We start from the raw sequence: 57,671 nt of genomic DNA, 5'->3' as shown, positions 1-57,671 counted from the left end.
ATGACTCTGACCAGTAATATGAACTGCCTGATAAGGCATCCCTGACTGTTTTAACTGAGCCGTATTTAAACCAGTTGCGGCAGCTGCCATCTCAAACGATCGAACAATGGCCGTTCCAATGCCGCCAAGGTTACGCCGATGCCGGCCCATTATCACATCGGCCACTTCACGTCCCTGACGATTGGCCGGTGACGCCAACGGAATCGACGCTAATTTCCGAGTTAATAACTGTTTAACAAGAATCGCATCGCCAACCGCGTAAATATCATCAACCGAAGTTTGATAATGATCATCCACGATAATGCCACCGCGATCGCCGGTTTTAATACCGGCCGCTTGTGCCAATTCAGTATCGGGTGTAACACCAGCGGCCGCAATGATCACGTCTGCTTGAACCGTCGATCCATCGCTTAATTTAAGCTGATGATCGGCTAGTTGTGTCACCCGGTGATTGAGTTTCAACTTCACGCCGTGCTTTGTTGTTTCACGTGAAACGATTGCGGCCATCTCGTAATCCATAAACGGTAGAATGTGATCTCCCGCCTCAATCAGTGTTGTTTTAAGTCCCCGCTTGGTTAAATTTTCTGCCGCCTCAACGCCAACTGAACCGGCCCCGATAACTGCCGCCGTTTTGGCATCCTGTTTTAAAGCCGCCATAATGCGATCAACATCTGGAATGCTCCGGAGTGTAAAAATTTCACTTGCATCAGCCGTTTTATCAATTGTTGGCATCACTGCTTTGGCCCCTGGAGATAAAATCAACCGATCATAGTGAAGTGGAGCGGATTGACCATCGTGGTTAATGATAACCTGATGCTTTTCCGGCTCAATTTTAACGACCTCGGTATTTGGTCGAACATCCAAATTAAATCGCTTTCTCAAATGTTCGGGTGAAGCCACCACCAACGCATCTCGCTGACTGATCTCTCCCGATAGATAATAAGGCAAGCCACAGTTGGCAAATGACACATATGGCCCCTTATCAAGCACGATAATTTCAGTTTCTTCCGACAGTCTTCTAAGTCGGGTCGCCGCGGACATACCACCGGCAACGCCACCCACAATCACAACGCGCATGTGCTTCCTCCTGACAGTTTCAAATCTACTCATTGCTATTCTTTATTGACCAGTCGCACCTGAATCATTTAACCGGTCCGTCCCATGCATTCATGCCACCCCTGACATTAATCACCTTGTAGCCGGCTTTACTGAGAAACATGGCTGCCCGTTTACTTCGAGCGCCGGAACGGCAAATTAAATACCATGGCTGATCCTTGGAAAAGTGCTGCACTTCATCTGCTAATCCCGATAGTGGCAAATTAATTGCAGCTGGGATATGGCCTGCCTGATACTCAAATTTTTCTCGAACATCGACAATCGTTGGATGATGATCAAGTTCTTCTTTTAATTGATCGGTAGTGATTGACTTGAATTTAGCAAATAACAATTTATGATCTCCTTTTATATACCCGTGGGGGTATTTTCTCTAATCATAACGGTTTTTTGCAGTTTTGTAAATACTAAAAAGGCTGAAGACGTAATATGTTGTCTTCAACCCGTTTATAGCGCTTGTTAAATTATCAACCACTGATCAATCAGCGGCTATTTCAACCCCTGACGCTTGGCATCTTTAATAATTTTTAATGCCCGTTTACGTGTCTTAATGCTGGGGCTTTTTAGCCGACGGTAAGCGCTGGCTAAATCTTGCTTTTCCAAAGTAATCCACTTCTTTTAATAATTGAAATTACCAACTGGCCTTATGCACACCCGGAATTTGACCAAGGTGAGCATATTTTCTGAAGTTCAAACGTGACATGTCGAATTTTCGCATGTAGCCACGAGGACGCCCATCAATATGATCACGACGGCGCATCCGAATTGGATTGGAATCCTTTGGTAACTTAGCTAAAGCTTCATAATCACCTTTTGCCTTCAATTCGCGCCTCAAGTCTGCATACTTGGCTACCAATTTTTGTTGTTTTTCGTACTTTGCAATTTTTGACTTCTTTGCCATGAAAAAATCTCCTTTATTTAGTTTCTTTAAAGACTGCCCGTCTTTTTAATTTTGGTGAATATTTTTTTAACTCGAGCCTGTCAGGATGGTTTCGAACATTCTTACTGGTTAAGTATAAGCGCTCACCAGTTTCGACACATTCCAGAATAATGGTTTTCCTCAAAATTTCAACTCCTATGCTCAATCCCAAAAGCTTCGCCAACGATTAACCGTCGCAATTGATGTGACACTGACCAAAATCTTGAAGATACATCCCCGCTCGTCGATACATTGCCGTTACCTGAGGGTTAATTTCAATGCCGATGCGGTGCAGGATCGTTTCAGCCAACGGGGCAAATCGCTGTCGATATTTGTAAATGTAACATAGATTCACCGATCCGTGCTGCACTTGCGGCCCCAACATGAAAACATTGGCGGCAACCGTTGATTCATCATGGAGGTCTAATACCGGCCGATTGCCTTGAATCACAAACAGTTTCTTGACTAACGGACTTTGGGCACTGGCAAACCCAGTCGCAAAAATCGGCTGGTTATGTGTCTTAGTAATCGTGCCGTCCCGAAACAAAATAACGTAATCGTCACCATCCCGATCATGCTTAATCGCCAAAACTGTCTTCCCAACAGCCAAATTAATTAAATCTGCGTGGGCCATGTATCGTTCATAAGTATAGGTGGACAACCGCCGACTCGGATCCGGATCATTAGACCTAAAGGCACTGTTTGTCGCAAATAAATCACTAACGATATTTTTCTTAGCCAAGTTCACTGCCAGATCAAACGCCGATTCGTTACCCCCGATAATCACTTGTTCCTGACCAGCTTTAAATCGTTGATAATTTTTAATTGCGGCATAGTGAACGCCATAAGCCGCACCCGGAACGTCGGGAATAAAGGGATAAGCGTAATCACCAATTGCGATTAACACAAAATCGGCAATTAATGCCGCATGATTAGCGAATTGTAATTCATAGTGCTGATCCGCCAGCACCCGAATCGACTTAACGGCAGTTTTGGAGAGAACCGGCAACGCTTTTAGCCGAGCAACCTTTTGCAAATAATACGCGTAATCATACCCGGAAAGATGTTCAGCGCCCAGTGTATAAGCGGGAGACGTTTCCGGTGTCACGGCATTCAAATCGGGAAACCCAAAGCCGTTTGTTGTAAATGAAGGCGAAATAAACCGGGTTGCCGGATTCCAGTGTCGAAAACTATCCGCCACCTGTCCCTTTTCCAAAATGACAAAGTCGCGGAAACCATATGATTTAAGGGCCGCGCCAAACCCAATGCCAGCAGGACCGGCGCCGATGATGGCAATTGCAACATGCTGTGTCATAAAGAAATCGATCCCTTCCAAATGCCCGTTAACAGTTAGCATGTAAAGGTAAATAGTAACCGTTACGTTTTAGTATTATGACAATTAACCGGTAATTTGTCAAGCCCACAAAACAAAAATAAGTTCAATGCCTGAGTTGATAATGATCACTGACGTATTAAAAAAGCCGAAGCAATTGCTCCGACTTTTCTTGATCACGTTTCGTTAATTAAATGTCTAGTTGATCGTCTCAACCCAGTTTCTTAACAGGTAAACATTAACAACTGATTCCAGCGCGGCAACAATCAACAGTGAAAAACCAGCCAGATAGATTTGATAGAAGGAATCCCCATTTCCCATACCAGTGAATAGATCGCCAATCGGATTAATAATCTTCGACAAAATGTAGACGGAGGCAGCGATCACCACCACGTACAAAATAAACCGGTATAATCGCGATCGACTGTCTGGCAGGAAGGCCATCAAGGCGCTCGTAATCAAATGAACCATGCTGACCGAAGCCCACATCAGAATTGCTGCAGCCAACATTAAGAAAATCAGCCCAATCAGGCCACCCAACACCTCACTCGTGTTAGCTGAACTGGGCGCCGAATCTCTTAACCCTTTTTTAAATGCATCCAGTAATTGATTAAAGTTCATTGCAGCTGCAACTGTGCTGAAAATGAACTGCGTCACCATCAAATAGATAAAACTAATAAACGCCGACAAGAGGTTAGCCGAGTAAAGACCCGTGTCGCTAATTGGAACCAGCCGATAAGCGTCGCTGACAAAGATATGCTCGTTGCTTCGGGCAATCAGAATGAAAGCAACCATGTAAACAATCATCGAATAAGACGATGTAACAATCAGCGGGCCATTTTCACTTAACTGTCCTCGATAAACCGCGTATAAGATTGTCAGCAAAATGGCAATAATATCCAATACCAACAACCGATTAATTATTTGAACCTTTTGACGTGTCATCGTATTTGTTAGTGTGCCAAAGCTAGTCATGTAACTCAGTCCCTTCATATACTTTCTCGTAGTACTCTTCAATTCCTTCACCGAACTTTTCCCGAATTTCTTCGGTACTACGCTGTGTAAAAATCGTTTTATCTTTAATAATGACGATCTCATCTAAGACACTGGCAATTTCGGAAACGTAATGGTCACTAACTAAAATCGTCGCGTCATCCGGTTTCCAACGAATAATACTGTTGATAATTTTTTTACGGGACATGCTATCAATCCCACCAAAGGGTTCATCCAACAAATAAACTTTAGCACGTCGGGAAAGTGCCAACCCGATCACTAACTTTTCCCGCATCCCGCGAGATAATTCAGATAGCTTTTGGTCTTCGTTAATTTGAAGAAAGCCTGCCATCTCGTTATACTTTTCATCTGAAAAATCCGGGTAAACGTCTTCGTAAAAGCGAACGATCCGTTCAATTTTCATATTTTGATTAAAGCCACCCAGTTGCTCGCTAAAGCTGACAATGGCCTTTTTTGACGCAATATGAGTTTCGTTTGCAACATTAATTTGGCCTTGATAACCTTTAGCAACTCCGGCAATCAAGCGCATTAAAGTCGTTTTACCAGCACCATTTTCACCCAGTAAGCCGACGATCTTACCAGTATCAATCGTTAAATTAACATTGGATAAAATCGGCTTCATATTTTTCCGATAATTAAGATTTGTGATTTCAATTGCGGCTGTCATTTTGATCGTCCTCCTGTTCTTTGACGTATCGATTAACGTATTCCAAAATTTCCTGATCACTGACGCCTAATTTTTGCAGACTCTCATACATTTGCTTTAACTGTTCCATTATTAACTGATCCTTTAAAGCTTGAATTTTACTTTCATCTTCAGTGACAAAATTTCCTTTTCCCCGTTTTGATTCAACCATTTTCTCAGAAACCAATTCACTTAGCGCTCGTTGAATTGTATTCACATTGACTGTTAAATCAACGGCCAGCTTTCTAACTGCCGGCATCTTCTCGCCGGGTTCCAGTTTGCCGGTAACCATTTGTCGATAAATGTATTCCTTGATTTGATAATAAATCGGAATCTTGTCATCAAATTCCATTGCGGCTCCCCTCCTCAGTGTCATATCTTACTATTACACTATAACATATCTTCACTAAAAGTCTAGTAACTGTCTCAAACAGTTTTTATATTTTCCTAATTTCCCTATTTCTCCATTTCCCGATTTCCCTTTTAAGTATTCGTGAAGTAGCCACTTTATAAAATCACAGGCGTTCTAATTGCTTTTCACAAGTCTTCTGATTATATTTAAGTTGTTAGGAAAAGAAAACGTTTACATTATTGCAAGGAGGAATTTTTCATGGTAATCAAAAAGGTAACCGTTGCCGGTAGTGGCGTTTTAGGGAGCCAGATTGCTTTTCAAAGTGCGTTTAAGGGTTTCGACGTCACCGTTTATGATATCAATCAAGAAGCGATCGACAAAGCCAAAGCACGGATCAAAAACTTGCGCCCTGCTTATCATCGGGATATTGCGGCTAGTGATGAGGCATTCGATGCCGGCCTTAATCATCTGACATACACGGATGACCTTGCTCAGGCGACAAAAGACGCTGATCTGATTATCGAAGCCGTTCCTGAACGACCAGATATTAAACACGATTTCTACCAAAAAATCAGCACCTTGGCGCCAAGTAAAACCATTTTTGCAAGTAATTCATCAACTTTGGTGCCAAGTATGTTTGCGGCTGACACCGGTCGACCAAAGCAGTTTTTGAATATGCACTTTTCAAACCAAGTTTGGCTAAACAACACCGCCGAAATTATGGGGTCACCTGAAACCGACCCGGCAGTTTATAACGAGATTGTTCAATATGCTCGAGATATCGGGATGGTACCAATTCAACTAAAGAAGGAACAACCGGGCTATATTCTTAATTCCCTACTGGTTCCCTTCTTGGACGCTGCTGAAAAGCTTTGGATTAACGGAGTTGCCGATCCGCACACCATTGATCGAACCTGGATCATTGCGACCGGTGCTCCCTTTGGTCCATTTGGGATTTTGGACGCTGTCGGAATTCGAACTGCCTATAATATCACAGCTGCTGAATTACCGAACAAACCGGAATTGCAGCCAATTCTCGATAAATTAAAGGAATTATTGGATCAAGGAAAACTCGGCCAAGAATCTGGCGAGGGCTTCTATCAGTATCCCAACCCAGAATTTAAACAGCCTGACTTTTTAAAGGGCTAATCCCCCCGAATCCATCAATTAAACCCCGTAGAAGCAATGTGCGAAAGCGTTACTTCTACGGGGTTTTAGTTAACTAGCCAGCTCTTTAATCCACTGGACAAGTTACTCATTTTTTGAAACTTTAATTTTAAATAATTTTGTGAAGAACCAAAAATTAACTGTCCCAATTAATAGAATTAATCCAAAGGCAATTTGACTACCCAGGGCAACATTTTGCGCATTCGTCAAGTGAGGTACCGTTATTGAACTCATTAAAACGGCCATCACCGTTGTTCCGATTGATCCGGCAACTTGCTGTCCTGTACTATAAACGGCATTGGCATCGTTTCGAACGTCTGTACTCAAAATTTTGAGGCCATAAGTCATACTATTTCCAAAGGCCATCGATCGGCCCATCGCAAAAAACAAGTACAATAAAATAATTGCCCAAATGGTTAAGTGTCGGCCAAACGCGGTAAACCCAAGTGCGGTTACGAAAAATAAAGCATTTCCCAGGTATAGTGGTAGTTTGCCACCGTATCGATCCAACATCCACCCGTAAATCGGCTGTCCCAAGCCATTCAATACACTACCGGGAAGCAGTACCAGCCCACCAACAAAGGCGCTGGCGCCATCAACCACCTGAACGTAGTTTGGCAACAAAAAGTTGATCCCGATATTTGAAGCCTGAAGCAGAATATAAGGAAGAAAACTATAGATGAACGAGGGATGTTTAAACACTGACAACTTAAATAAGGCCTTATGACTATACTTAGAACGCCAGCCAAACAAGCTGAAAGTGATGACCGTAACTACAAAGTATCCCAGGCAATCAAGCAACCCATTTGGTTCACCCATAATGTTCAGTCCCATGATTAAGCTGGTCAAACCAATTGCCAACAACGCAAACCGCAACCAGTCGAATTCATACTTTCGTGTCGGCACGTACTGTTTGATTTTAAAAACGCCGAGAACCAGTAGCAACGCCGTAATTGGCAACGTTATCCAAAAAATCATTCTCCAACTCGCAAAATAGGCAACTGTCCCGCCGAAAGTCGGACCTAAAGCCGGTGCAATCAAAATAATCAAGTTCGCCATTCCCATATAAGTTCCAAACTTTGTCGCCGGTACCGTATCCATAATGATATTCACCATTAGTGGACCGGTTAAGCCAACACAACCAGCCTGAATCAGCCGTCCCAGTAATAAGACCCAGTAGCTGCCAGCAATGCCACCTAGAAAATCACCAGTCATAAATAACAGCGCGGCGCAAACAAACAACTGCTTATTGGTAAAGCGGCGTTTTAAAAAGGCGGATGTCAACATCAAAAGCGCCACTGTTAATAAATACCCCGTTGTCACCCATTGAACCGTGGTTAACGACACATGAAACTGTTTCATAAGTGTCGGAAAGGTAACATTCATGGATGTTTCAGTCAAAACACCCATGAACGTCATTAATGAAATGATTGAAATAACGAAGAATGGGTGGGTCTGTTTTTGGTTTTCGTTTGAAGTTTGCGTTTCGGTCACGATTCAAGTCCCCCAATATGATTTATTAAACGTTAAGTGCGCATTTAATCATCATAAACCCGTTTGAGGGGAAGAAAAAAGGCTTTATTTTAGTGAAATACATCAAATAATGCCTAGATTAAAGCCATGAAAAGCTTTCGCCGGATCGTTGTGATTCATCAATTTAATTTGATTAAGTTGATTCCCAATCCTTAAATAAGGTATAGTGAATACAAGAATACGTAGTGGAAGAAGGGGTTCACGTGAGATTATTAATTGGCATTACTGGACTCATTTCAATGTTATTGTGTATCGGTGCAGTGATCTCACTTTTTCTCGGAAACGAACAGTTAGCGCTTCCGCTAGTAATTATCGGGACTGTGATCATGCTTCTCAGCTGGCTAGTCACGGCAAAACTTACCCGTAAATCGAATCGAAAATAATTAATGGAGATGTTCAAGTGCAAATTAGGACCGTCCGCAAAGAAGACTACGCCGCCATTTCAAATTTAATCATGACGGCTTTTTCAAAATCACCAAGTGGCTATAGTAACGAAGCTGAGCTGGTAGAAAAGCTTCGACTGGCACCAACTTACCGAAAGTCATTTGAAGTTGTGGCCGATCAAATGGGCCAAATTGTCGGCCATGGGCTGCTTAATGAAGTGAAGGTAAAAAACGCATCCCAATCAACAACCGGCTTGTGTTTGGCCCCGTTGTCAGTTGCACCAGCCAAGCAAAAACAGGGGATTGGGCAACAAATCCTGGCCGAATTGGAGCAACGAGCTAAAAAAGCTGGTTACCCATTTATCAGTGTCCTGGGTTGGCCGGATTATTATTCCAAGTTCGGCTATCAAAGAGCCAGTTTATTTAAAATCAAACCACCATTCCCAGCTCCAGATGATACGTTCATGATCAAGGCACTCACGCCAAATGGCCTCAAGGGCGTCAACGGAACGGTGCAGTATTTACCGGCTTTTGGAATTTAAAGACTTGCTCAATTTTTTCTTGAAATACCTCCCTATTGGTAAACTTTTGCTAATTGTTCGAAATTGGGAATCCCCAGACCGGTTGCCTGATTATAAATTGTCCCCGGTTGGCCAACATAATATAAATTGGAGTTGTTTTGAGTACGATTAAGCGGCGTGAATGGTGAATCGGCTTGCTGGGCCAATTGATAAATCTGGGGATTCCAAAATCCCATCCGCTTTCGACCGGGTTGACTGTTAATCAAGGCAGTGACGGCAGCATATTGTGGTGAAACAACGCTAGTCCCACCGCCATCAGACCATGCATGTCTAGGGTGATCCTTAATCCTTTGATACATCCAATAACCAGTCATCTCATCTGCATTCGCTGAAACATCCGGATAATTCCGGCCGTAATCGACTCCTGAAATAACTTGGTGGCTAAAAGCCGGTTGGCCAAGTGCTGATAGGAAGTTTTGAGCCTTAAAAGTATTAATTCCCGGTACATTAAGCTGGTATGCCGGCGTTGAATAACAATGATCAAAACCGCCTGCACTTCCAGCCACAAACCCATTCAGTAAGCCTGGGTTGGCCTGAAAAACAATCGGGTGTTTTTTCAAAAATGGCCAGAGGTAGTCGGTTCCCCAGGCACGCTCACGTTTATTAATAATTGATTCTTTGGGGCTGCCTTTTAAGTGCAATGGTAATGTGGTACCTCCAACAGAGGTGATCAGCTGATTAGTATCCGAAAAATCTGAAGCATCGAGTGTCCGATCAAGCAATAACTGATTTCGTTTGACCGATTTAACCATATATTTGTAAGCACCAGCATCACCGGAAGCAATAAAATTGGAAATTCCTTGAATCGCGCCCTGAGCTAACACGAACGTTAATAATTGTCGATAAACCGGCGTCAATAAACGGCGATGTCGTAAGATTGAAACAGTCCCACTATCCATTAACCCCCAACTGTTGGTCGTGCTGCTAACAATATTGTCATTAAAAGCTTTTTCATAAGCGTCAATAAGATTGGTCAATGTTGGTGCCCCATTTTTAACCAGATAGATTTTCACATTAGCATCAGGGGCGACTGAACCGGCATATTCAGCATCCATTGTCGTTTCATCAGAGTCCGACTCACTATCTCGAGTATTATATAACGGTGACAGGATCGGCTGGACCGTCAACCTTTTTCGACGAGTGGAAACTTTTTCATGATGCCAAAAGTGATAGATGTTACTTTCCCGGGCACCTTCAAGTGCAATGATGCCAACGGTTTGACCTTTGCCAGTCAATCCTTTTTTGTAAAGTGGTGTCACGTGATAGTGCTTAGTGAATCTATCCGTGAACCCCAATTTAAGTGGCATCTTTTGAACTGGTTTCCTTAAAAAGGGTAAGTCGATATCTGAATCGGCGTTAATGTAATGTCGATTATGATCCGTCAGACCCACAATTGTCCAAACTGTTTCGCTTAATTTGCGTGGAATGTGAGGTAATTGATCACCGAATTGAACAACATTTTGGTGATAACACGCGGTATTCAAATTTGTTCGAAACAGGTGGTCAATTTTGTTCACCCTTCCAAAGACACGGATCATCAAGCGGTTTTTTAAGGGAATCGCTTTCAATGAATAGCGTCGTAATAATCGTTGCCACTGATCAATGGTTGCCTTTGGAGCCCCAAACTTCATGCCAATTTCTGTTGGCGTTAAAAAGTGTTTGAAATCAGAACTACCGGGTGTATTGATCGAAAGCGCCTCTTTTTCAAGATTGCATCCAGGTTTTGGCTTTAAAATAATATCAAAACTGACTTTTTGGTCGTTCTTAACCCGTGTTGGCGGCTCATTTTTAGTTGTCGTCAATAATTGGTACATCTTTGGGACTGATAAAACTGTTTTAGCAGCTGTATGAATCTGTAAATCCATGATCAGCCAGCTGCTCACTACTAATGTCATCAAGATCGTTTTTCTCAGTGAATTCTTCAAAATAGTGTGCCACCCTCTAAATTGGATTGTCGATTAACCGGCAACATTAAGATAATAGCATCGTAACAAAACTTCGAGTTTAAAATAAGTGTGGCTTTCTTTACACGTCATTTACATCGAAAGCAAACACTGCCTTCGCCAAAAAATCGGAAACCTCTTAATTTAGGTTTCCGATTTGACTTCACAAAGATAATTTCTATTGCACACTTTCAGCAACCTGCTTGATATCAGCCGGCGTTGTTCGACAGCAACCGCCAATAATTTTAGCACCAGCAGCCAGCCACTTAGGCGTTAGTTCAGCAAAGTTCGTCGCATTGGGGTTAGGTGTCCAGGTTTTCGTTTTCGGATCATAAAGATCGCCATTGTTTGGATAAACAATAATTGGTTTTTGGGTATTTTCCGCAATCGTTTTAATACTGGCTTCAATTAAGTTCATCGACGTGCAATTTACTCCAATTGCACTAATCTGAGGATTGTTCTCGAAATAAGCAACGGCTTCTGCCAAGGGTGTCCCATCACATAAATGACTTGGATCCTTAATACTAAATGACAACCAGGCAAAGTGATGCGGAAACTTGTCTCGCAGAAGGCCCGCCAATGCCTTAGTTTCTTCAAAGTTGGGTTGCGTCTCAAACGCAAAAACGTCAACGCCGGCTTCTGCCATTAAGCGCATCCGACGTTGATGAAAATCGCGATAAGCTTCAGTCGATAATCGATAATTGCCGGTGTATTCACTGCCATCCGCCAGATAGGCACCGTATGGTCCAACACTGCCAGCTACCAGCGGGTACAATGCTCGCGCTGCCCGACGAGAAGTTGGTAATGTGGCGTAAAATTCATCACGGGCTTCTGACGCCAACCGAACAGCTTCGGTAATCAGGTGCTCACTTTGAGCCTCACTAAACCCAGCTTTTTTAAAGCCTTCAACATTAGCCTGGTAGGTATCGGTGATGGCAATATCCGCACCAGCTTCAAAGTAACTGGTATGAACTGCTTTAACTGCTTCTGGGTGATCGATCAATGCCGTTGCCGACCACAACTCATTTGCCGTATCAACGCCATGTTTCTCTAATTCGGTCGCCATGGCGCCGTCCAAAACCAGTGCCCGATTGCTTTTTAAATCTTCCCTGATTAAATCTGTCATCATTGTCCTCCAATAATTTTAGCTTGTAACTTCGCTTAATTTAGTGCATTCTGTTATGTATTAGATTCTAATCATTTTAGCGCAAAATGAGAAAAAATCAATTGCCTGGAGGTGCTTTATTTGAAAACAAAACCACATATTGCCCTTGAACGTAAAATGGAATCTCGACATCTTCTAATGATTTCACTAGGCGGCGTCATTGGCACTGGGCTGTTTTTAAGTTCCGGCTACACAATTCATCAAGCCGGCCCAATTGGAACTATTTTAGCTTATGGAGTTGGCGCCATTATCGTGTACCTGGTGATGCTGTGTTTGGGAGAATTGTCAGTTGCAATGCCTCAAACCGGATCCTTCCACGTTTACGCTGACAAATTCATTGGCCCGGCTACCGGGTTCACTGTTGCAATTCTCTACTGGCTGACATGGACGGTGGCGCTCGGATCCGAATTCACAGCAGCTGGTTTAATTATGCGCACTTGGTTTCCCAATTCGCCAACCTGGATTTGGAGCTTGTTATTCATGGTACTTATCTTCACTTCAAATGCCCTGTCAGTGCGCTTTTTTGCCGAAACTGAATTTTGGTTCTCAAGCATTAAAGTGATTGCCATTATTCTATTTATCGTTTTAGGCGGTTTGGCCATTTTCGGAATCATCCCAATCAAAGGGTATTCACACGCACCACTTTTTCATAACTTAGTAAAAGATGGCCTTTTTCCAAATGGTTTTAGGGGTGTGTTTACCACTATGCTCACAGTTAATTTTGCTTTTTCCGGGACTGAATTAATCGGGGTAACTGCCGGCGAAACTAAAGATCCGGAAAAAAATATTCCAAAAGCTATTCACACAACTTTGCTTCGGTTAGTGATCTTTTTTGTCGGCAGTATCACGGTCATGGCAGCCTTGATCCCTTGGCAAAAAGCCGGTGTTAACCAAAGCCCGTTCGTTCTGGTTTTTAATCGAATCGGGTTACCGTTTGCCGGTGATCTGATGAACTTTGTTGTTTTAACGGCCATTTTATCTGCAGCTAATTCTGGGCTCTATGCAGCAACCAGAATGCTGTGGTCTTTAGCTCATGAGGGCATGATCCCATTAAAGTACGCCAAAACCAATTCCCATGGTGTGCCGATGATTGCGTTAGTTCTCAGCATGTTAGGCGGAATCTTAGCGCTCATCTCAAGTGTGATCGCCGCCTCGACTGTCTATTTAGTTTTGGTTTCAATTTCTGGATTAGCAGTGGTGCTGGTCTGGATGGCGATTGCTTACTCTGAAATCAAATTCAGAAAGAGGTGGCTAAAGGCTGGTCATCGCAAAGCCGATTTGAAATTTAAAACACCCTGGTATCCACTGGTACCGTGGGCCGCTTTCGTTCTTAGTCTTCTGTCCTGTCTCTTAATTGTCTTTGATCCAACTCAACGGCCTGCACTGTTTTATATGATTCCGTTTCTAATCGGATGTTACTTGGTTTATTACGTAAAAACCAGTCTTAAAAAATTCAAGCATTAAGTCAAGTCTGTTTCTCAAAAGATTATCGATAAATAAAGCCGTCCTTCTTCATCGGGCGACTTTTTTGTTAGATTGACCATTAATCTAAATGGCCATTCTCAACTTTTTTTCGTTTGCGTTAACATTACGATAGATCTTTTCAATCGTTTTTTCATAATCCTGATTAGCAACCCCAAAGACCAGCTTAATATCACTGCTCTCTTGGATAACCAAATGAATCTTAATTTGACTGCTGTCCAAAATATCTAAGATTTTACCAGCAATTGCCGGACGCTTACTTAGTTGATCAGATACTACTGCCACCAAAGAAATCCCGGTCTCCAACTTAACGCTATCTAAATCAACCTCGTCCTCAAGCGCATTGATAATTGCTTCGACTTGATTAGCAACGGCTGAGCGTTTAGCAAGAAAACTAAACGAATCTGTTCCAGAAGGTAAGTACTCAAAGGAAACGTTGAAGCGCTGAATAATGGCAAAAACCTGTGATAAAATATCAAGTCGTTTACTCAACTGATACTTGTTGATCGAGATAATGACATAGTCTCTTTTGCCGGCAATTCCGGTTATCAACCCAGCCGCATTCTCTCTGACATGATCAACAACCAATGTGCCATCCTCTTCGGGGTGATTGGTATTCAAAATGGCAATTGGAATTTGCTTTTTTCTAACCGGCTGAACAGCTTCCTCTTGAAAGACACTGATGCCCATGTAAGATAATTCCTGCAACTCTTCATATGTCAGCTCATTAATCTTTCGTGACTGATCAATAATTCTTGGATCGGCCATTTTAATTCCCGAAACATCCGTCCAATTCTCATAAAGATCGGCATTTAACAAATTTGCCAAAATTGCGCCCGAAATGTCAGATCCGCCACGAGGCATCAAATGGGTCATTCCCGCTTCATCGACACCATAGAAACCGGGAACCACAATTCGCGAACTTTGTGAAATAATTGCTTTCAGCCGGTTCCCAGCGGCTTTATAATCGAAGTGATCACAGCTGAAGAACATAAATCGACTGGCATCAATAAACCGAAACCCCAAGAAGTCTGCCATCAACTTAGCCGTCAGAAATTCTCCCCGAGAAACCAGGTAATCATGGCTGGCTTGGGGAATTTGCTGCTTAATGGTTCGTAAATCATCTTCAATAGCCACGTTTAATCCCAGTTCATCCCGAATCGCCACAAATCGTTTGGCAATATGATTGAAAACCGGCAGATAATCTCGTCCTGCATCGCGCAATTGTTCAATTTTGATTAACAAATCGGTAACCTTGACAGGCTCACTGACACTTTTACCAGCCGCACTCACCACAATAGCCCGCCGATCGTCATTTCCCATGACAATTGCTTTAACCTTTTTAAACTGTTCAGCATCAGCTACCGAACTCCCGCCAAATTTCGCTACTTTCATGCTGATTCACCCTCTTTGCTTGGTAGACTGGCCATAAAGGCCGTTTCATCTTTTTCCAAAACCCGTTTCATCAAGCGGTGCATTTCGCCAATCGGAATTTGCTGAACCAGAAGATAGTCGCCCCGCGTGCATGGATTGAATTTCGCAAACAAATGCGCACAATCGATTTCCGAACGCACAATGTAATTGCTTCTGGTCATATCCGACCGGTACTTCAACCGGCTCTTAAAGCCGCGTTTTAAATGCTCTTTTTTCTGGAAAATATCCAAAATATCTTGAATCACCGCATTGGCCGTTGGGAGTTGCCCAGCTCCCTGACCCATAAACTTCAAGTTACCAATCGTTTGACCATGTAATGAAATCAGATTGTAATTGTCGCAAGTATTCGCCTCAAGGGTATCACCATGATAAAGCGTCGGTTCAACAACATAGTCAAATTCGTCACCGCGTTGGTGGCTCTTGCCCATTAATTTGACCGTATAGCCTTTACTGGAGAAATGGGCAATATCGTCTTCGGTAATATTCCGAATCCCAAAGATCGGCAGTCCTTCCGTCGGCTTCACAAAGTAATCGTAAGCAATATCACAGCTGATACATAATTTATTGGCAACATCCAGTCCGTCAATATCAGCACTTGGATCGGCTTCAGCATATCCCAGCGCCTGAGCTTTTAATAAGACTTCGTTGAAGGTTTCGCCACTTCGTTTCATCTGATCAAGAATAAAATTGCTGGTGCCATTGAAGATCCCTTGAATCTTGTTAACGTCATCAACCCGTAAAGCACGTTCCAATCCTTGAATCCAAGGAATGCCCCCACCAACACTGGATTCGAAGTAGAACTTGACGCCATTTTCATCGGCCACTTTCGTAAACTCATCCATGTAACGGGCAATCACCGCCTTATTAGCGGTGATCACGTGTTTCTTATGTTTGAGCGCTTCAAGTATGTACTGATGTGCCGGTTCAATCCCGCCAATGACTTCAACCACGACATCAAGATCCTGATCATTTAAAATTTCTTCATAACTGTCAGTCATTTCCGGTAATTCCGGTTTTTTATTTTTTCGAATCAACACATGTTTGACATGGAGGTTTTGGGTTAAACGATTTGCCTTCTTAATAATTTTATAGACACCTGTTCCGACCGTTCCAAACCCCAGTATTGCAATATTCACAGCTTCAACCTCCCGTTTCTCTCTTTTGTTCATTAATAATAAACACTTGTTTTTTAACTGAAAACAGATTATCATAATAGTCACAGAAATGCAAGGAGTAAAAGTCGATGAATAAAAATTATACGAGCACCAGAAACAATTCAGTCTCTATATCAGCTAAAGAAGCAATTAAAAAAGGGTTTGCCGATGACAAGGGCTTATTCGTTTACCCAAATCTGGGAGAGGACCAGTTGGATTTGCAAAAAATCCTGACTCTGGACTACTCAGAGATTGCCAAAACCGTCCTGGCAAAATTGTTGCCGGACTTCTCAACGGGTGAAATCGCTGAAAGTGTTGATCAGGCTTATCAGTCAAGCTTTGACTCAGATAAAATTACGCCAGTCGTCAACGTTGACGACTTTCACGTCTTGGAATTGTTTCATGGTCCAACCAGTGCCTTTAAAGACGTTGGCCTTCAGCTTCTCCCACAATTGATGAAGCACGTTCTGGTTAACGATCAGAAGGTCATGATCTTAACTGCTACCAGTGGTGACACTGGGAAAGCGGCTCTGGAAGGATTTAAAGATCTCGATAACATGGGCATCATCGTCTTTTATCCCGATGGCGGCGTCAGCAAAATTCAAAAGCTGCAAATGGTGACAACTGGTGGCCATAACACCCGGGTTGCAGCGATTAAGGGTAATTTTGATGACGCGCAAACAAATGTTAAATTAATTTTTAATGATAACACATTAAGAGCACAATTAGGAAGTGCTGTCAGTCTCTCAAGTGCCAATTCGATTAATATTGGCCGATTAATTCCCCAAGTGGTTTATTATTTCGATGCTTATAAACAGCTCGTCAATAACGGCGACATCAAGGTCGGTGATCAAGTCAATTTCACTGTTCCAACCGGTAACTTTGGTGATGTTTTGGCCGGTTATTACGCAAAACTACTTGGTTTACCGGTTAAAAAGTTTGTGATTGCCTGCAACGAAAATAATGTCTTGGCAAACTTTTTTGAACACGGTGTCTACGATCGAAATCGACCGTTCTTCCAAACCGTAGCACCCAGCATGGATATTCAAATTTCCAGTAATTTTGAGCGCCTACTCTACTACAAAAGTGGCCAAGACAGTACTTACGTCAAACAATTGATGGACGACTTGGAACAAACCGGGAAATATCAGGTTTCACCGGCAGTTTTAAAAGCCATTCAAGCCGACTTTTACTGCGGCTATAGTACTGACGCCGAGATTGAAGCGTCAATCAACCAAGTTTATGACTCAAACGGTTACCTGATGGATCCTCACACCGCAGCGGGCTACAAAGTCATGCGGGACTATCAAAAATCAGATCAGACACCCATGGTCCTGCTCAGTACTGCCAGTCCTTATAAATTTGTCAATGCTGTCGCCAAAGCCGTTTTACCAGAAGAGGCTGATTCACAAGATGTGCTCCAAACCATGAAAGATCTGGCCGCTAAAACCCACGCACCAATTCCCGAGAATCTACAAAAGGTTTGGCAATTACCGGTCCGACATGAAAGTGTTATTCAAAAGTCAGATATGAAAAAATACGTTAAAGAACAAACGGAGGCCGTTTTCTATGATAAAGATCAAAGTTCCAGCAACTAGTGCCAATGTCGGCGTCGGATTTGACTGTATGGGTCTGGCGGTTTCATTTTACTCAACAATCAGTTTTGAAGAGAGTGCCGAAAAGCTTGAGATCACTGGGTGTCCAATTGAATTTCAAACCGAAGACAATTTAGTCTACCAAGCCTTTGTGAAAGGGTGTGATTACCTGGATAAGCCGGTACCAAACATTAAAATTTCAATCGATACCGACGTTCCAGTGGCTCGCGGGCTTGGTAGTTCATCCGTCTGCATCGTTGCCGGTTTAAAAGCTGCCAGCACCTGGTTTGACAATGCTATCTCTTCCGACCAGTTGCTGGTGCTTGCTACTGAAATGGAAGGCCATCCGGATAATGTAACGCCAGCCATTCTTGGCGGTCTCTGTGTCTCTTTCTTGGACGAGCAAAATCGCCCGACCGTCGTTAAGTATGATGTCAATGACCAACTGAACCTTGTCGCACTAATCCCGAATTACGAAGTTAGCACGCGAGCTGCCCGAAAAGTACTGCCAAAATCAATGAGTTACGCGGATACCATTCATCAGGTCAGCCGATGCGCGGTGATGACAAAAGCTTTAGAGTTGGGTGACATGCACTTAATTCATAAAGCATGCGATGATCGAATGCATGAACCCTATCGAGCAAAATTAATTCCGGATTATGCTCAGGCAAAAGCCATTTCCGAGCAATCAAATGGTACTATGTATATTAGTGGCAGTGGTTCGACAATGATGGCAATCACGCCCAATGAAAAATCAGCAGATGCCATTTTGCAAAATGCCAAAACCGCCTTTCCGGATTGGAAAATCAGAAAATTGGCTGTCGATCTGACTGGTGTTCAGAGTGAGGTAATTGAACGTGGAAAAGTACTACATCGTTGATAGCTCGATTCTCCCTGAATCATTTGATAAGGTCATTCAGGCGAGACAATTGTTAGAAAGTGGCAAAGTCAGGCAAGTCAGCGAAGCCGTGAAGATTGTCGGGATTAGTCGTGGAACGTATTATAAATATAAAGATTTAGTTTTTTTGCCGGAAGAAAATATGATTGATCGAAAGGCCGTCATCTCACTGATGTTGGAAAATCGCCGTGGCATGCTTTCAAAAATTCTGCAAACCGTTTCTGAATCAAGTGCCAGCGTTTTGACGATCAACCAAAACATTCCCATTCACAATATCGCCAGTATTGTCATTTCCCTAGACTTAAGTCACCTAACCGGGACAGTTGATGACCTCTTAAATAATCTCAAACAAATCAGTGGTGCAAGTAACGTCCAGCTGGTTTCGATTGAGTGATGACGTAAGTTACTGGTTCCGCTCACTTTCTTAGGACAGCTGCTTCAAGCAATTCACTGCGTCTAAGGGATCACTTGAAAAAATCCAAAGGCAGGATTTCTCCAAGTGACGCCTTAGTCTCCGTGAATTAACCGCTTGAATCCGCTCACTTTTTAGGACAGTTACACCCAGCAAACTCCTGCATGTAAGGGATCGATTGGATAAATCCAAAAACAGGATTCCTCCAATCGACGCCTTACACTCCGGAGTTTAATCGCTGGCTTTCGCTCACTTTATTTGACAAATTCTTCATTGCCTGCTATTTTTAATGGTGTTAATTTCATTTGATTTTAATATTGTTATCTAAACAAGTTGATTCGGAAAGTAGTTTTCAAACATTGTTCAGAGAGTCGGCGGTTGATGAGAGCCGATCCTTGTGCGGAAATGAAAATGGCCGATGATTGGTTAGTGTGATCGCTTAGGCAAAAGCACTAAACGGGCTGGTCTTCGTTACTAGACACACCATTTCTTACGATGGTTGGCGAGACTTTTTTAGGTAACTGATTAAGTGAACTCAGAATGGTACAGCGAATGAACGCTTCTGTAAGTTAATTACAGGAGCGTTTTTTAGTACCAAAATTTAAAGGAGTGATTAAATTGTCAAAGTTAGCAATTGTAACAGGTGCAGGTCAGGGAATCGGTGAAGGGATTGCCAAGCGTTTAGCCAAAGAAGGTTACGCCATTGCGGTCGCTGATATCAATCAACGAACTGCTAAAAAAGTCGCTAAACAACTTAAAGATTCGGGATACAAAGCTAAGGCCTACTACGTCGACGTTGCCCATCGCGAAGAGGTTTTTGATCTGGTTAAGACAGCGGTTAATGATTTGGGTGAGCTAGCCGTCTTTGTGAACAATGCGGGTGTGGCCTTTATTGATTCCTTTGTCGATTCAAAGCCTGCCGATGTGGAGCGACTTTTCGATGTTAATTTGAAGGGAACTTATTGGGGCATTCAGGCAGCTGCCAAACAATTTATCAAACAGGGCAAAGGTGGCCGAATTGTGAACGCTGCTTCGCTTGCCGGCGTTGAAGCGTCAGCACTTCAAAGTGCCTATTCTGCTTCAAAATTTGGCATTCGTGGGTTAACTCAGGCAGCTTCAAAAGAACTGGCCAAATATCAAATTACCGTAAATGCCTATAATCCAGGCATCGTCCGAACACCATTGCGCGATGGTATTGATAAACGAACTGCCGAAATTAAAAATATTTCTGTTAAGGAACAGCAGGCAAACTGCCTAACCGAAATTTCTTTGGGAAGAGAAGCCACCCCTGAAGATGTTGCGGACGCTGTGGCTTGGTTTGTGTCACCAGATGCAAAGTACATTACTGGTCAATCCGTCCAAGTCGATGGCGGCATGCGTTATCAATAACAGCATCCCCCTCCCAGATGGATAAGACGTCAACTTGGCTTGGGAAGCTTGATCATGTACTTTTTCAATCAATCATGTATGTAAAACGATTCTAACAAGGGAAGTGAGTGTCATGGCAGAAACCGCACGGCCAATTATTAAGCTTCAAGATGTTAGCGTCACCTTTCAATCAACTGATCACCCGTTGCGAGCTGTCGACCACGTTAATCTGACCATTAATCAAGGTGACATTTATGGCATTATCGGCTATTCCGGGGCGGGCAAAAGCACCCTGGTTCGGACAATTAACTTGTTACAACTACCCACTAGTGGTGCTGTAACGGTAAGCGGCCAAGAACTTCAAAAATTATCCGCCCCGTTGTTACGAAAGGCCCGAAAGAAAATCGGCATGATTTTCCAACACTTTAACCTGTTGAATTCCAGAACCGTGTTGAATAACGTGGAATATCCCTTACTCAGCCAACCAATTAGTAAACCTCAACGACATGCCAAGGCTAAAAAGCTGCTCGAGTTGGTCGGTCTTCGGGAATTTGAAAAATCCTACCCCGATCAATTGTCCGGCGGTCAAAAGCAACGGGTCGCGATTGCCCGAGCTCTGGCTAACGACCCTGACGTTTTAATCAGTGATGAAGCTACCAGTGCGTTAGATCCTAAAACAACGACTGATATTTTAAAGTTATTAAAACATCTAAACGCTACCCTTGGTCTGACAATTGTCCTCATCACTCACGAAATGCAAGTTATCAAGGCAATTTGTCGTCACGTTGCCGTCATGGATCAAGGCAAAATTATCGAACGTGGTGACGTTGCCGAAGTCTTCTCAAATCCGCAACAGGCACTCACACAAGACTTCGTTGATTCAGCCGCCAATGTCATGGAAGCCTTGGACCAGATTAAAGCTGATCAAAGTCTGCAGCATCTTTCCCAAAATGAACGGTTACTCTTTTTGAAATTTCGTGGCCAGGCAACCAAGCAGTCGTTAATTTCTGATTTAACCGAGCTTTATCATCTAAAGGCTAATATTCTGTTCGGTAACATTGAACGAATCGGCACAACGTCAATCGGGTATCTGATTATTATCCTATCCGGTGAAACCAAGCAATTAGCCGATGGGATTAACTTTCTCAATAGAAACGGCGTTCAGGTTCACTTGGTAGCAACTGGAAATGGGGAGGCGATTGATCATGATCAAGCAACTGTTTCCTAATCTGGTTCATATTTGGCCGCAATTTTTGCAATCAATTGGCGAAACTCTCTACATGACAATCTGGTCATCGATTATTGCCGGCATTTTAGGCTTGGCTGTGGGGGTGATCCTGGTTATCACTCAAAGCGGTGGTATCGCCGAGGATCCATACGTTTACAGTCTGACCGATAAAGTCGTCAACTTCTTAAGATCGATTCCCTTTATTATCTTATTAGCAGTCATGTTTCCAATCACCGAGTTTATTGTTGGCACCACCGTTGGGACTACTGCTTCACTGGTCCCACTGGTTGTTGGCATTTTCCCATTTTATGCAAGACAGGTTCAAAATGCGCTTTTGGAGATCGATCCTCAAGTAATCGAAGCCGCTCGATCAATGGGATCCAGCACTTTTGAAATTATTTTTAGAATCTATTTGCGCGAAGGACTACCAGATCTGATTCGAGCGTCAGTTGTAACAATTATTAGTCTGATTGGCTTAACCACTATGGCAGGAGCAATTGGTTCAGGTGGTTTGGGTGATATCGCAATCAGTATCGGTTATGCGCGGTTTGAAAACGACGTGACCATTGCTGCAATGCTGGTCATTTTAATCTTGGTTTTTCTAGTTCAAATCATCGGTGATTGGCTAGCTAAAAAAACCGTGCATATGTAGCCTCTTCAAAAAATATTGATATTTAGGAGAAATACGTATGAAAAAAGGAAAAGGCATTCTCATTACCATTGTTAGCCTTCTCATAATTATTGGCCTGATTTTTGGAATTCATACATTGACTAATCATTCCGCAAAATCCGCCAATTCAACCATTACGGTCGGCTCTCAAGGGTCTGATTATGATATTTGGAATCACATTGCCAAAAGCCCACAGGCCAAAAAATTGGGGCTTAAAATCAAAACCAAACAAATTACGGATGGCGTTCAATTGAATAATGCGACAGCTCAGGGAAGCGTTGATGTAAATGCTTTTCAGTCTTACGCCTACTTGAAGGCCTACAACCAGGAACACAAAAAGAATCAATTAGCCGCTTTGGGCACCACTTATCTGGAACCACTTGGGATCTATTCAGATAAGTACAAACACATCAATCAAATTCCAAATGGCGCAACGGTCGCAATCGCTAATAACCCGGCCAACACTGCTCGGGGACTGTTGTTACTCCAGAGTGCCGGCTTAATCAAGCTTAAAAAACATTTTGGGACATTGGGTAATACAACCGATATCGCTTCAAACCCCAAACACCTTAAATTTAAGGAAATTGATGATACCACTGGCCCAAGAGTCCTTCATACGGTAGACGTTGTTTTAATTTCAAACACGGTGGCTTTAGAGGGCCACTTAAATGTGCTAAAAGATTCGATCTTCCACGAAAAAATCGATCTCAGTACTAGAAGCAACATTAACGTTCTCGCAACAGCTAAAAAGAACCGGCATCATAAAACTTACCAGAAATTGGTTAAACTTTATCATGAACCAGCTATTCAAAAATATATTAAGGATCAATACGATGGTACCAAGGTGGAAGTCAACAAACCGCTTTCCTATCTTAAATAGTCTTAAAAACCGCAACCGGGAATTAAAGCTCGGTTGCGGTTTTTAGTTAAAATAATTGCTAACGAAGTCTTGGAAAGCCTTTAACGGCCAAATTGCCACCAGTGCTTTTTCTTTTTAGGTGCAGCTTGATAGCCACTACCATCGCTTGAAAGAATCTGGTCTGGCCGATAATTATCAGAAACTTTGGTCCCTTGAGTGGAACCTTCGGATTGAGTTTGGTTATCACTTGATTGATCCGTTACGTTTTCTTCGATTGCTTTAGTTTCCGATGAATTACCCATCTTATTTTGGAGCTGTTTTAACTTATTTTGAACATCCAGCTGTAAACGCTGCGATTGATCTAAAAGTTGATGTAACTCGCGAATTTGTTTATCCTTTTCTTCAATCTGTTTACGCTGATCTTCGAGCGTTTCAGCTAATAACGCCGTCGTGTCCTTACCGTTACTAGAATCTGCCGAAGCAGTTGCTTTATTTTCAGTCGAGTTCTCAGTACTGGATTCCGAATTCTTGAATTGTTCTTTCAAGACATCGACACCCTTATCTTTAATCAGGATTTTATTTCCCTGTTTAATCGTATATGTACTTCGAAACTCGTCATCCATATGTTTCCGAATTGCAGTTTTGGAAACTGCTAACTCATCTGCGAGTTCTTTGATAGTCAACGACATAACATCGCCCCCCGATTCCCTAATTTTTAAATCAATGGTCTTTCAAAATGACACACCTATCATTATAGTGATTTCGTCAGCATTGAGCAAATAAAAATCGCAAACAGAATTCGACAATCACTTTTCGACGCCGTAACTTCTGATCCGGCTCACTAATTCATTAAAAATATTGAACCAGAACCGCAAACGTACTTGGTGAGATTATACCAAATTTTATTGCAAAATTAAATTAAGATTAGAGTAATAATTGACAATCTCATTGATTTTGCGGTAAACTACTCGCAACGTCTGACGTTAATTAACACTATTTTCTGTGAAATTGATATAATTCTACATAAAGATTCTTTAAATTTATTTCAAATGATTCTTTAATTCGCAAACAGAATTTGTTATTCTTAGAAAATCGAAATCAGTGTTAATCGTTAGAATGAACATGCTTAGAAAATATTAGGAGTGAATGTCAATGAGCAGTGTTTTTGCAAAAATGTTCCGTAAAGAGGATCCCCTGGTTTATCAGGATAAAGATTCCCATCTTATTCGAAGCCTGACAACCAAAGACTTTTTAGCGCTTGGTGTTGGGACGATTGTTTCCACCTCAATTTTCACGCTTCCCGGCGTAGTTGCCGCCCAGCATGCCGGTCCGGCAGTTGCCTTATCGTTTCTGTGTGCTGCAATTGTTGCCGGTATGGTGGCTTTTGCTTACGCTGAAATGGCGGCTGCAATGCCCTTTGCCGGTTCAGCCTATTCTTGGATTAACGTGGTTTTCGGTGAATTCTGGGGCTGGATTGCCGGCTGGGCACTACTGGCAGAATACTTTATTGCCGTTGCGTTTGTTGCATCTGGGCTATCTGCGAACTTTCAAGGATTGATTTCACCGCTTGGCTTCAAACTACCAGCAGTTCTGTCAACCGCTTCAACCGGTTCAAATGGCGGCTTGATGGATTTGTTCGCAATTATCGTTATTTTATTGGTTACCACTTTGCTATCACGAGGCGCATCGCAAACTGCGCGAGTTGAAAACACATTGGTTATTTTAAAAGTCATTGCCATTTTAGTATTTATTTTTGTTGGTGCCACGGCAATCAAAGCCCACAACTACACCCCTTTTATTCCAAAGTATCACGTAAATGCTGACGGTTCAGCCTTTGGTGGCTGGCAGGGAATTTACGCTGGGGTTTCCGAAATCTTTCTGGCTTACATCGGGTTTGATTCAATTGCCGCAAACTCGGCTGAAGCTAAAAATCCACAAAAAACGATGCCCCGCGGGATTCTGGGTTCCTTATTAATTGCCGTTTTGCTATTCGTTGCCGTTGCGTTGGTGTTGGTTGGGATGTTTAGTTACGCTGATTACGCAAACAACGCGGAACCGGTTGGCTGGGCACTTCGCCAAAGCGGCCACGAAATCATCGCAACCGTTGTCCAAGCCGTTGCGGTTGTCGGTATGTTTACTGCCCTGATTGGGATGATGCTTGCTGGTTCGCGTCTTCTCTATTCATTTGGTCGTGATGGCTTGCTGCCAAAAGCGCTTGGTAAATTGAGCAATAATTTGCCAAATCGGGCATTGCTTGTGTTGACCATTATTGGAATTGCGCTGGGTGCGTTCTTCCCATTTACATTTTTAGCACAACTTATTTCTGCCGGAACATTGATTGCCTTTATGTTCGTTTCAATTGGCATCTATGCTCTTCGTCCACGTGAGGGCAAGGACATCCCTGAACCAAGTTTCAAAATGCCACTTTACCCAGTATTGCCGGCACTCGGCTTTTTAGGTGCCTTGGCAATCTTCTGGGGCTTGGATATTCAAGCCAAAACTTATGCACTGGGTTGGTTTATTTTTGGAATGCTGATTTACTTTGGTTACGGGATGAGACACTCAACTGCCACCGTTGATAAAGAAAAAGAAGCTGCTAAGAAACAGGCCGACTAAAAATTAATAGATGACTGACGATTCATTTTAAATCGTTGGATTAAATAGTCATTAAAACATTGGTTATCTCGCGTTTCTGACACATTGTGTTTGAATGGCTCAGGATGCCAATGTTTTTGTACATAAACAAGGGGGATAATTCTCATGAGTAATCTGGAAAAAGCGTCACGATTGGTTAATGAAGAAAATAATTATTACGCGCGTTCCTCAAGAATTAATTATTATGATCTGGTAATTGACCATGCGCACGACGCAACCTTGGTCGATGTTGACGGTAACCACTATATTGACTTATTGGCCAGTGCTTCGGCCATTAACGTCGGCCATACCAACGCCCGAGTGGTCAAGGCGATTAGTGACCAAGCCCAAAAGCTGATTCATTACACGCCAGCGTACTTTCATCACGTGCCGGGAATTGAACTGGCAAAAAGACTAGCTGAAATCGCACCGGGAAATTCACCCAAGATGGTTAGTTTTGGTAACTCAGGTTCTGATGCCAACGATGCAATTATTAAATTCTCACGGGCCTATACAGGGCGACAATACATTGTTTCTTACATGGGTTCTTATCATGGCTCCACTTACGGCTCACAAACGCTTTCCGGTACCAGCTTAAATATGACCCGCAAAATCGGGCCAATGCTTCCAAGCGTGGTCCATGTGCCCTATCCGGATCTTTACCGTCGCTATTCGGGCGAAAGTGAACACGATGTTGCCATGCGGTATTTCGACGCATTTAAAGCCCCATTTGAATCGTTTCTCCCCGCTGACGAAACGGCTTGTGTTTTGATCGAACCAATTCAGGGTGACGGCGGCATTGTGAAGGCACCCGAAGAATACATGCAGCTGGTTTATAAATTTTGTCATGATAATGGCATCCTATTTGCCGTTGATGAAGTTAATCAGGGATTAGGTCGGACCGGTAAAATGTGGGGGATTCAACAGTATCAAAATATTGAACCGGATTTAATGTCCGTTGGCAAATCTTTGGCTTCCGGCATGCCGTTAAGTGCGGTCATCGGCAAGAAAGAGGTTATGCAGAGCTTGGATGCCCCAGCCCACCTTTTTACCACCTCAGGGAATCCGGTATGTTCTGCCGCTTCGTTAGCCACGTTAGATGTCATCAGGGATGATCACTTGGCTGAAAAGTCTGCAAAGGATGGCGCCTATGCCAAACAGCGTTTTCTTGACATGCAAAAGAAACATCCCTTAATTGGTGATGTTCGGATGTGGGGCCTAAATGGTGGTATCGAACTCGTTAAGGACCGGGACACCAAAGAACCGGCTAACGACGCTGCCACTAAAGTGATTTACTATGCGTTTGATCACGGCGTTGTGATTATTACTCTCGCCGGTAATATCTTAAGGTTCCAGCCGCCGTTGGTAATTCCCCGAAAGCAACTTGACCAGGCCCTTCAAGTATTGGATGACGCCTTTACGGCAGTTGAAAATGGCAGTGTTTCATTGCCAAAAGATACCGGTAAAATCGGTTGGTAATTTTATAGCAGCAATTGGATAAAATCAAAAGTCGGTTCCTGACTTACCATTTACGTGGCAGGTTGGAACCGGCTTTTTAAATTTAAAATCCCTGTGCTAATTTAAAGTCTAATTCGATCTCTAAGACCTCTCAGCGTTGCGTATAAGCCGACGACACACAAGACGTTAATAACGACGTCAATCAATGCGATGATCAACACCGGCCAGTGATTGGCTAACGAGACAACCACCATGCCAATGCTGCCCATAATTGTTCCGCCAGCACTATATAATGACGAAGCCGACCCATTGTCATTTTCCTGCTGTTTTAAAATCAAATAAGTTGCCGGCGGCCGACTTGCTGAACTAGCTAAGGTTGCTGGCAATTCGGTTATAGCAAATAAATAGGGGTTGTTTAATCCAAATCCCAAAATTAATACCCCACCAATAATCCCGAGGAAAAAGCAGGCATAGAGAATGACCATTCGATCAATGTATTTCGATAATCGAATGTATAGCAACGGACCAACCAGCATCCCAATCGCATTAAAAGCAAAAAAGTAACTAAACGCCTGACTACTTAACCCAAAGCGGACCTGAAAGATGTAGGAGGATGAGGAAATAAAACTTAATGAAATAATCGAAACGGCCGAAAAATTAACCAGCATCGCGGAAAAAGCTGGATTCTTCATCAAAACACCCAATCGACTCAGTGAATGCAACACGCTAACCTGTTCCTTGGACGTATCATGAGTTTCCTGAAAGATAAAGGCCCCGAAAACAACTACCAATCCCAAAAGTGCTTGAGTAAAGAAGATGCCCCGCCAAGAAATAAATGTCAGCAAAAGTGAGCCAATCACCGGTGCTAAGGCTGGTGAGATAACCACCATGGACTGAACGATAGCCAAAGTGGTTTCCTGTTTGCGCCCCGTATAAACATCCTTGATAATGGCCGTGGCAATGGTTGTCGCCACCCCACCGCCAATTGCCTGCAATACCCGAAACAGGATGATTTCTACGGCAGAGGTTGAAATCCCACACAAAACACCAGCCAGCGCGTAAATCGCCAGTCCAATCAGTAAAATCGGCCGTCGACCATACCGATCACTTAAAGGTCCCCAAACTAACGTGGCAATGCTATAAAAAATAAAGAATAATATCAAAGTTAAATTCATGATAATCTCAGAAACGTTGAAAAATGTTGTCATTGTCGGCAGTGCTGGTAAATATAAATCGGTTGATAACGGTACAAAAGCACTTAATAACGCCAAAAATATGATGAAACCAACGTTTCCCATTCGTGGTTGAACCCGGTTGGTGGCCATTTGATCCCCTCCCATCATAATTGCTTGATAGTTATTACTCATTGTACAACGGAATGTGATCCTGAGGGTTCATTAGTGACTTGGTTCCTTTTCGATTGAGATTTCGTGTACAATATGGTTAACTAACTGTTTTTCAAGGAAAGGATGACTCATTTATGGCAACCCATCAAAACTCAGTCTATTTAGCTTCGCCGTTTTTCAGCGACGGTCAAAAAAAGCGAATTGAAACAGTGGTCGCACTGCTTAAACAAAATCCAACTATCGATTCAGATCGAATCTTCATCCCTCAGGATCATCAATTTGAACAGGAGCCGTTTGGCAGTTTCAAGTGGCAAGACGCTGTCTTTGCTTCTGACATGCGTCAAGTTCGTAAAGCCGACGTGGTAGTGGCAATTCTTGATTACCAACTTGAAGAGGGCTTGACAGAACCGGATTCTGGGACAATCTTTGAAATTGGCGCCGCCTACCAAGCGAATGTACCGGTGATTATGGTTCAATTTGGCACCAACAGTCAGCTCAACCTCATGCTGGCCAGAAGTTACACCGCCTTTTTTAATGGTCAAAATGATGTCTCACACATTAAAGAATACGATTTTAATAATTTGGAAACCCGGTATACTGATAAAAAAGTGCTTTAAAGTCAGTGAACCATTTCCACCTTTAGCTTACCAACTAAAAAATTCGACCGACTTATTAAATAGCATCGTCAAGTCGGTCGAATTTTGTCTATGGTTATGGTTATATGTGTTGTGCCCCAATTAGCACTGACAAATGTTCTATGTTATCAATGAGTTCAAATGAATTAATCATTGTGAATCGTATCTTCGGAACTTGGAATCGGTTCTTTAGCGAACTTAGAAATTGCCCAACTTCCCAAGAGGCCAATCAACATAAATGGCAGAAAGTCTAGTCCAACACTATAAAGTGGGATAGTTGCCCCCGCCCATGAATTAATTGCTGAGAAGAGTGGCATTTTAGCAAATACCGGTGGCAGATTATGAATCAGATCAAGAATCGCCGGGATCATAGTTAATGAAATGGTACTTCGATAAATCAACTTCCGTCGGCCAATCAACGGATTCATAATGCCCAAGATAATCAAAGCAATGGCTAACGGATAAAGGAAACTCAAAATCGGTGATGAATAAAGAATAATCTGGTCCAAACCAAAGTTAGCGATCGAGAAAGAAACAATTGTCGCAAAAATCAGAAACTTATGGTAACCGATTCGTGGGAACCGCCGCCCCCAATCCTGGGACAACGATGTGATCAAACCAATGGAGGTCGTTAGGCAGGCAATCAGCGTCAAAGCTGCCAAAATTGAAGCACCAGCCATGCCGGTATAGTGCTGCATAATCGTGGTAAAGGCGGTTCCACCGTCGGCACTTAGCTTAGTATAGGACAAACTGGAAGCACCAAGCGCGATTAAAAAGACATAGATTAATGCTTCAAAGCCCATTGTTAGCGCGCCAATTTTAGCAACCGATTTTGAGCGATCATCATTATTATTTTGGCCAAACAATTTTAAGGCTGTCACAATTGTAACCCCAAATCCAAGGCCTGCCAGAGCATCCATGGTATTGTAACCTTGAAGAAACCCATTAATTAAAGAGCCAGTCCCCTTACCAGATGTTGGTAAAAGTGGCATACTGTGCATTTCGTTGCCCTTGATGAAAAAGGCAACGAAGAATAGGAATGCCAATAGCAACACTAAAATTGGATTCAAAATTTTACCAACGTTTCTAGTAATCTTATTTTGATTATAGGCAAGTAATAAAGTTGCCCCGAAAAACAAGATTGAGAAGATCAATAAACTCATTTGGGTCCAAGCTTTTGGAATAAACGGTTGAATTCCCATTGAAAATGTAACAGTCGCTGTCCGTGGCGAGGCAATTAACAACCCCAGTGAAGAATGCGTTAAAATTAAAAACGCCAGTGCAAAAATTCTTCCGGCAGGCAATGCCAGATCATACATACTGTTACTTTCAGTCATACTAATCGACAAAATTGAAAGTAATGGCAGACAAATTGCGGAAACTAAAAACCCAATTGCGGCCGGTAACCAGTTGGCACCTGCCATTTGCCCCAAATGAATTGGGAAAATCAAGTTTCCGGCACCAAAGAACATCCCGAATAGTAGCGAGGCGGTAATAATATATTGCTTACGCGTTAAACGAATTCTCTTATCCATATTACAATTCCCTCCTAAAAGATCATTAATTAACCGAATTTTAACCTGACAACAAAAAACGCCCTTGACTGTTTTTTAACAGTCAAGGACGTTTTCAACGTGTTACCACCTTTGTTCCTAATTATCTCACAATAATTAGCTCAAAAAGTACGGCTTAGGCTCATAAACTTAAGCGATACTCCATTGCGGTAATGGGCGCATTCCCAGTAACTACTACCATTGAAATCATAGTTACAACTTGTAGACTACTTTCATTTTTAATTCGATTACCCCATCGCACCAAATTGGGATTCTCTTCAAATCGTCATAAAAACTACTCTTCTACGCATCGTTTTTTTCGAATATCTTGTTGTCATTGTCTAAGATTCTATTGACTTAACATGAGAATGTCAAGGGTTTTTCTTAAAAAATGTGAAAATAACTTATTACGCTGTGGCTGGTATTCGACTTAAACCATTGGTAAATCAACTTTTCCGGACTGTGGCAAATGATGAATGGCATGCTTCAGCAAAAACGGTGCGATCATTGTCGACAAAATAATCACTAAAATTAAAACTGAATAATTAGTTTCGGAAACCAAGTGGGATGAAAACCCAATTTGGGATGTAATCAGTCCCATCTCACCACGACTAATCATGCCACTGCCGATCATGTAACTACTGTGAATATCAAATCCGTTTATTAAAGCACCCAGACCACAGCCAAATAACTTACTAAGACACGCCAAAATAGTTAAAACCCCAACGAATCCCAAGGAGTGTCCTAAATGAGTGAGGGACATATTTAAACCGATACAGGCAAAAAACATCGGGACAAATAAGGCATAGCCAATCGGTTCCATATGGTTTTCAATAATGTTGCGATAAGGTGTATGAGCCACCGCAATTCCCGCAAAGAAAGCTCCGACTGCCCCACTGAGTCCTGCCAAATCTGCCAGCCAGGCCATCCCCAAACAAATCACCATTGAGGTAATGGTGACACTTGACGCCATTAATAATTTTTCACCAACCCGCATCAAGTACGGAACAATCCACTTAACCATTAAGTAAGTCAGACCAAAGAAAGCCAGTTGTTCAATCACAATCCAGAGTAACCCAATCAAAGATGACCCTGCAGCAGCACCCTGAGTACCCATGATGCTGATCATGATTGATAACAGGATAACGCCAATAATATCATCAGCTACGGCAGCACCTAAAATAGTTGCCCCTTCCTTAGTATCCAAAGATTGATAATCTCTAAGTACCTCAACAGAAATCGAAACGGAGGTTGCACTAAAAACCACCCCAATAAACACGGCCACCATCGGTTCAAAAGAAAACGCCAGGCTCGCGGCGCCAATGAGGATAACTGGAAAAATAACACCAATTATGGCAACAATCACGGCAGGCCGCAGATATTTTTTTAACAACGATAAATTACTCTCCAACCCGCCAATAAACATTAAAATGATCACACCGATTTGTGAAAAAGTATTCAGTAATGCATTGAGATGGACCATGTTCAACATCGCAGGGCCAACTAAGATTCCGACTAATATTTGACCAATCACTGAGGGCATTTTAAGCCGATTCGAAAGATGGCCTGCCAGAGTCGTTAAAATCAATAATAGACACAAGGTCCCGATAAAAGTCATTCCTGATGCTCCCTTCAACATAGATTCCCAAGGAAGTCTTGACGATCAGCTTTTATCATGATTATGTACAAAAATCCCTCAAAACCAAACTGGTCTCAAGGGATTAAATTTAGAAAAATTGATTTGATTTATCGCTGACATTCCTCGAGAACTAACGATAAATTGAATTAAACAATCGTGAACGTTAGTTAAATTCAATATAAGCTGGTTTGTTTTCAAAGTCAACCAATCTCAAAATCACAAACCAACCAAAAACCGCGAACTCGAGCTAACAATCAGCTTAACGAACAACTTTAACAGCTTTATCAGAATAAACCAGGTGGGCACCTTTGCCAAATCCATGCAGGGTGACGTGATCAAATTTACCAACCCGTTTATTGAACGTTAGAACTGTTCCATTTGAACCGGATTTTCCATCGAGAACCAGGTTCCCGTTTAGATGAGCCGTTTTTGAAACTGTTAGATGACTACCGTCAGTTGTTGTTAGTGTGCCTTTATTTCCTTGCGTATAATCACCATTAATTGTCACATGTTTGGCGCTTAGTTTAACAGATCCGCCGTTAAGTTTAACACTGCCTTTACCAAGTGCGTGGTCATTAGCGGCAATCAGTGATCCATCGGCCACCGTTGTGCCGCCACTATAGGTGTTATCTCCAAGCAGCGTTAGCTTTCCTGAACCGTCTTTTGTCAAGCCGCCTTTACCTGAAATAGCATTCCTCCAAGTATCATTGGCTTCAAAGCCACCTTTTGAGGCGTCCATTTTAACTGTCGTATTGGTAAGTAATTCGCCAAAACCATTAGCTGCCTTAAATAAGTTCAGTCGACCCCACCCTTCAGGATCATCGAGCATTGGGTACCCGGACGGCAAACCAGTTGTGTAAAGAACTTCTCGGCGTTGCGTATCTGACAAGTAAGGGAATCGGGTCTTTAAGAGGACCTCAGCACCTTTCGGGACAACCATTGGTTTAGTAGTACTGCTGATTGGTTTGAAGCCGTAAGTCAGCCGATAGGTATAATCTTTCAGGTTTTGTTCATAGTTGGCAAAGGAATCTTTTTCACTCGGATCACTGGCTTTGCTTAGCTGCTTTTGGGCATCTTGATAAGCCTGATCGGCTAACTGCTTATTAGCAGGATCATTTAATGTGGCAGCTGTCATAGCAGTTCCAAGTACTCGGCCACCAATCACCGCAAATGGCGAATGTCGGCCAGCTAAGACTCGATCATACCCTACTTCAGAGGAACGGGTAATTAATTGTTGGAAACGTTGTGGGAAAACATAAGCAAGACTCTCACCAGTTTCAAAGGCGGCTGTCGTATGGCCACTTGGAAAATCATAATCATTTTGTTTAGCCGCTGCCATGACATTTGCTAAATACGGATTGACCTTCACCTGGTTACTTAACCGGTAAGGGCGCACGTATTTAATATAGGCTTTTGGTGTCCCAGTACTTGACCAGTCGGAATCTTCATCAAGGTTCACTAATTTAACCACTGACCCTAATTTTGAATTTTCATCCGCCCACTTCATGGAACTGTATGGTGAATTTGCGGGAAGCGGTGAACTAGGGATACTATTGAAGTCCGTTTGGGCATTCGCATCATTGATGAATGCATTGGCGTAGGGTCCCAACCCACTGATTAAGTTGTATCGAAGATCCCGCCGATCCGTCAGATAGGAACGATCAATTTCAGCCTGCGTTTCATGATTAGTGATTTGGATTGATTTATCCAGGTTTTCTTGAAGCAAAGGGGCATTTTTCTTGGTGCCATCTGGTGACCAATAAGTTAAAAACGTATTATTAAAAATCGAAATTGCCGGATTATTTTCTGGTGTCGTATTAGCTTTAACATTTTCTTTGTAGTGATCTACAAAATAGCCATACGGTCCCTTCGCCGGCGTCAAAGCTTTATCTAAAGCCTGGCTTGCCGAACTCTTAGCTGCGTGAGTAACGACACTCTGACCTGAAAATGCAACCCCAACGATCGACAGGAAAAAGGCACACTTCAATGCACCCTTAATTAATGATTTTGACTTTGTTCGATTTCCCATTAACTTACCCTCCAAGTAATCATTTGATTATTATGAAATGCTTATCAGAATCACAATAATGGTCAACACAGCAAGTGAGATGATCCACCCAATTTTGGGCGTCTGTCTCATTTCGTTCAGCACCGTTGACATGATTTTCACCGTCCCTCAATAAAACGTCCTGATAATCATTCACCTTTCAACTATTAGGATAACCACATCGTGTAAATCATCAGCTAATTATCTGTAAAAAGTATGTAAAAAATAATCGCAAACCAAACTGCGAACAAGTTCTTGATTTCGGAAACTAGTTTGCAGTTTGGTTTGCGATTGATCAGCTCACTTATTAGTGGTTCTCTGTGGGTCGATAATCCCTGAATAAAGTCGCCTGACTAATTCTGGATTAGCTTTGCCTGGATTTAATTCAACGATCTTCCCACTGGTATTATAAACAATCCATTCAGCCAGATTAACAATGTGATCCCCAATTCTTTCCAGTAATCGAATCACCAAAAAGTAACTGGAACTTGACTGAACTGTCTCAGTGTCGTTATGAACCGACTTGGTAATCTCATCTCGAATCAACAAATACTGCTTGTCGACGTCAACATCCTCTTTGGATAAATTTCGAGCCGCCAACTCATCATTTTTCGAATAAGCGTCAAGGGCTTTTTCCAACATATCGCGAACCTGTTCCGTCATTTTGGCGATTTCTTTTTCAACTCCCGGGATCCGGGCCTGCCCCTTCATTCGAATCGTTTCTCGGGCAATGCTGACAGCATGGTCCCCGATTCTTTCCAAATCAGAACTGGCTTTTAAAATGCTGATGATCACTCGAAAATCAGTTGCCACCGGTTGTTGTAGTGCAATTAATTTTAACGCCTGCTTTTCGAGATCCATTTCTTCGCCATTGGTATTGGTATCCGCATCGATCACTTCTTGAGCCAACTTTTTATCATGTTCAATAAAGGCCTGGGTTGAATTATAAATTTGTTCACTAATATTCAGCCCCATTTCAACAAATCGACCATGTAGTTTTTTTAATTCATCACCAAATAATGCTCTCATTCTCGATCACTCCCCTATCCAAATTTACCATTCAGGTAATCACTCGTCTCTTCTTTATCTGGATTCATAAATAATTTTTCTGTTTGATTATACTCAACTAAATCACCGTTCAATAAGAAGGCGGTGCGATCGGAAATCCGAGATGCCTGCTGCATATTATGAGTCACAATAATGACGGTATATTTATCGTGAATGTTTAGTAACGTATCTTCAATTTTGGCACTGGAAATCGGATCTAACGCGCTAGTGGGTTCATCTAGCAAAATCACTTCTGGTTGAACTGCCAATACCCGGGCAACGCAAATTCGCTGTTGTTGACCACCAGAAAACGACAAGGCATTATCGTATAAATGATCTTTAACCTCATCCCAAATGGCGGCCTGTTTTAGACTGGTTTCAACCCGTTCATCCAGAAGGCTTTTATCCCGCACACCGGCCAGCCTTAAGCCGTAAGCCACATTTTCATAAACACTAAATGGAAAGGGATTAGGTTGTTGAAATACCATGCCAACGCGTTTTCTCAACTCAACCACGTCAACCTTGGGTGCATAAATGTCTTTTCCTTCCAATTGGATAGAGCCGGTGATTGTCACGTCCGGAATTAAATCATTCATCCGGTTTAAGCATCGTAGGTAAGTCGACTTCCCACATCCGGATGGCCCGATTAACGCTGTAATTTCATGCTCCGCAAAATCAAGATTGATCCCATGGAGGGCCTCATACGACCCATAATACAAATGCACATCTTCTGAAGTAATAATTTGTTTAGTTACTGGCTTCGTTACTGATTTTTCCATTGGTCGGCCCCCTTTAGCCAAAGTTTCCAGAAATATAATCTTCGGTTGCTTTTATCTGTGGATTAGTAAAAATTTTTTCTGTTTTATCATATTCCAAAACATGACCCATATGAAAGAAAGCCGTGTAGTCAGCAATCCGTGATGCTTGTTGCATGTTGTGTGTCACGATGATGATGGTGTAACTTTTTCGCAATTCTTTTAGAGTTTCTTCAATTTTAGCAGTTGAAATCGGGTCAAGTGCACTGGCGGGTTCATCTAAGAGTAAAATGTCCGGTTTCATTGCCACACAGCGAGCGATACAAAGCCGCTGTTGCTGCCCACCGGATAAAGCCAGTGCGCTTTTATCAAGGTCGTCTTTGACTTCATCCCAAAGTGCTGCCGACTTCAAACTGTTTTCAACTCGGTAAGCCAATTCTCGTTTATCTTTGATACCGTTTCGTCTTAACGCAAAGGTGATATTTTCACGAATTGATTTGGCAAACGGATTTGGGCGTTGAAAAACCATACTAATGTGTTTCCGAACTTCATAAACGTTAATTTTTTTACTGTTAATATCCGTTCCTCGGTACATGATTTTACCTTTAACGGTCGCGATCGTATCGTTCATTCTGTTTAAACATCGCAGGTAAGTTGATTTTCCGGATCCTGAAGCACCAATCAGTGCCGTAATCCGATACCTTGGAAATTGAAGGCTGGCATCATGCATGGCGTGATTATCCCCATAAAACACCTGCAAGTTCTCGGTTGTCAGCGCCTTTTCGGTTGGAATATTAACAATATGAGTTTTATCAAAAGAATAAGTTTGCATAATTTCCTCCTACTTAGCAGCCGTCATTTTCTTAAAGACCCAGTTCCCCAAATACCGTGCCAACAAATTAAATAGTAAAATCACGACAATTAAAACGGCTGAAGCACCACTGGAAATTTGCAATGCATCTGTGTTACACCTTCTGTATTGACTTTCCAAATGTGAACAGCCAACGTTTCAGCTGGTCGCATTGGATTCAAAAAGCTGGCGGCACTGAAAGGATTCCAGTTTGAGTAACTCACAGTTGGCGCACTTTGACCAGCCGTGTAAATTAAGGCAGCGGCTTCACCAAAAACTCGACCGGCACTTAGGATAATACCGGTTAAAATTCCCGGTAGTGCCGCCGGAAAGACAATTCCGGTAATCGTTTTCCAGCGGGAGAGGCCAAGTGAGAGACCGGCTTCCCGCTGCAAATCTGGCACGTCTTCCAAAGACTCTTCGATACTTCTTGTGAGTAACGGTAAATTAAAGAATGTTAACGCAATCGCACCTGCTAAAATTGAAAATCCTAAATTGAAACGGATAACAAATAATAGGTAACCAAACAAACCAACGACAACCGATGGCAGTGAGCTCAGTACTTCGATGGCTGTCCTGATCAGACTGGTAAACCAGTTGTTTGGTGCGTACTCAGATAAATAAATTCCTGATCCCAATGCAATTGGAAACGAAATAATCAGTGTCAGTACCAGTAAATAGAGTGAATTAAATAGTTGATCGCGAATACCGCCCCCGGCCCTAAAGGATTGGGCAGCGGATGTCAAGAAGTGTATTGAAACGTGTGGCACCCCAGTTATCAAAATGTACCCGAGTAAGAAAACCAGAATCCCGACAACCGCCGCCACAAGCAGATAGATAACGCTGGTGGCAACGTTGTTTACAGTTTTTGAGTTCATTTCTTTAAGCTACCTCGCTTTCCAATAAATCGAACCAGAACATTAAAGACTAACGACATTAATAGTAAAATCAGTGCTAATGACCACAACGCATTGTTGGGAAGTGTCCCCATAGTGGTATTCCCAATGCCGGTTGTCAATTGACTGGTCAAAGTCGATGATGGGGTTAAAAGACCGTGCGGCATCAAAGTGGCATTACCAATCACCATTTGAACAGCCAGTGCTTCACCAAATGCCCGGGCCATCCCAAAAATAATCGCCGTTAAGATCCCGGGAGTTGCTGCTCGTAACACCACTTTATAAATGGTTTGCCATCTGGTAGCTCCCAGCGCCAATGAGGCGGAACGATAGTACATTGGTACTGACCGAATACTATCAATCGACAGTGACGTGATCGTTGGCAATACCATGACGAACAGGACCGTTGTTCCGGCAAGAATCCCAAATCCGGTTCCACCAAATGTGTGACGAATTAATGGCACAATAACTGATAAGCCGATAAATCCATAAACAACTGATGGAATGCCGACCAATAATTCAATCACCGGCTGCAAAAATTTAGTCCCGCGTCTTGGCGAAATTTCTGTCATGAATAAGGCAACCCCAAGGGCAAATGGTGTGGCAACCAGTGCTGCCAATACCGTTACACAAAAGGACGTTACAATCATCGGCAGTGCCCCGACTTCAGGCTGCCCATGAGAATCAAGCATCCCTGGATTCCAATTTTTACCAGACAAGAATGCCCATAGACTCACGTGATTCTCAGTAAAAGTTGCCAGGCCGCGTGTTGTAATAAAATACAAAATTGACAAGACCAGCAACCCAACAAATGTGATACAAACGTAGCTGATCGTTTTACCAAAATAATCTTGATGGGTCGCCTTGGAAGGATGCTGCAGTTCTTTTTTGATCCCATCCAATTTCAGTTTATCGTCAGTTTCTGATTTAATCCCTTCCATACATTGATACCTCCTAATTTAAAGCTGTTCAGTCATAACCTCTTTAAAGCGGCGAGAGGCTGGAGACAACACAAACTTGCCTCCAGCCTCCACCATAGCCACGCTACTTAGGTGATTTTAAACACTGTTATTTGTTTGTCACTGCACCGCTGGCATTCTTTTGAACTTTCATGTCATGAATACTGATGTAACCAAGTTTTTGAACTAAGCCATCCTGAACCTTGCTGGAATTCATATAGTTTAAGAATTTCTTTGTTGCAGCGTTAGGTTGGCCCTTAGTGTACATGTGCTCATATGACCAAATCTTCCATTTATTAGTTTCAACGTTTTGATCCGTTGGTTTAACGTTGTTAACGGATGGCGCTTCAATTTTGTTATTAACATAGGAGAAGGCTAGGTAACTGATGGTCCCAGGTGTACTTGAAACAATCTTTTGAACCGTTCCGTTTGAATCCTGCTCCTGAGTCTTGATGGCTTTAGCACCTTCCAAGACTGCCCCTTCAAATGTTGCTCGAGTACCACTTCCGGCAACCCGGTTCACGACATTGATCTTTTCATTTTTACCGCCAACTTGTTTCCAGTTCTTATATTTCCCAGTGAAAATCCCTTTTAACTGAGCCATCGTAAGATTCTTAACGCCAACGTTCTTGTTAACGACTGGTGTCATTCCAACGACTGCCACCTTATGGTCAACTAATTTGTTAGCTTTAATTCCTGATTGTTGTTCTGCAAAAATATCAGAATTTCCAATTGTGACCGCGCCTTCTTGGACTTGACTCAGTCCGGTACCGGAACCACCACCTTGAACAGAAATGTTTACTTTACTGTTATCTTTTTGGTAGTCGCTGGCAGCCTGCTCAACCAATGGCTGAAGTGCGGTTGAGCCAACGGCCGTAATTTTAACATTGGAACTAGAAGATGACTTCTTTGATGAGTCGGCGCTATTTGAACCACATCCGGCAAGTAGAACCCCCATAGCAGATAACGCAACGATTGCTGAAAAAAAGGATCTTTTTTTCATGATATGATTTCCTCCTAAATTGAAACCCATTTTTTGGTACTCATTTAAGTACAGCCTTAATATATCAACGTCATGTAAATATCGAGTTTCGATTATGTAAAAGTATCGTAAATATCACCGATTTTAGTTAAAAGTATGGCATAACTTAAGATGTAATCAATTTATCTAAAATGGAGGAAGAATAGATGCCATTGGAAATTCTACTCATCAGTCAAGATTTACAACTAGCCAATCAGCTCAAAAAAATGTTAAATTCCTTTAGCATTAAAATGCGCGTCTCTTTTGAACCACTCGAACATCTCCTACAGCAAATTTCCGGTGTCGTCTGGGATTTAAACAGCATTGCACTGCCTAAAAACCCTTCGGAAATTCAAATCATGAGAAGCCAGGTTGCCGGACCGATTCTATTACTGGATCAAACCGCCGAGCCCGTTGAAACAATTTGTCGCTACTTTTTGAACTATCATTTAGACGACTATATTCAAAAATCACCAATCGAAGAAATTGCTGCCAGAATTGTTCAAAAAGTATGGGTCTATCAAAATAAAGACCGTCTGCAAATTACTAAGCAGGGGCAAGCCAACAGCAATCTTACCGCTGGTCATTTAAAAATTGATTTGGATAAATTTCAAGTCAAGAACGGTCATGATCGCCTGAGTTTAAGCCCAATTGAATATAAATTACTATTATTCTTTATCAGTCATGCCAACACGGTTTTAAGCCGAACCCAAATTGCCTCAGCCGTTTGGGGAAATACCAGTGGCGCGACTTTAAGAATTATCGATACCCATATCAGTAATCTGCGAAAAAAAATTGAAAAACAGCCTAAAAACCCCCAAATGCTTAAAACCATTCGCGGCTTTGGCTATCTTTTTAAAGTTGAAAACAGAGCTACCAATACAAGCCAGGCTAAATCATAAATAAGCTGAGTCAGGTTCAAGACCAACATCAGGTCTCGAACTCGACTCAGCTTATTTTAGTGATCCTTAAGTGACTTTGAATGTCACCTTAAATTTTTAGTTGTCAACTTCCCGTTTTTCCGCACGAGCTAATAAATCCGACTTGATTTGAGATTCCATTCGTTCGTATTTAAAATAGAAAATCATAATCGCGGCCACGATGGCATAGATAATAACCGGCAGCCAAATAAACGAGAAACTAATGGCTGCAGAAGCTTGCGCCGTCTGAGTATGATGAGCAACAAATCCTGAAGCTGACAAGATTTTAGATGGAATAAAACTGCCAAAACCTGATCCTAACTGAATACAGAACGCACTACCGACTGCCGTTAGAAAGCCTGGGGCTCGATAACCACTCTTCCATTCGCCAAAATCAACTGTATCCGCAAGCATTGCGAACGGCATTGACATGGCAAACGAAGAACCAATGACACCAATGGACCAGGCAATAATAACCATCACAAAGTTACTGCTAACAACTGCCATCAGGGCTTGACCAGCAGCACCAATTGCTAAACCGATCAACATGGTTGCGGTCTTGTTGGTGATCTTAACAACAAACGGAATTGAGATACTTGAAATAACTCCCAGCACCTGTAAGCCATTAAAAACCGAAGCTAGTTGGGCATTTCCCAGATTATATTTCGCATAATAAGTTGAAAAACTATTTCGATCAGCCTGAGCAATCCAAAAAATCGCAAAGGCACTAACTAACAAATACCATGGCACATTGCCAACGGTCGCCTTTAAACTGTGTTTGAAGGAAACCGATTTCTTACTAACCGGTACCCGTTCCCGCAGGTTCTTAAAGGCCGTTAACAGTAACAGAACCGTGATGACCCCAAAAATCGAAATGGTAATTGTAAAACCAAGCTTGTTATTGCCATTCCCAAAGAATGCAACTAGCGGTAGCGTAAAAGTACTGGTTAAAAATGATCCGACCAAGCTGCCCACCATTCGATAGGAATTGGCACCAATTCGTTCCTTGGCATCCAATGTCAAATTTGGCAAAATGGCAGTAATCGTTGTTTGAATCCCGGTATAAACCACGCCAGCCGCCAAAATATATGTCAAACCGGCATATATTAACTTAGCAGTCCCTTGCAGATTGGGCGCTGAAAATGCCAGTAACGTACAAACAGCGAAGGGAATTGCTAACCATAAAAAGTAGGGTCGACTTTGTCCCCACCTCGTGTGCGTATGATCTACGATAGACCCCCATAAAATGGCACTAACTGCATCAACAATACTGGCCAGCAGAATAATCACACCAGCCCCTGAAACCGGAATATTAAAAACGTCTGTATAGAAATAAAGAATGTAACTGGACATACTGACGTATAGTAAATTTCCTGCCATATCAGTAAACGCATAACTTATCTTTTCAAAAACCGGTAGCTTAGCAACCGCCTCGTTTTCCTCTTCATTTAATTCCAATAAACAAACCTCCAATATAAAATAATCAGTTTGTGAAAATACGCTTATTATAAGTTAGAAAATAATTGATTTCAACCCCGTTTACAATATCTAAAAGAGTATAAACACCAGTATATTAGCCACCTTAAACACTTTTTACAAAAAACAATATTTTAATTAACAGCTTTTTCAACATTTTCAGTTATTTATTTAGTATGAAAACTAATCTCAAAAAATAGATATCTGATTACATAAAATAAACTTTTACTATCTTAAAATTATGGAAGGCCTTTTTCCGATTTCATAATGATAGTAATCGTGTCTACCCTTCATCTATAAGGAAATTTCAAAATTACAATAGTTAGTTAGATGCGTTTCTCTGTAAATTCAACTAATTATTTTTTAAATCTTTCTGAAAATAAAGTAGCTTTTATCGAAAATAAGTTGTAAAATGTTCAATAATAAATTCATATTATTTTCATTCTGCTTAAGAAAATGATTTTTTAGAAGGGAGTTTGGTACATGGATCATGTAGAAAATGATGTTACCACTTATCCAGCCTATCTGGCCGGTCAATGGCAGCCAAGTGAATCGCATGAAACTATTGCGATTCACTCGCCTTGGCAACGTGACGTTATCGGCCATGTTCAAGCTGTTACTCAATCAGAGGTTGATCAAAGTATCCAAGCCGCCAAAAATGCCCAGCATGAATGGGCAACACTATCTTTAGGCGAACGTGGTCAATACCTAAATCAATGGGCACAGGAGCTGGCAAAAGATAAGGAAAGTCTCGCAACTTCGATTATGACCGAGGTTGGCAAAAATTACGCCGATGCTGAAAAAGAGGTCGTCCGGACAATCGATTTAATTCGATACACCGTTCAAGAAGCTTTGCACATGCATGGTGAAAGCGTCCGTGGGGATGGTTTTCCCGGCGGCTCAAAAGAAAAACTCGGCATTATTGAACGAGTCCCGCTCGGTGTCGTGCTTGCCATTTCACCATTCAACTATCCAGTTAATTTAGCCGCTTCAAAAATCGCACCGGCACTCATGGCTGGAAATGGTGTGATCTTCAAACCAGCAACTCAAGGATCGATTAGTGGGATTAAAATGATTCAAGCCTTGGATCGCACCGGCATTCCATCCGGCATTTTAAGTCTGATCACCGGTCGAGGTTCAGAAATTGGTGACTACTTAACTGAACATCCCGGCATTAACATGATTAGTTTTACGGGCAGTACCCGAACCGGTAAACACCTTTCTCAAAAATCGATTATGATTCCACTGGTCTTGGAATTAGGCGGTAAGGATCCAGCAATTGTTTGCCAAGATGCCGATCTTGATTTAACGGTTAAAAACATCATCAGTGGGGCCTTTTCTTATTCTGGTCAACGATGCACAGCCGTTAAACGGGTTTTAGTTGATGATCAGGTTGCCGATCAATTGGTTGCTAAATTACAAAAAGCAGTTGATGCCCTCTCCGTTGGATCACCAAAAAATAATCGCATGATTGTTCCATTGATCGATAACAAATCAGCCGATTTCGTCCAAGGATTGATTGATGATGCAATGGATAAGGGTGCCACCCTAGTAACTGGTAATCAGCGTAAGGAAAACCTATTGGCACCAACGCTGTTGGATCACGTCACCGAAGACATGGATATTGCTTGGGTAGAACCATTTGGTCCGGTTCTACCAATTATTCGAGTCCATTCAGTCAACCAGGCGATTCAACTTGCCAATAAGTCTAATTTTGGACTGCAGGCCAGTGTCTTTACTCAAGATATCGATAAAGCACTGGAAATTGCGGGGGCTATTGAAGTTGGCACCGTCCAGGTCAACGGCCGACCGGAACGGGGACCTGATAACTTCCCATTCCTAGGCGTGAAGTCTTCTGGAATGGGCACTCAGGGTGTTCACAACAGTCTGTTGTCAATGTCTCGTGAGAAATTAACCGTGATGAATCTTAAATGATCCTAATGAACAAAAACACGCAAAACAAAACGTACTTCTAAAAGCCAACGGACTCAAATCAGTTTAAAAGACTGGTTTGAACCCGTTGGCTTTTATATATTTCTACATTGCTCTTAATTAAGAGCAGGGGCACTCTTCCCCCTTAGGTAACTTGAGATAAATTTTCTAATCCATTTTTCCAATCTGCTTATTAAGATAAACCGACGCAATTATCAGAAAAATAATAAATCCAATGGTGGCTCCTAAATAATAGATTTCAGGTATATTGGGAATCGCTATCAGTGCTGTTAAGATACCGGCAACATGCATGATCAATCCAACAATTCGTCCCGCAAATAATGACTTTTGATCATACGGTTTTCGAGCAGCATTGTTACCCGCTATCAAAAACAGTAATTTGCCATGCCTAAATGCAATGCCCAATCCCCAAAATAGGATTGTCAAGATGATTAATCCCAAAATTGCCATTCTTTATTCTCCCTTACCTCGATTTCGATGAAAATAGATAAACTGATATACCAGAATCGCTAGAACGACTAATAAAAATATTAATGAGTTAATGCTAACCGCTTTGGTGCCTAATAAAATAAAGGCCCCAGTAATCAATATCATCTCAACCATTTCACCACAAAAAAGTAATAACGTTTTTGTAAATGGCATGTTCATTATCATTCGACCTTTCCACTAAAGATTTTTTCAATACTGATTAATTACTAAAATTATCGAAAAGCTTTAATCGTTGAGCTTTATCAATTAGATGTAAGCGTTTTATTATAAGTATATTGTATCATCTTTTAGCTCAATAATTAATTGTTTCACAAATATTTTGTTAATTAATCTCTTCAGCTTAACTAAAGATCGAAAATAATTAATCTGCTTGACTATCATTTTTCCATTTTAATCACAAACTCTCATTATGTTAACCTGCATATCTGATTTTTCATCTCAGTGAAGCAGACCGTCACAAATTCATTGCCATAAATTTCTTTTAATTGAGATTGCCAATCCCTGGGAACGCCTTCTGCGCCCACAATTGGCTGCAACCATTGATTTGTCGGTAACAGTTTTAGTAGTTGGTGCTTCGTAAATTGTGAAAATAATAAATTCTGTCCATAAAATAGTGCTAGTTGATGCTGAAACTTAGGGTGATCAATTCTGCGTAATAAATGATTGGCATTGTTTCGATCACCTAACAGCAAAGTGGCCTTGGGAAAATCCGTTATCAAATCGAACCGCTGCTGTTTGTGCGCCTGGGCAATTTTAGACGTCAGTTTGATAAACCAGATCAATTGGTGATGTTCTAATTCAACCAAAAGTTTTAATGTACTGAGATCGACCACGCTCATTTGAAAATAAAACGGCTGCATTTCAGTTTGCATCAAATGTGTTTTCAAAAGTCGCCCAAGCAGGTCAAAGTCACGTGGGTTCGACCATAATATTTCTAATTGCTGAGCTTGTTTTAACCAAACCGGATGGGTGGCAATTCTAAGCGTTAGCCATTGAATTCCCCAATTTGACTGTTTCTGCAGCAACCAATATGAACTCGCAGTGGAGCGTGCAAAATTTCGTGCAACTAAGTTCACCCCAATCGGCAATGCCCACCTGACTGTTTGTTCAAGCCGGCGACGATAATCCGCCATCGTTGTAAATGAAAAGTCTGGAAGTGAGGGCCGTAATTTTGCCATAGCGATTCTTCTTTCTTTAATTCATAAATCTAATCAGTAGTTATTCTAACATGCCATGAGATCCACCAAGAGTTAAAAACGGCCAAAAAAGTTGAGACAAGGTCTAATTCTTGTCCCAACTTTTTCTGATGGCATATAACTACATGCCCATGGTTATGATTGAAGTGCTTTAATGTTTAGAAAGTCTCGAATTTCTTCAGACGGAATTGATTTGATCGCTGGACCGCCAATTTGATGTAGGTAAACCAGATTTAAATGACCGGTATGATTCTTTTTATCATTTTTAATCTTATCAAAAATATCACTCGATTCCAGAAGTGGCGAACTTACCGGTAATCCGACAGCATCCAAACGATTAATCAGCTTTTCCGTGACGCCCGCTTGGGTGAGTCCCTTTTCTTCAAAAATACGCGTTATGGCCACCATCCCAACACTGACAACCTCACCGTGACGAAGATCGCCGTCTGCCAAAGCCTCAATTGCATGCCCGATTGTGTGGCCGAAATTAAGGACTTGACGAAGACCGCCTTCTTTTTCATCACCCATAACAACATCAGCTTTGTATTGAATTGACAAACGACTTAGCTCTTCAGCATTCTCCAGAATGGCAGATGGTGACTCAATTTCTTTAACCAATTCCCAAAGTTTACCATCCGTTAAGGCGGCCTCTTTGACAATTTCACCATAGCCCTCAACTAAGTCCCGACGATCCAGGGTGGTTAAAGTTTCCGGATCAATAATCACCAAGTCCGGTTGATAAAAGGCACCAATGATGTTTTTGGTAGTGTCTAAATCAACGGCCGTTTTGCCCCCAACCGAACTATCTACCTGTGCCAATAATGAAGTGGGCATCTGAATCAAGCTGATTCCCCGCATGTACGTTGCGGCAAGAAAACCGGCCAAATCACCGGTAACCCCGCCACCTAATGCAATCACACCATCGTCTCGGGTAAAGCCGTCAGCCGCCAATTCTCGGGTCAAATCAGCCAATACTTCAAGCGATTTAGAAGCTTCACCGGCTGGAAACTGGTAGTTATGAACAGTAAAGCCGACACTGATCAGTGCATCCGAAACTTTTTGTTGGTACAGGGGGGCAACATTACTGTCACTGACCAACGCAATCTTTCTTTCATCCCAGACACTTGAAACTAACTGACCGGTACAACTTAAAATGCCACTTTCAATTTCAACATTGTATGAATGATCGGGTAAAGTCACTTTGATAATTTTCATAATTCAACCTCACTTTTTTCTTCAACTGGTGTCGTTAATGTGTTACGAATTGCAAATGCTTGGCGTGCCATTTCAAGGTATTCATCGGGCTTTAATGCTTGGGCGCCATCTGAAAAGGCATGGGCAGGATCATCATGAATTTCAACAACTAGACCACTAGCGCCAACAGCTACCCCGGCAAGTGCTTCGGGTGTTACAAATTCAGTGTGACCGGCAGCGTGACTTGGGTCAACGATGACTGGGTAATGAGTCAGTTTTTGGAGAACTGGAACGGCTCCAACATCCAGCGTGTTACGGGTGTATTGATTATCAAACGTCCGAATGCCACGTTCCGTAATCATAATCTGATGATTACCACCTGCCGCAATGTATTCAGCAGCATTTAAAATATCATCAATGGTTGCGGACATTCCCCGTTTTAACATGACCGGAATACGGGTTTTTCCGACCGCTTTAAGCAGTGAAAAGTTTTGCATGTTTCGGGCACCAATTTGAAAAATATCGGTGTATCGGGCGATCATGTCAACATGATCCTGGTCCATAACCTCGGTTAAGACGTCCAAATCGTATGCATCAGCGGCTGCCCGTAGATACCTCAAACCATCTTCACCCAATCCTTGAAAAGAGTAAGGTGAAGTTCGTGGTTTGAAAGCCCCACCTCGAAGAACGGTTGCGCCGCCACGTTTGGCAACCGCCGCCATTTTCATCACATGTTCAGCTGATTCAACCGAACAAGGTCCCGCCATCATGGTAAAGTGGCGACCACCAATTTCACTGTGCGCCGTTTTGACAATGGTATCCTCGAGATGAAATAGTCGACTCCCCTGAACTGCTTTAGGCGGATTATCGATAATTTGCTCAGCTGCTGCGCGTTCATCCGGCGTTAAGTCAGTTTCGGTAATTCCTTCCAAGGCAACGCGATTTTGATGGACAAAGACATCATTTGTGGTCCCAAATCGCTTTTGAAGTTCATCAATCATGTGTTCCTGACCTGCTTTGATAATAATAATCATGTTAACATCCTCTTTTCATTTTTTTCAAATTTTAAAACCGAAAACTGTATAAAATAAAACTCCCGCAGTGTTCAAAACACCACGGGAGTTCTTTCGTGTTATTATCGAGATTCTGTCTGAATCGGTCCCGCAGTATTTTGATCGTTTACTGTGTGACCGATTTAATCATGCTGAAAAACTACTGGTCGCACAGGATTGCTGACAAGTGTCCGCATCCTGTACGATGTAGACACTACCAAAACCAGTAGTAATAAAATCGATTAATTTTTCGATTGATCTTCGCCATGATTAGAATCTCCTTAAAAAGTTAAATTTTAATTGTTGTTAGCATATAATTTATTTTCAGGCTTGTCAATAAAAAGATTTCAAATTTCGTAAAATAAGCCACTTATTTAAACTAAATGTTCGGTTATTCAGCAAACTTCTCCCCCACTCAAAAGCCAATCATGTCAAAGATTAAGCAGGTTTACTCCTCATCTATAAAATAAAAAATGAGCCCACAATATTTTTTGATTACCTAAAGCAATTCGGCTTTTCGATTGATTCAATTCAGTTATTTTTAAAAACAATGAGATTAGATTTCTATAAATTCTTGACATTTTATGAGAATTGCCCTATTCTATTGTCAATCAAATAGTCGTTCCTAAATAAACCATTGATGTGGAGATCAAGATTGTTGTGCACGTAAAGAGAGTCGTGATTGCTGAGAAAACGATCGAACGCAGGCAGTTAAATGGACCACAGAGGGTTCTCCTGAAAGCGGCATGTTCAGTACGGAGAAACGTTCAGACAGACGTCAGTTGTCGGAGATGTGTTGGCATCTCGCCAAGGGTAACGAGTCGGTTAAAACGGCCGGTTAGGTCGCCTCATTTGCCAACCCGTTAAATTAAGGTGGCACCGCGGAAAAATCCGTCCTTAACAAGTAAAAACTTGTTTTGGACGGATTTTTATTTTGAAATTAGTTTGATCGGAGGGTTCACTGAACATGAAACGCACAACTAAACGATGGCAGCCGACTATTTTTTAATCATCAGATTTTAAAAAATTGGAGGCTAACCATTTATGACAATCGAACAATTAGAACAACTCGCTAAGAACTACCCGGCAATTCCTGTAACACTTCAGTTTCAAGCAACTGATTTTGACCCAATTGCGGTTACTCAAACCTTTGACCAGCCGGAGCATCCCTGCTTTTTATTAACTGGAAAGCCTAAGAAAACCGAAGATGGCTATACCTTTATCGGCTTTAATCCTGTTGAATCATTTACTTACCGTGACGGTGTGCTCACGACAACAACCAAGGAGGGGCATGTTTCACATGAAACAATTGCTTTGAAACCGGTCCTTGAAAAGATCCTAAAGCAACATCAAACCCCCGTTTTAAATGATCTCCCACCATTTCTAGGTGGCCTGGCTGGTTATTTTAGTTACGACTATGCCAAATATGCGACCACTGCACCCCTTCCTGATGTCGCGGACCCAATGGCGCTTAACGACGCTGATCTTGTCTTGGTTAATCAGGTAATTGCTTATAACCATGCCACCAAAACCGTCACTTTAAGCCAAATTGTTCCTGCTGCTCAACTAAATAATCGTTATGACGAGATCATAACCCACCTCGGTCAATTAAAACAGCAGATTTTATCCATCAATGGTCGACACCCATTACCCGAATTTTCAATGACGCCGCTATCTCTGCAATTCTCTTTATCAACTTTTACTGAAAAAGTTCATGAAACTCAGCAGCACATCATTGATGGTGATATTTTTCAGTTAATTTTATCAAATCCGCAACAAGCCGAAATGACTGGCTCCTTATTCGCCGTTACCCCAACCCTTTTTAAAGAAAGTCCCTCACCTTATCAATTCTATTTTCGGCACGGCGACTTCGAAACCATCGGTGCATCGCCAGAGACTTTAATCACCAAGCGTGGTCAAACACTGTTTACCTACCCACTTGCCGGAACAAGACGGCGGGGTAAAACCCAAGCTGAAGATGATCGATTGGCATTTGAACTACAACACAGTCCCAAAGAATTGTCAGAACATAACATGTTGATTGATTTGGGCAGAAATGATCTCGGCAGCGTCAGCGAGTTTGGGTCGGTCAAAGTAACGGCTTATCGACACCTCTTAAAATTTGCCAACGTCATGCATATGGGATCGGTTGTCGAAAGCACCGTCAAACGCGACGCTTCCACCATTGACATTATTAATGCCGTACTGCCGGCCGGTACCTTATCAGGCGCGCCTAAAATCTCGGCGATGCAGTTAATTGGAAACCTTGAAAATCGAAAACGCGGCGTTTACGGTGGTTGTCTCGGTTATCTGGGGTTTGATGGTGATCTTGATTTATGTATCGGGATTCGCTTGTCCTACCGAAAGGGCCCCCACTTAGTGGTTCATTCCGGCGCTGGAATTGTTGCCGATAGCGTCGCCAAATATGAGTACCAGGAATTTAATAATAAAGCCAGTGCCGTTGTGAATGCATTAAAAGAGACGGCTACTAAGGGAGATGTGAGTCATGCATTATCTGATCGATAACTATGATAGTTTCACCTATAACTTGTATCAACTGATCGGCCAAATTTCTAAAGAACCGATCCAAGTCGTTAAAAATGACGCGATAACTGTCAACGAGCTGATCCATCGTCAGCCTGAAAGTCTCATTTTTTCACCTGGACCCGGTCGACCGGAAAATGCCGGTAGGATGCCGGAAATTTTATCAGCCTTTTTAGGAAAAGTTCCGATTCTCGGTGTTTGCCTTGGGCATCAGGCCATTGCGGAAGCTTACGGTGCGGATGTGATCCATGCACCCAAGCTGATGCACGGTAAACCCTCAAAAATAACTGTTACGACGACATCACCGCTATTTGACGATTGTCCTAAAAAATTTGAAGCAGCCCGGTATCATTCGTTAATTGTTGATTCCCAGACAATCCCAGCAGCCCTTACCGTGACTGCTGAAACGGCAGATCACGAAATCATGGCCATTGCGGATGAAACCAAAGCCGTTTATGGTGTTCAGTTCCACCCAGAATCCATCATGACAGACCCAGCGGTTGGCGCTCAAATTATTCGTAACTTTTTAACCATTGTTCACACGACCAACCGGCCACGCCAATTATCTGGCCGTGATTAATCCAGTTTCAAATTTGATTTAAAAATAAAACCGCAGTTCGGACAACGATTTAAGCCGTAATTGATCATCATTGGGCGGTTACATCGTGGACAACGACCGTGAATCGGTTTACGAATTTTTAGTGGCGACGTCTTTTTTTCTGGTTGTTTTTCAGTCAATCTGCTCATCCTCTCAGGTTAAATTTGATGTTTACAAACGCGTTAAAAATTGAGCAGGCATTGAATCCACCAGCCAAACACCACTTTTTGTCGGATAAAAAAGAAACTGGTGATGGGCGGCTGCCTGAGCTGCAACCTTAAAGACAACCGGATGTGGATCCCGTCGTTGACCAACTTGAATGGCCATTTGTGGATTAGCCGATAAATGAACAAAATCTCGATCCATCTTTTTTAATCCTTCAGTTTCAATTAACTTAGCAGCAGCATGCGACGTCCCATGATATAAATAGACGGGCGGCATTTGCGGGGGTGTTAGCGGCTTAACCGGAACGCTATGCCCATATAGTGCTCGAATAGTGGCTCCTTCAATGGCGTACCGTTGTTTGTCACTCTGCCGGATAATTTCTTCAATCGTTGAACGACTGATTGGTGTGCCATAGTGACGATTAAACTGCTGAATCAAATTAGCTAGATCAGTCCGACCGTATTGATCCAGTTTGATACCAATTTTTTCAGGATGATGACGCAAAATAAACGATAATCTTTTGCTCAATCTCGTTAAACGGTGATCCAAAACTAGTTTCCTCTCTCAATTCATTAAAGTCATTTGGCTATATTATATAGCGGAATAGGGTTGGCTGCTCACTTTAAATTAAACCATTTGAAGCAATTTAATCTCGATGCCCCCATCCCCATTAAAAGCCAAAGTCACTTTTGCTTCATAGTAAAAACCACACCATAGAAAAGCCCGACATCACTGCCGGACTCATTATCAATTCTATTATTGGAGGGTATTTATTGGGGGAGAATGATCTAGAGAACGACTACCTAGCCGCTACTGTTCTCAATTTATTTTTGTTAAATTGATTATGATTAGACTACATCCGCCAACTTAAATGAGGCTTAAAAAGTTAATTTACCCAACCCCTTTCTAAATTGACATAAAAATAGTAAAGTTTTCTTATAAAGATAATAAATAATCCAGTATGAGGAGTCGGAATTTTGAAAAAAATATATTTTGTACGCCATGGGCAAACACTTTTAAACCAATTTCGTCGGATGCAAGGTTGGGTGGACTCTCCCTTAACCAAGAAAGGAGAAGAGCAGGCAGCGGCTGTTGGTAAAAAGCTTCAAGATATCAAATTCGACCTGGCGATTAGTTCTGATATGATGCGAGCCACGCGAACGCTTGATATTATTTTAAATCACCATCAAGACACCAACTTTCCTAAACGAGAAATCAATCAAGATGTTCGCGAAGTTTATTTTGGTTCCTTTGAAGCGATTGACAGCGTGACAACTTGGAACATGATCGGTGGTCCTATGGGATATTTTAAGCAAGCCGACTTAATCAATCGATACGGCCTGTTAAAAGTTCGTGATTTTATGCATGAGGCTGATCCTTTTCATTACGCAGAAACCGCCCACCAATTAGAAACCCGGATTCGAAAAGCTGTCTCAACAATTCAAAACCAGCTAACCGAGGATCAAACCGCTCTGGTTGTTTCACATGGAACATACATCAGAAACTTAGCAACCCTCTTTTCACCTGATCGAATGGTGTACGAACAGCCTAAAAATGGCAGCTTTATGGTCTTAAACGTAACTGATAAGCCACAAGTACTGTCCTACAATCAATAGACGCACGTTTCACAAATTAATGTTTAAGTGATAAATTCTTTAATATAATAAAAAAGATCCGGTTAATCACTGGTTGATAAAATAGTGATTAACCGGATCTCTTATAATTTTAATAGCCTAAAGCATTAACATTATGGCGTTTGGCTTTGGTGGTTCCCCAGAAGAAGGTTTTCGCAACCCCGGTAATTTTCTTTTTCGGGACAAATCCCCAATATCGACCATCGTTAGATACGCTTCGATGATCACCAAGCACAAAGTAGTTTCCCTTAGGAACTTTGACTGAATTAGGATGCTTGGCCCAACTCTTGGAAAGGGTTTGTAAATCCCAATTACCGGTGCCAGTTGTTCGCTGATAATGACTGATAAAGTTCTGATTAATTTTTTTACCATTAACATAGATGTTACCATTACTACTGGAAACTGTATCACCGGGTAACCCAACCACCCGCTTAACATAATCAGTATTTGGTTTGGTAGCACTTGGATCCTCACCATGGGCATCAAATACAATAACGCTGAGATGCTTAATCTTAGCGTGTCGCCAAACCAATAAACGCTCATTATTAACTAGATTAGGCTCCATTGAAGGCCCATCAACCTTCGCAACCGTTACGACAGTTGCTTTAATGACCAATGCCAGTGCAAGTCCAATCGCAATGGGAATTATAAATCCCAGTAATCCCTTTAAAAATTTCATTCTTTTACTCCTTCGTGGACTTTCAACATCAAAGTCACCGTTGTTTATTAATGCTTATTTTTATCACGCTTAATTGACACAATCGAGTTATATTTTAGCATATTTTACCGTCAACACAACATTTTAAAGTCATAATTAACACATCTATAATTAGTTGCGCTTCATCTGCCAACCCGTTATCATTATTTTAAGTGTCAATTTCATTAAGTAATCAACGATTAATTCGGAAATTAGGTGATTAAATGATCCAAAATCCCGGCGTGATTAAACGTTTCTGGCTGATTTTTATTTTGGGAACAATCAGTGCCACCGGGCCACTCTCAATTGACTTGTATTTGCCGGCTTTACCGGAAATGACTCAAAATCTACAAACCCAGGCATCCTTAATTCAACTAAGCTTAAGTGCCTGCTTACTGGGACTTGCAATTGGACAATTAATTTCAGGTCCCCTCAGTGATCGGTATGGCCGTAAAAAACCTCTGATGATCGGCTTTTTTATTTTTGCGTTGGTCTCATTACTAATTGCTATTAGTCATTCAGTTTACCTTTTAATTGGCTTAAGATTTATTCAAGGCTTGGCCGGTGCCAGTGGTCAAGTCTTGTCGCGAGCGATTGCCTCAGATCTCTTTTCCGGCCCGCTGCTAACGAGGTTCTATTCACTCCTGTCCGCTGTTAATGGTATCTTTCCAGTTATTTCACCCATTATTGGTGGTTATATGATCAAATACGTGGATTGGCAGGGCATTTTTCTTTTACTAGCATTAATCGGATTAATTGTAACATTAGCCATTTGGGGTGGCATAAAAGAAACCTTACCACAAAGTTCAAGAATTTCCGGCAGTCCAGTCAATTCAATTGTTGCAATGCTTAAATTATTGAAAGGTGCCAAATTTTTAAAATTGATCATGGCTAGTGGTTTGGTTTATGGAGGGCTTTTCAGCTATATTTCAGCCTCTTCATTTGTTTTTCAAAATTACTTTCAAATGAATGTCGCAAGTTTTGGCTTTCTTTACGCAATGAACGGCATTGGCATTGCAATTGGGTCAGCAATTCCAGGATTATTGGCAACTCGAGTTTCTGAAATCAAGCAAATCCGATTTGTTTTGGGATCAACTCTCTTAACGGCGTGCCTGTTAATTCTTAGTTGGTTCCTGCTTAATCAATTACTGATCGTGGTCGGACTGGTTCTATTAATCGTTTGCCAATTTGGGATGCTGTTTACGTTAACGACCTCGGTAGTCATGAATTTATCGTTAAAAAACAGTGGTGGTATTTCAGCTCTATTAGGATTATCCCAAAACGCTATTGGTGGATTAATGTCGCCGATGGTTGGTATCATGGGCAGTCAAACGTATTTACCAATGGCGATTGCAATTGCCGGTTGTATTGGGCTTAGTCTTATTTTATTTACCCAGATCACTTCAGCTAATCAAGCAAAATAATTTAATCATTATCAAAATGGAGACCTGCATTCCTTTATTTTAAAGGATCGCAAGTCTCCGTTTTGAATTAATCACCATTCAATTAAACGCTTTTCTTTAACTTAGCAATCTTGCCTTGTTGAATATAAACACTCAAAATAGCAATGTCTGCCGGATTAACACCACTGATTCTTGATGCTTGGGCAATTGTTTCTGGATGAATTTTTTGAAGCTTCTGACGAGCTTCTGTCGCAATCCCGTCAATTGCCTCATAATCAATTCGGTCCGGAATCTTTTTAGCTTCCATTCGCTTCATTTTTTCAACACTTGATTCAGCTTTGGCAATGTAACCAGCATACTTTGTCTGAATTTCAACTTGTTCAATTACGTGTCGATCCAATTCTTGATCAGGACTTGGAATAAATTGTAAAAGCGTCTGATAGTCAACATAGGGGCGCCTCAAGAAAACGGCAGCTAATACCCCATCTTTCAGCGGTTTATCGCCGTGAGCGGCTACAAATCGGTTTACCTCTTCAGTTGGTTTAATCCGCAACGTTTCTAATCGCTTAATTTCTGATTGAATGGCATTTCTTTTAGCGAGAAACCGCTGATAACGGTCTTTGGAAATTAGGCCAATTTCATAGCCCTTTTCGGTTAGTCGCATGTCCGCATTATCAGTTCTTAACAGCAGACGATATTCAGCCCGACTAGTTAAGAGCCGGTAGGGTTCCTTAGTACCTTTTGTCACCAAATCATCAATCATAACGCCAATATAAGCTTCATTGCGTTTTAAGACAAACGGTCCTTTACCAAGTGCCCGACGACCAGCGTTAATCCCGGCAATAATTCCCTGACCAGCAGCTTCCTCATACCCGGATGTCCCATTGGTTTGGCCAGCTGTAAAAAGATTCTTTACAATTTTAGTTTCCAAAGTCGGCTTTAGTTGATAAGGTGCTACCACATCATATTCAATGGCATAACCCGGACGCATCATTTCTGCATTTTCCAATCCTGAAATGGTGTGTAGCATTTTTTGCTGAACCTCTTCCGGCATTGATGTTGAAAGCCCATCAACATACCATTCTTCAGTCTTTCGACCTTCAGGTTCTAAGAACAATTGATGCCGACTCTTATCAGCAAAACGCACGATCTTATCTTCAATCGAAGGACAATATCGAGGACCGACGCCTTCAATCACACCGGTAAACATTGGTGCCCGATCCAAATTTTCTCGAATAATTTTATGAGTTGTTTCATTTGTGTAGGTCAACCAGCAGGAAAGTTGGTCTTTAACTGCTAAGTAGTCTTTATCGGATGATTCAAAACTGAAATGATGAGGTTTCTCATCGCCCGGTTGTTCCTCAGCTTTAGAATAATCAATCGTCGTACCATCAACCCGAGGGGGCGTTCCGGTTTTAAAACGTTCCAGATCAAAGCCAAGCGCTTCAAGATTGCCAGACAATTTTTCAGCAGGTTGAGAATTATTAGGCCCGGAAGCATACATCAATTCTCCGATAATAATTTTTCCACGAGCGGCTGTACCAGCAGCAATTACAACTGACTTCGCAAAATATTTAGCACCCGTATTGGTGATAACACCTTTGCAAACGCCGTCTTCAACGATTAAAGAGTCAACGATTGCCTGCCGGAGTGTTAAATTAGACTCATTTTCCAACGTATGCTTCATTTCGGCATGATAGGCATGCTTATCGGCCTGTGCCCGCAATGCTTGAACAGCTGGCCCTTTTCCAGTATTGAGCATCCGCATCTGGACATAGGTTTTATCAATATTGCGACCCATCTCGCCACCGAGTGCGTCAACTTCTCGGACAACGGTTCCCTTAGCCGGGCCACCGACTGATGGATTACATGGCATAAAGGCCACCATATCCAAATTAATTGTTAAGATCAGCGTCCGATTGCCCATCCGAGCAGCGGCCAAAGCTGCTTCACAGCCGGCATGACCAGCACCGACTACGATGACATCATAATTTTTCCCGCGATACTTTTGCTTCACATCGCTAACTCGTAAACTTTTCAACTGCTTTTCCTCCAAATGTTTCACATGAAACAGCTTATTTTCCTAAACAAAATTGACTGAACAACTGATCAATCAATTCATCCTGATAACTGTCACCGGTAATTTCACCAAGAAAATCCCAACAACGAGTCATATCAATTTGCACCAGATCAACGGGCATCCCTTCATCTAATCCTTTAAT

General features: G+C 42.0%; 52 protein-coding genes, 1 pseudogene and 1 other annotated feature (2 of these 54 running past the window's edge). Of the genes and pseudogenes, 19 read left to right on the top strand and 34 right to left on the bottom strand.

What is annotated here, in order from left to right; genetic code table 11:
- The 9 genes from ED605_RS06775 to ED605_RS06740 form a co-directional block, all read right to left on the bottom strand.
- Positions 1–1,077 carry the 5' portion of an FAD-dependent oxidoreductase gene (locus tag ED605_RS06775; RefSeq protein WP_121978135.1) on the bottom strand. 579 nt of this gene lie to the left of the window's left edge, so only the first 1,077 of its 1,656 coding nucleotides appear in the window; its start codon is at positions 1,075–1,077; its stop codon lies beyond the left edge, outside the window.
- Between the two features lie 64 nt (positions 1,078–1,141).
- Positions 1,142–1,447, bottom strand: coding sequence for a rhodanese-like domain-containing protein (locus tag ED605_RS06770; protein ID WP_121978134.1), 306 nt, complete (start codon positions 1,445–1,447; stop codon positions 1,142–1,144).
- A 155-nt stretch (positions 1,448–1,602) separates the two neighbouring features.
- Positions 1,603–1,716, bottom strand: a complete 114-nt coding sequence (locus ED605_RS14595; RefSeq protein WP_162919764.1) for a putative metal homeostasis protein — start codon at positions 1,714–1,716, stop codon at positions 1,603–1,605.
- 28 nt (positions 1,717–1,744) lie between these two features.
- A complete protein-coding gene (gene rpsN / locus ED605_RS06765) occupies positions 1,745–2,014 on the bottom strand; it encodes a 30S ribosomal protein S14 (protein WP_121978133.1) in 270 nt (89 codons plus the stop codon).
- Between the two features lie 13 nt (positions 2,015–2,027).
- A complete protein-coding gene (gene rpmG, locus ED605_RS06760) occupies positions 2,028–2,177 on the bottom strand; it encodes a 50S ribosomal protein L33 (protein WP_121978132.1) in 150 nt (49 codons plus the stop codon).
- Between the two features lie 42 nt (positions 2,178–2,219).
- On the bottom strand, positions 2,220–3,347 hold the full coding sequence (locus ED605_RS06755) for an NAD(P)/FAD-dependent oxidoreductase (RefSeq protein WP_162919763.1): 1,128 nt from the start codon (positions 3,345–3,347) through the stop codon (positions 2,220–2,222).
- A 216-nt stretch (positions 3,348–3,563) separates the two neighbouring features.
- Positions 3,564–4,358 carry an ABC transporter permease gene (locus tag ED605_RS06750; RefSeq protein WP_225419066.1) on the bottom strand — a complete coding sequence of 265 codons (795 nt, stop codon included), beginning with the start codon at positions 4,356–4,358 and terminating at the stop codon, positions 3,564–3,566.
- Positions 4,333–5,046: an ABC transporter ATP-binding protein gene (locus ED605_RS06745; RefSeq protein ID WP_121978129.1), complete on the bottom strand. Its 714-nt coding sequence runs from the start codon at positions 5,044–5,046 to the stop codon at positions 4,333–4,335. The genes ED605_RS06750 and ED605_RS06745 overlap by 26 nt, the downstream gene beginning before the upstream one ends.
- A complete protein-coding gene (locus ED605_RS06740; protein ID WP_121978128.1) occupies positions 5,030–5,416 on the bottom strand; it encodes a GntR family transcriptional regulator in 387 nt (128 codons plus the stop codon). The genes ED605_RS06745 and ED605_RS06740 overlap by 17 nt, the downstream gene beginning before the upstream one ends.
- Before the next feature lie 258 nt (positions 5,417–5,674).
- Between ED605_RS06740 and ED605_RS06735 the strand changes: the two genes are divergently transcribed.
- Positions 5,675–6,565, top strand: coding sequence for a 3-hydroxyacyl-CoA dehydrogenase (locus tag ED605_RS06735; protein WP_121978127.1), 891 nt, complete (start codon positions 5,675–5,677; stop codon positions 6,563–6,565).
- Positions 6,566–6,667: 102 nt separating this feature from the next.
- On the opposite strand, the gene ED605_RS06730 is transcribed toward ED605_RS06735, so the two are convergent.
- Positions 6,668–8,077: an MFS transporter gene (locus ED605_RS06730; protein WP_121978126.1), complete on the bottom strand. Its 1,410-nt coding sequence runs from the start codon at positions 8,075–8,077 to the stop codon at positions 6,668–6,670.
- A 439-nt stretch (positions 8,078–8,516) separates the two neighbouring features.
- Between ED605_RS06730 and ED605_RS06720 the strand changes: the two genes are divergently transcribed.
- Entirely contained in the window at positions 8,517–9,041 is a 525-nt protein-coding gene (locus tag ED605_RS06720; RefSeq protein WP_121978124.1) for a GNAT family N-acetyltransferase, read from the top strand.
- A 32-nt stretch (positions 9,042–9,073) separates the two neighbouring features.
- Here the strand turns inward: ED605_RS06720 and ED605_RS06715 are convergent, their stop codons facing one another.
- The gene (locus ED605_RS06715) at positions 9,074–11,005 is read right to left on the bottom strand and encodes a S53 family peptidase (RefSeq protein ID WP_225419065.1); all 1,932 of its coding nucleotides are present in this window, start codon (positions 11,003–11,005) and stop codon (positions 9,074–9,076) included.
- 196 nt (positions 11,006–11,201) lie between these two features.
- Entirely contained in the window at positions 11,202–12,149 is a 948-nt protein-coding gene (gene mmuM, locus ED605_RS06710; protein ID WP_121978123.1) for a homocysteine S-methyltransferase, read from the bottom strand.
- Between the two features lie 156 nt (positions 12,150–12,305).
- Between mmuM and ED605_RS06705 the strand changes: the two genes are divergently transcribed.
- A complete protein-coding gene (locus ED605_RS06705) occupies positions 12,306–13,652 on the top strand; it encodes an amino acid permease (protein WP_121978321.1) in 1,347 nt (448 codons plus the stop codon).
- Between the two features lie 84 nt (positions 13,653–13,736).
- Here the strand turns inward: ED605_RS06705 and ED605_RS06700 are convergent, their stop codons facing one another.
- Both ED605_RS06700 and ED605_RS06695 read right to left on the bottom strand, forming a co-directional pair.
- Entirely contained in the window at positions 13,737–15,065 is a 1,329-nt protein-coding gene (locus tag ED605_RS06700) for an aspartate kinase (protein WP_121978122.1), read from the bottom strand.
- Complete coding sequence (locus tag ED605_RS06695) at positions 15,062–16,273, bottom strand: homoserine dehydrogenase (RefSeq protein ID WP_121978121.1); 1,212 nt, start codon at positions 16,271–16,273, stop codon at positions 15,062–15,064. The genes ED605_RS06700 and ED605_RS06695 overlap by 4 nt, the downstream gene beginning before the upstream one ends.
- Before the next feature lie 74 nt (positions 16,274–16,347).
- Between ED605_RS06695 and thrC the strand changes: the two genes are divergently transcribed.
- From thrC to ED605_RS06660, 7 genes are all read left to right on the top strand, one after another.
- Positions 16,348–17,856, top strand: a complete 1,509-nt coding sequence (gene thrC, locus ED605_RS06690; protein WP_121978120.1) for a threonine synthase — start codon at positions 16,348–16,350, stop codon at positions 17,854–17,856.
- Positions 17,828–18,733: a homoserine kinase gene (gene thrB, locus ED605_RS06685; protein WP_121978119.1), complete on the top strand. Its 906-nt coding sequence runs from the start codon at positions 17,828–17,830 to the stop codon at positions 18,731–18,733. Before thrC ends, thrB begins: the two co-directional genes overlap by 29 nt.
- Positions 18,711–19,145, top strand: a complete 435-nt coding sequence (locus ED605_RS06680; protein WP_121978118.1) for an ACT domain-containing protein — start codon at positions 18,711–18,713, stop codon at positions 19,143–19,145. Before thrB ends, ED605_RS06680 begins: the two co-directional genes overlap by 23 nt.
- Before the next feature lie 636 nt (positions 19,146–19,781).
- A complete protein-coding gene (locus ED605_RS06675; protein ID WP_121978117.1) occupies positions 19,782–20,552 on the top strand; it encodes an acetoin reductase in 771 nt (256 codons plus the stop codon).
- A gap of 112 nt (positions 20,553–20,664) precedes the next feature.
- Complete coding sequence (locus ED605_RS06670) at positions 20,665–21,759, top strand: methionine ABC transporter ATP-binding protein (protein ID WP_121978116.1); 1,095 nt, start codon at positions 20,665–20,667, stop codon at positions 21,757–21,759.
- On the top strand, positions 21,737–22,411 hold the full coding sequence (locus ED605_RS06665) for a methionine ABC transporter permease (protein ID WP_121978115.1): 675 nt from the start codon (positions 21,737–21,739) through the stop codon (positions 22,409–22,411). The genes ED605_RS06670 and ED605_RS06665 overlap by 23 nt, the downstream gene beginning before the upstream one ends.
- Before the next feature lie 37 nt (positions 22,412–22,448).
- The gene (locus tag ED605_RS06660) at positions 22,449–23,309 is read left to right on the top strand and encodes a MetQ/NlpA family ABC transporter substrate-binding protein (protein ID WP_121978114.1); all 861 of its coding nucleotides are present in this window, start codon (positions 22,449–22,451) and stop codon (positions 23,307–23,309) included.
- Positions 23,310–23,389: 80 nt separating this feature from the next.
- Here ED605_RS06660 and ED605_RS06655 read toward each other — a convergent pair whose 3' ends face one another.
- Entirely contained in the window at positions 23,390–23,977 is a 588-nt protein-coding gene (locus ED605_RS06655; RefSeq protein ID WP_121978113.1) for a replication protein B, read from the bottom strand.
- 463 nt (positions 23,978–24,440) lie between these two features.
- Between ED605_RS06655 and ED605_RS06650 the strand changes: the two genes are divergently transcribed.
- Positions 24,441–25,904, top strand: a complete 1,464-nt coding sequence (locus tag ED605_RS06650; protein WP_121978112.1) for an APC family permease — start codon at positions 24,441–24,443, stop codon at positions 25,902–25,904.
- A gap of 144 nt (positions 25,905–26,048) precedes the next feature.
- Positions 26,049–27,401, top strand: a complete 1,353-nt coding sequence (locus ED605_RS06645; protein WP_121978111.1) for an aspartate aminotransferase family protein — start codon at positions 26,049–26,051, stop codon at positions 27,399–27,401.
- Between the two features lie 101 nt (positions 27,402–27,502).
- On the opposite strand, the gene ED605_RS06640 is transcribed toward ED605_RS06645, so the two are convergent.
- The gene (locus tag ED605_RS06640; protein ID WP_121978110.1) at positions 27,503–28,705 is read right to left on the bottom strand and encodes a Bcr/CflA family efflux MFS transporter; all 1,203 of its coding nucleotides are present in this window, start codon (positions 28,703–28,705) and stop codon (positions 27,503–27,505) included.
- Positions 28,706–28,860: 155 nt separating this feature from the next.
- Here ED605_RS06640 and ED605_RS06635 point away from each other — a divergent pair, with 155 nt between their 5' ends.
- Entirely contained in the window at positions 28,861–29,343 is a 483-nt protein-coding gene (locus ED605_RS06635; protein ID WP_121978109.1) for a nucleoside 2-deoxyribosyltransferase, read from the top strand.
- Between the two features lie 164 nt (positions 29,344–29,507).
- On the opposite strand, the gene brnQ is transcribed toward ED605_RS06635, so the two are convergent.
- The 9 genes and pseudogenes from brnQ to ED605_RS06590 all read right to left on the bottom strand — a co-directional run bounded on the left by brnQ (position 29,508) and on the right by ED605_RS06590 (position 40,110).
- Entirely contained in the window at positions 29,508–30,896 is a 1,389-nt protein-coding gene (gene brnQ / locus ED605_RS06630) for a branched-chain amino acid transport system II carrier protein (RefSeq protein ID WP_121978108.1), read from the bottom strand.
- 81 nt (positions 30,897–30,977) lie between these two features.
- Positions 30,978–31,234 (bottom strand) — a binding site (T-box leader).
- A gap of 110 nt (positions 31,235–31,344) precedes the next feature.
- Positions 31,345–32,532 (bottom strand): cation:proton antiporter, encoded by a 1,188-nt coding sequence (locus ED605_RS06625; RefSeq protein WP_121978107.1) that lies wholly within the window; start codon positions 32,530–32,532, stop codon positions 31,345–31,347.
- A gap of 280 nt (positions 32,533–32,812) precedes the next feature.
- Complete coding sequence (locus tag ED605_RS06620; protein WP_121978106.1) at positions 32,813–34,582, bottom strand: phosphatase PAP2 family protein; 1,770 nt, start codon at positions 34,580–34,582, stop codon at positions 32,813–32,815.
- Between the two features lie 318 nt (positions 34,583–34,900).
- Positions 34,901–35,629, bottom strand: a complete 729-nt coding sequence (gene phoU, locus ED605_RS06615) for a phosphate signaling complex protein PhoU (protein WP_121978105.1) — start codon at positions 35,627–35,629, stop codon at positions 34,901–34,903.
- Positions 35,630–35,643: 14 nt separating this feature from the next.
- Positions 35,644–36,426: a phosphate ABC transporter ATP-binding protein PstB gene (gene pstB / locus ED605_RS06610; RefSeq protein ID WP_121978104.1), complete on the bottom strand. Its 783-nt coding sequence runs from the start codon at positions 36,424–36,426 to the stop codon at positions 35,644–35,646.
- Between the two features lie 13 nt (positions 36,427–36,439).
- On the bottom strand, positions 36,440–37,234 hold the full coding sequence (gene pstB / locus ED605_RS06605; RefSeq protein WP_121978103.1) for a phosphate ABC transporter ATP-binding protein PstB: 795 nt from the start codon (positions 37,232–37,234) through the stop codon (positions 36,440–36,442).
- Positions 37,235–37,243: 9 nt separating this feature from the next.
- Positions 37,244–38,130 (bottom strand): annotated as a pseudogene (gene pstA, locus ED605_RS06600) (phosphate ABC transporter permease PstA).
- Complete coding sequence (pstC, locus tag ED605_RS06595) at positions 38,127–39,089, bottom strand: phosphate ABC transporter permease subunit PstC (RefSeq protein ID WP_121978102.1); 963 nt, start codon at positions 39,087–39,089, stop codon at positions 38,127–38,129. The pseudogene pstA and the gene pstC overlap by 4 nt, the downstream one beginning before the upstream one ends.
- Before the next feature lie 127 nt (positions 39,090–39,216).
- On the bottom strand, positions 39,217–40,110 hold the full coding sequence (locus ED605_RS06590; protein WP_121978101.1) for a phosphate ABC transporter substrate-binding protein PstS family protein: 894 nt from the start codon (positions 40,108–40,110) through the stop codon (positions 39,217–39,219).
- A gap of 185 nt (positions 40,111–40,295) precedes the next feature.
- Here ED605_RS06590 and ED605_RS06585 point away from each other — a divergent pair, with 185 nt between their 5' ends.
- A complete protein-coding gene (locus ED605_RS06585; protein WP_121978100.1) occupies positions 40,296–41,030 on the top strand; it encodes a response regulator transcription factor in 735 nt (244 codons plus the stop codon).
- Between the two features lie 96 nt (positions 41,031–41,126).
- Here the strand turns inward: ED605_RS06585 and ED605_RS06580 are convergent, their stop codons facing one another.
- Positions 41,127–42,506, bottom strand: a complete 1,380-nt coding sequence (locus tag ED605_RS06580; protein ID WP_121978099.1) for a glycoside-pentoside-hexuronide (GPH):cation symporter — start codon at positions 42,504–42,506, stop codon at positions 41,127–41,129.
- A gap of 501 nt (positions 42,507–43,007) precedes the next feature.
- Here ED605_RS06580 and ED605_RS06575 point away from each other — a divergent pair.
- On the top strand, positions 43,008–44,459 hold the full coding sequence (locus tag ED605_RS06575; RefSeq protein WP_121978098.1) for an NADP-dependent glyceraldehyde-3-phosphate dehydrogenase: 1,452 nt from the start codon (positions 43,008–43,010) through the stop codon (positions 44,457–44,459).
- A gap of 165 nt (positions 44,460–44,624) precedes the next feature.
- Here the strand turns inward: ED605_RS06575 and ED605_RS06570 are convergent, their stop codons facing one another.
- The 4 genes from ED605_RS06570 to aroF form a co-directional block, all read right to left on the bottom strand.
- Complete coding sequence (locus ED605_RS06570) at positions 44,625–44,927, bottom strand: DUF3784 domain-containing protein (RefSeq protein WP_121978097.1); 303 nt, start codon at positions 44,925–44,927, stop codon at positions 44,625–44,627.
- Positions 44,928–45,373: 446 nt separating this feature from the next.
- Entirely contained in the window at positions 45,374–46,144 is a 771-nt protein-coding gene (locus tag ED605_RS06560) for a hypothetical protein (RefSeq protein ID WP_225419064.1), read from the bottom strand.
- Between the two features lie 153 nt (positions 46,145–46,297).
- A complete protein-coding gene (gene aroB, locus ED605_RS06555) occupies positions 46,298–47,377 on the bottom strand; it encodes a 3-dehydroquinate synthase (RefSeq protein ID WP_121978094.1) in 1,080 nt (359 codons plus the stop codon).
- Positions 47,374–48,390: a 3-deoxy-7-phosphoheptulonate synthase gene (aroF, locus tag ED605_RS06550; protein ID WP_121978093.1), complete on the bottom strand. Its 1,017-nt coding sequence runs from the start codon at positions 48,388–48,390 to the stop codon at positions 47,374–47,376. Before aroF ends, aroB begins: the two co-directional genes overlap by 4 nt.
- A 1,062-nt stretch (positions 48,391–49,452) precedes the next feature.
- Here aroF and ED605_RS06545 point away from each other — a divergent pair.
- Together ED605_RS06545 and ED605_RS06540 are read left to right on the top strand one after the other, a co-directional pair.
- A complete protein-coding gene (locus tag ED605_RS06545; protein WP_121978092.1) occupies positions 49,453–50,934 on the top strand; it encodes an anthranilate synthase component I family protein in 1,482 nt (493 codons plus the stop codon).
- A complete protein-coding gene (locus tag ED605_RS06540; RefSeq protein ID WP_121978091.1) occupies positions 50,915–51,532 on the top strand; it encodes an anthranilate synthase component II in 618 nt (205 codons plus the stop codon). The genes ED605_RS06545 and ED605_RS06540 overlap by 20 nt, the downstream gene beginning before the upstream one ends.
- 189 nt (positions 51,533–51,721) lie before the next feature.
- Here ED605_RS06540 and ED605_RS06530 read toward each other — a convergent pair whose 3' ends face one another.
- Positions 51,722–52,264 carry an RNA 2'-phosphotransferase gene (locus ED605_RS06530; RefSeq protein ID WP_121978089.1) on the bottom strand — a complete coding sequence of 181 codons (543 nt, stop codon included), beginning with the start codon at positions 52,262–52,264 and terminating at the stop codon, positions 51,722–51,724.
- A gap of 428 nt (positions 52,265–52,692) precedes the next feature.
- Between ED605_RS06530 and ED605_RS06525 the strand changes: the two genes are divergently transcribed.
- Complete coding sequence (locus ED605_RS06525) at positions 52,693–53,331, top strand: histidine phosphatase family protein (RefSeq protein WP_121978088.1); 639 nt, start codon at positions 52,693–52,695, stop codon at positions 53,329–53,331.
- 109 nt (positions 53,332–53,440) lie between these two features.
- On the opposite strand, the gene lepB is transcribed toward ED605_RS06525, so the two are convergent.
- The gene (gene lepB, locus ED605_RS06520; protein WP_121978087.1) at positions 53,441–54,028 is read right to left on the bottom strand and encodes a signal peptidase I; all 588 of its coding nucleotides are present in this window, start codon (positions 54,026–54,028) and stop codon (positions 53,441–53,443) included.
- A gap of 242 nt (positions 54,029–54,270) precedes the next feature.
- On the opposite strand from lepB, the gene ED605_RS06515 reads away from it, so the two are divergent.
- A complete protein-coding gene (locus tag ED605_RS06515) occupies positions 54,271–55,470 on the top strand; it encodes a multidrug effflux MFS transporter (RefSeq protein WP_121978086.1) in 1,200 nt (399 codons plus the stop codon).
- Positions 55,471–55,552: 82 nt separating this feature from the next.
- Here the strand turns inward: ED605_RS06515 and mnmG are convergent, their stop codons facing one another.
- Both mnmG and mnmE read right to left on the bottom strand, forming a co-directional pair.
- A complete protein-coding gene (gene mnmG, locus ED605_RS06510) occupies positions 55,553–57,490 on the bottom strand; it encodes a tRNA uridine-5-carboxymethylaminomethyl(34) synthesis enzyme MnmG (protein WP_121978085.1) in 1,938 nt (645 codons plus the stop codon).
- A 34-nt stretch (positions 57,491–57,524) separates the two neighbouring features.
- Positions 57,525–57,671 carry the 3' end of a tRNA uridine-5-carboxymethylaminomethyl(34) synthesis GTPase MnmE gene (gene mnmE, locus ED605_RS06505; RefSeq protein WP_121978084.1) on the bottom strand. 1,248 nt of this gene lie beyond the right edge of the window, so only the last 147 of its 1,395 coding nucleotides appear in the window; its start codon lies off the right edge, out of view — the gene reads right to left on this strand; it ends in the stop codon at positions 57,525–57,527.

This window comes from Lentilactobacillus raoultii (assembly GCF_900411375.1).
GTDB lineage: Bacteria > Bacillota > Bacilli > Lactobacillales > Lactobacillaceae > Lentilactobacillus > Lentilactobacillus raoultii.
Note: the sequence above shows the minus strand (reverse complement) of the source record. Positions and strands in the feature narration are given on the sequence as shown.

Coding starts and splice junctions, on each gene's coding strand:
- rpsN (WP_121978133.1), bottom strand. CDS start 2,014: ATGGCAAAGAAGTCAAAAATTGCAAAGTACGAAAAACAACAAAAATTG.
- ED605_RS06755 (WP_162919763.1), bottom strand. CDS start 3,347: ATGACACAGCATGTTGCAATTGCCATCATCGGCGCCGGTCCTGCTGGC.
- ED605_RS06750 (WP_225419066.1), bottom strand. CDS start 4,358: ATGAAGGGACTGAGTTACATGACTAGCTTTGGCACACTAACAAATACG.
- ED605_RS06745 (WP_121978129.1), bottom strand. CDS start 5,046: ATGACAGCCGCAATTGAAATCACAAATCTTAATTATCGGAAAAATATG.
- ED605_RS06740 (WP_121978128.1), bottom strand. CDS start 5,416: ATGGAATTTGATGACAAGATTCCGATTTATTATCAAATCAAGGAATAC.
- ED605_RS06735 (WP_121978127.1), top strand. CDS start 5,675: ATGGTAATCAAAAAGGTAACCGTTGCCGGTAGTGGCGTTTTAGGGAGC.
- mmuM (WP_121978123.1), bottom strand. CDS start 12,149: ATGACAGATTTAATCAGGGAAGATTTAAAAAGCAATCGGGCACTGGTT.
- ED605_RS06705 (WP_121978321.1), top strand. CDS start 12,306: ATGGAATCTCGACATCTTCTAATGATTTCACTAGGCGGCGTCATTGGC.
- ED605_RS06700 (WP_121978122.1), bottom strand. CDS start 15,065: ATGAAAGTAGCGAAATTTGGCGGGAGTTCGGTAGCTGATGCTGAACAG.
- ED605_RS06695 (WP_121978121.1), bottom strand. CDS start 16,273: ATGAACAAAAGAGAGAAACGGGAGGTTGAAGCTGTGAATATTGCAATA.
- thrC (WP_121978120.1), top strand. CDS start 16,348: ATGAATAAAAATTATACGAGCACCAGAAACAATTCAGTCTCTATATCA.
- thrB (WP_121978119.1), top strand. CDS start 17,828: ATGATAAAGATCAAAGTTCCAGCAACTAGTGCCAATGTCGGCGTCGGA.
- ED605_RS06670 (WP_121978116.1), top strand. CDS start 20,665: ATGGCAGAAACCGCACGGCCAATTATTAAGCTTCAAGATGTTAGCGTC.
- ED605_RS06665 (WP_121978115.1), top strand. CDS start 21,737: ATGATCAAGCAACTGTTTCCTAATCTGGTTCATATTTGGCCGCAATTT.
- ED605_RS06660 (WP_121978114.1), top strand. CDS start 22,449: ATGAAAAAAGGAAAAGGCATTCTCATTACCATTGTTAGCCTTCTCATA.
- ED605_RS06655 (WP_121978113.1), bottom strand. CDS start 23,977: ATGTCGTTGACTATCAAAGAACTCGCAGATGAGTTAGCAGTTTCCAAA.
- ED605_RS06650 (WP_121978112.1), top strand. CDS start 24,441: ATGAGCAGTGTTTTTGCAAAAATGTTCCGTAAAGAGGATCCCCTGGTT.
- ED605_RS06645 (WP_121978111.1), top strand. CDS start 26,049: ATGAGTAATCTGGAAAAAGCGTCACGATTGGTTAATGAAGAAAATAAT.
- ED605_RS06640 (WP_121978110.1), bottom strand. CDS start 28,705: ATGGCCACCAACCGGGTTCAACCACGAATGGGAAACGTTGGTTTCATC.
- ED605_RS06635 (WP_121978109.1), top strand. CDS start 28,861: ATGGCAACCCATCAAAACTCAGTCTATTTAGCTTCGCCGTTTTTCAGC.
- brnQ (WP_121978108.1), bottom strand. CDS start 30,896: ATGGATAAGAGAATTCGTTTAACGCGTAAGCAATATATTATTACCGCC.
- ED605_RS06625 (WP_121978107.1), bottom strand. CDS start 32,532: ATGACTTTTATCGGGACCTTGTGTCTATTATTGATTTTAACGACTCTG.
- ED605_RS06620 (WP_121978106.1), bottom strand. CDS start 34,582: ATGGGAAATCGAACAAAGTCAAAATCATTAATTAAGGGTGCATTGAAG.
- phoU (WP_121978105.1), bottom strand. CDS start 35,629: ATGAGAGCATTATTTGGTGATGAATTAAAAAAACTACATGGTCGATTT.
- pstB (WP_121978104.1), bottom strand. CDS start 36,426: ATGGAAAAATCAGTAACGAAGCCAGTAACTAAACAAATTATTACTTCA.
- pstB (WP_121978103.1), bottom strand. CDS start 37,234: ATGCAAACTTATTCTTTTGATAAAACTCATATTGTTAATATTCCAACC.
- pstC (WP_121978102.1), bottom strand. CDS start 39,089: ATGGAAGGGATTAAATCAGAAACTGACGATAAACTGAAATTGGATGGG.
- ED605_RS06590 (WP_121978101.1), bottom strand. CDS start 40,110: ATGAAAAAAAGATCCTTTTTTTCAGCAATCGTTGCGTTATCTGCTATG.
- ED605_RS06585 (WP_121978100.1), top strand. CDS start 40,296: ATGCCATTGGAAATTCTACTCATCAGTCAAGATTTACAACTAGCCAAT.
- ED605_RS06575 (WP_121978098.1), top strand. CDS start 43,008: ATGGATCATGTAGAAAATGATGTTACCACTTATCCAGCCTATCTGGCC.
- ED605_RS06570 (WP_121978097.1), bottom strand. CDS start 44,927: ATGGCAATTTTGGGATTAATCATCTTGACAATCCTATTTTGGGGATTG.
- ED605_RS06560 (WP_225419064.1), bottom strand. CDS start 46,144: ATGGCAAAATTACGGCCCTCACTTCCAGACTTTTCATTTACAACGATG.
- aroB (WP_121978094.1), bottom strand. CDS start 47,377: ATGAAAATTATCAAAGTGACTTTACCCGATCATTCATACAATGTTGAA.
- aroF (WP_121978093.1), bottom strand. CDS start 48,390: ATGATTATTATTATCAAAGCAGGTCAGGAACACATGATTGATGAACTT.
- ED605_RS06545 (WP_121978092.1), top strand. CDS start 49,453: ATGACAATCGAACAATTAGAACAACTCGCTAAGAACTACCCGGCAATT.
- ED605_RS06540 (WP_121978091.1), top strand. CDS start 50,915: ATGCATTATCTGATCGATAACTATGATAGTTTCACCTATAACTTGTAT.
- lepB (WP_121978087.1), bottom strand. CDS start 54,028: ATGAAATTTTTAAAGGGATTACTGGGATTTATAATTCCCATTGCGATT.
- ED605_RS06515 (WP_121978086.1), top strand. CDS start 54,271: ATGATCCAAAATCCCGGCGTGATTAAACGTTTCTGGCTGATTTTTATT.